Raw genomic sequence first — 57,671 nt, forward strand, 5'->3', positions numbered from 1 at the left:
GCAAGCTTAAGCCGATAGGTGTAGGCGCAGCGAAAGCGAGTCTGAATAGGGCGACTTAGTTTGAAGTATTAGACCCGAAACCCGGCGATCTATGCATGACCAGGATGAAGGTGCGGTAACACGCACTGGAGGTCCGAACCGATTAACGTTGAAAAGTTACCGGATGAGTTGTGCTTAGGGGTGAAAGGCCAATCAAGCCGGGAAATAGCTGGTTCTCCGCGAAAACTATTGAGGTAGTGCCTCGAGCGGACACCATAGGGGGTAGAGCACTGGATGGTTGCGGGGGTCGCGAGATCTACCAATACTAACCAAACTCCGAATACCTATGAGTGATACTCGGGAGACAGACGGCGGGTGCTAAGGTCCGTCGTCAAAAGGGAAACAGCCCTGACCTACAGCTAAGGTCCCCAAGTCGTGTCTAAGTGGGAAAGCATGTGGAAATCCCAAAACAACCAGGAGGTTGGCTTAGAAGCAGCCATCCTTTAAAGAAAGCGTAACAGCTCACTGGTCTAAACAAGGGTTTCTGCGGCGAAGATGTAACGGGGCTCAAGACACGCACCGAAGCTTAGGGTGTACACTTTCGTGTACGCGGTAGCGGAGCGTTCCGTAAGCCTGCGAAGCGATCTGGTAATGGGTCGTGGAGGTATCGGAAGTGCGAATGCAGACATGAGTAGCGATAAAGAGGGTGAGATGCCCTCTCGCCGAAAGACCAAGGGTTCCTGCGCAAGGCTAATCCGCGCAGGGTGAGCCGGCCCCTAAGACGAGCCCGAAGGGGGTAGTCGATGGGAACCACGTTAATATTCGTGGGCCTGGTGGTGTGTGACGGATGGTGTGTGTTGTCTGACCTTATCGGATTGGTCAGGCTTCGAAACTGTCCCGGGAAATAGCCCCACCGTATAGACCGTACCCGAAACCGACACAGGTGGTCAGGTAGAGTATACCAAGGCGCTTGAGAGAAGTGTCCTGAAGGAACTCGGCAAATTGCCTCCGTACCTTCGGAAGAAGGAGGCCCCATGTAAGCGCAAGCTCTCATGGGGGGCACAGGCCAGGGGGTAGCGACTGTTTAGCAAAAACACAGGGCTCTGCTAAGTCGGCTTCAAGACGACGTATAGGGCCTGACGCCTGCCCGGTGCCTGAAGGTTAAGTGGAGGAGTGCAAGCTCTGAAATGAAGCCCAGGTAAACGGCGGCCGTAACTATAACGGTCCTAAGGTAGCGAAATTCCTTGTCGGGTAAGTTCCGACCTGCACGAATGGCGTAACGACTTCCCCACTGTCTCCAGGACATGCTCAGCGAAATTGAATTCTCCGTGAAGATGCGGAGTACCCGCGGTTAGACGGAAAGACCCCGTGCACCTTTACTGCAGCTTCAGAGTGGCATTGGACAAGAACTGTGTAGCATAGGTGGGAGGCTTTGAAGCATTGGCGCCAGCCGATGTGGAGCCATAGGTGAAATACCACCCTGTTGTTGTTTAATGTCTAACCTCGTACCGTGAAACCGGTACAGGGACCCTCTGTGGCGGGTAGTTTGACTGGGGCGGTCGCCTCCTAAAGAGTAACGGAGGCGCGCGAAGGTTGGCTCAGGCCGGTTGGAAACCGGCTGTTAGAGTGCAATGGCATAAGCCAGCCTGACTGCGAGACTGACAAGTCGAGCAGAGACGAAAGTCGGTCATAGTGATCCGGTGGTCCCTCGTGGAAGGGCCATCGCTCAACGGATAAAAGGTACGCCGGGGATAACAGGCTGATAACCCCCAAGAGCTCATATCGACGGGGTTGTTTGGCACCTCGATGTCGGCTCATCACATCCTGGGGCTGGAGCAGGTCCCAAGGGTTTGGCTGTTCGCCAATTAAAGTGGTACGTGAGCTGGGTTCAGAACGTCGCGAGACAGTTTGGTCCCTATCTGCCGTGGGCGTCGAAATTTGAGAGGAGTTGACCCTAGTACGAGAGGACCGGGTTGAACGTACCTCTGGTGTACCTGTCGTCGTGCCAACGGCGCAGCAGGGTAGCTATGTACGGACGGGATAACCGCTGAAAGCATCTAAGCGGGAAGCCTCCCTCAAGATAAGATTTCTCAGGACGGTCGAAGACCACGACCTCGATAGATCGGATGTGGAAGTGCGGTAACGCATGGAGCTAACCGATACTAATTGTCCTATTCGCGCTTGAGAGCTCCACACCCCCACCATCAGCCCTGGGCTAGATGGCAGGGTGCGGTCATCATACAAGCCAGTGCACAGCATCGATTTTATACCCATCACCCTCGAGCCAACCCTCGAGGGTCAGTATTCGCGGACTCTATTGCCTGGTGGCCATAGCGTCGGTGTCCCACCCGATCCCATCCCGAACTCGGCCGTGAAACCCGACTGCGCCAATGGTACTACTGCTCAAGCAGTGGAAGAGTAGGGCGTCGCCAGGCATTACAGCCCGCGAATACAAAAACCCATTCACTTGTCTCACCACCTTCCACAGCGTCGCGGGGTGGAGCAGCCCGGTAGCTCGTCAGGCTCATAACCTGAAGGCCGCAGGTTCAAATCCTGCCCCCGCAACCAACACCACACACCACACGCCGCCCTCACGGGCGGCGTCGCCGTTTATGGCATACGACACCAGCGACGCCACGCTGGCTACCACCTCCGCTGCAGGACCCGCCGGTTCATCCGGATAGATCGTCACGCTCTCGATAAGCCGCGACATGATTGATGCAGCCTGCCCGCGTACCGCAGGATCTTCCAGCGTGCTGCGCAGGTCGGCGATCCGCGCCCGAAACTGGGCCTGCAGAACGGATGGCGTTGGAAGCGAGGGAGGCGAAACCACACCTCTGTCGACGATAGCGTTTCGCGAGATCAGGCTGGCCTTCTCCGTCTCCCGTTCGTCGATCATCTGACGCAGGGCAGGGGGCGCAATACCCGCCAGCAGATTTTCATATAGATTGCCGAGTTCGCGCTCCAATTGCTGCAGCCGGATCCTGGCCGTGTCAGCCTCATGGCTGTCGATCCGCGCAAGCCGCGTGGCTTCGCGCTCATATTCCGCAATGAACAGGCGGACGTGGTCTTCGGTGAGCAGACGGTGTTGGATAGCCGTCAGGCTTGCCTCTTCCAGGGGCCCCTTGCGGACCGATAGCCTGTTGTCACAGGTGCCACGTTCCTTCTGACCGGCGCAGCGATAATAGTCCTTGCCGCTGATCGTGTAGTTGGACCCGCAGCAACCGCATCGGATCAGGCCGGATAGCAGATGCTTCTTGCGATTACCCTGGGCCAGCGGCAGCGACGTGGTGGTGCGCTTGCGGGCGTTCATTTCCGCCTGCACCGCCTCGAAGTCACTGTCATCGACGATGCGGAGGTCCGGGACTGCCACCTCGATCCACTCGCTGGGGTCTCGAAGCTGATAGCGCCGTTCGCGCTTTTCCGAGTCCGGATCGCGGCGCCAGTGTCGACGTTTCCAGACAAGCCGTCCCGTGTAGAGGGGGTTGTTAAGGATGCCGACCAGCTTTTTGTGGTCGCCCCGGATGGTCGAGGCATTCCACTCCCCGCCACGAGGTGCTGGAATACCCTCAGCATTCAGGCGGGTGGCGATATCGACGGACGACAGGCCACCAGCGAACCATCGATAAATTTGGCGAACCATGTCTGCCTTTGCCTCGTCGATCGCGAGCAGCCCACGGACGAGTTCGCCTTTCTCATCGAGCTGGATGACGCGCTTGTAGCCATAAGCGCGTCCACCAGGGAAACGCCCTGCCAAGACCGCGGCCTCCATGCCGCGCAGGGTCTTGTCGACAAGGTGTTTGAGGAAGATCGCGCCCATCAGGCCCGCGACGGCGAATTTGATCTCATCGACCCGGCCTTCGCTGATCGTATGCAGCTGCACGCGGTGATAGGGCAGTTTCTTGCCCAGCCAGGCCACGTCCTCCGCGTCACGCGCCAGCCGGTCCAGTGACTCGCATACAATGAGGTCGACCTCGCCCGCCTCGACGGCTGCAAGCAACCCTCTCAGTCCGGGGCGGTCGCGCCGATAGCCTGAAATCTCTGGATCGAGCCAGGTTGCTACGACCCTGCCACCAAGGAGATTGACGAGGGGCGCACACGCCGCAACCTGATCGTCGGACGACGTGGCCGTTTGTAGGGCGGTCGAATGTCTGCCGTACAGTGCGACGCGACGTTGGCCGGAAATGTTCATGAGGATGAAGCCTTTTCTGTTGGGGGCCGTGCGGAGGACGTGGTGTGGCGGTGTTCCGCCGCCAGCTGCCGGGCGAGCAGCTGCACGAGTTCGGCCAAAGCCTTCTCGCTTTTTGCATTTTTCACCCACGAGATCCGCGCAATGGCCATGGGGCGGTGATAGGAAGACAGAATTTGGGCGTGCATCAACGATACACAATCGTTAGATCGTATTTAGATGGCCCATCGAAAGCCCGCCCGGATGCGCCTCCCGCCTGGCTATGCCAGGCTCAAGGACAACCTTGGCCAGATCATCCGGGCGCACCGGCTGGCCGGCACCGACACAGATGGGCCTCTGCCGCCCAAACTCTTCGCACACCGCGTCGGCATTAGCCGGGTAACGCTGTCGCGGATTGAGCATGACCGAGCCTGGCCACGCTCCGAGACGCTGGAGGCAATCATCGACATTTTCGGGATCGACTCGTCTGATGTTGCCGAGCCCGGTGTGACGCGCTCACCACCTCGGCGGATACCTGACACGCTGCAGGATCTGCAGCGCGACACTCTCTGTCGAGCATTGAGGGCAGGGCGCATCGCATTGGGATGGAGCCTGTCGGACCTGGCGCGCTACAGTGGCATATCCGCGTCGCAGCTATCGAGGATCGAACGCGGGCAGGGCGGTAAGTCTGCGGTCTTTGGCTGGCACCCGGATTACCTGGCGATAGAACTGCAGGACCGGTTGATCGCGTTCACTCACCCCGTCCTGGCAAATGTCGCAGGGGGCGGGGTTCGACCTATCCATCCCAGTTATCAGAAATGAACGACACATTGTCCTATAAGGCAGTTTGACCACCGACCTCATGATGTCGGTAGGAATGCTGAAAAACTGGTGGGAAGCGGGCGGGCCGCTTTAGCGCGTCGGTTTGTCAATCCTGGCCGTTCGTTCACCGGACTACCTACGGCCGCTAAGCGCCGCTTCGCCGAGTGAGGGAGCCGAAGCGCGAAGCCGCCGTCGTACGCATCCTCAGAGCGTATCCTTCGGAGCAGGTTCTAGTTAGGGAATGTCCAGCCCATGTCGTCAACTGCGATTCTACATGGTGGAGCCGTTCCACTGCCCTGCAACTCGGCAGGCTTACTCTAGGGGAAGGTGAGAAGGCCTGTGGATGACGCAAATAGATCCGATGCAACTTCGAGAGGCGGCGATTACGAAGCGACGATCGATCCATTTTTCGAATTCCTGCCGGACACCGGCTGGAACGCTTGCGTGGGCAAGCAGGGCTACGAGGAGAATTACGTAGACGGCCACATGGAGGCGGCGCAGCGATTGGTCGCGCTGGTTATGGACGAGCAGCTGGCAGGCAGCCGCGATACGCTCGTCCTGCCCATCCTCTACAATGCGCGCCACGGCATCGAACTGGCGCTCAAGTTCGTCATCAACAGGCTGCATGAGATCGGCATGGTCGCCACCCGGCATGCGGTGAACCACGACATCCGTTCGCATTGGCGGCATCTCGTGGACTCGCGGGTGGGAGACGAGGCCGTCAGGAACCTCGTATCGGAGCTTGGCTCCTACGTCGTGAGCCTCGCTGCGATCGACGACGATGGGCAGCAGCTGCGCTACGCCGAGGACCAGGAAGGCAGGAGGAGCCTGGACGATCTGGCGGTGGTCAACCTCCAGCTGATCCGCCACAGCCTGGACGCGGTTGGCTCGATACTCGCGAGCCTGTTCGTCGCTCACCGCGACATGTCTATCTTCCGCGGTCTCTCCGCAGTCATGCCCACCGGTGGCGAGATCGTGATCGGCGGTGACGAGGACGGCTCCATACCTATCCAGGAGTTCGAGCGGCTGCTCACCAAGTTTCCGACGACCACCGAGCTGAATCGCTACGCCCGAGCACGCGTTGCGGACGTGGTTGGCCAGTATGTCGACGGCATGGCTGATGCCCGGCGGCACTATGAGGAGTATATGAACCGCCACAAGGCGATTGGCGCGACCGGCTCGCTAGACACCGAGGAGCTGCTGGAGGCGGAACTCGCGAAGTATCAGCTGATCCGTGACACGCTTCGTGGCTGGCTCGCGGCCGCCGAGGTCAGGGTAGAACGCGACTGGCAGCAGCTCCTTATGAAGTTCCTGCTGCTGATCTTCCCGAAGTACGTCGCGATACTCGAGAACGTGCAGATCGCCGACGTGTACTCCACACCGGGTCGAGCGCGCAGGCGCTTCATCGACATTGCGCTGGTGGACGCCGCCGGGAACCTAGACGTCATCGAGATCAAGCGGCCTCGTGGGGGCCTGCTGGCGGGTGGCGACTACCGCGAGAACGGCTTTCCGAGCCGGGAGCTCTCCGGGACGATCATGCAGGCGGAGAAGTACTTGTTCCACCTGTCTAAGTGGGGGCTGGACGGCGAGCGTGCGCTGACGGAGCGGTACGCCGCGAAGCTGCCTCCCGGGATGTCGATACGGGTCACGAACCCGAAGGCCATCGTGATCCTCGGGCGGGATCCGACGGGTGGGGTCGGTGGCGAGCAGGCGGTGGATCTCGAGGTGGTCAGGCGGAAGTACGCGAACGTGATGGACATCATGTCCTATGACGACCTTCTGCGCCGCCTCGACAACGTCATCGCCTCGCTTCGCAGCCGGATCGACGAAGAGACTTACATCTGAGCGCGTGAAGGGTCAAAACCGAGCGGTTCTGACACCAGGAAGCCGCGCCAACGTGAGATGAGCGAACGGCGGAAACTGCGCCTGCGAAAATGGGGCTGCCAACGTCTGCACTTGGTCGCCGGGAAAGAAGGGAAGAGCGGCAGCTTCCGACCGAGGCTGTGTAAAAACGTCGGCATCTGCTATGGTTCTTTGGCGTTTCGGGAGGCTTGGGCATGGGCCGTTTCGTACACGGGGAAGACCGTCGGCAGGACTATTTGCTGCCTGCATCGCTTGATGATTACGTATCGACAGATAACCCGGTGCGGGCGGTCGAGGCGTTCATCGATGCGCTGGATCTGAAGGCGCTGGAGTTCGCGGGCATGACGCCGGCTGAGACGGGACGGCCCGCCTATCATCCGGCGACGATGCTCAAGATCTACCTCTATGGCTATCTGAACCGGATCCAGTCGAGCCGACGGCTCGAGCGTGAAGCGCAGCGCAACGTGGAATTGATGTGGCTGACGGGGCGGTTGGCACCCGACTTCAAGACGATCGCCAACTTCCGCCAGGCGAATGGCGCTGCGATCCGGGCAGTGTGCAGCCGGTTCATCACGCTGTGCCGGCAATTGGGGCTGTTCACACGCGCGGTGGTCGCCATCGACGGCAGCAAGATGAAGGCGGTCAACAACCGCGACAAGAACTACACGGCCGCAAAGGTCGCCTCGCGGATGAAGCAGGTGCAGGTCAATATCGACCGGTATCTCGACGCGCTTGATCGCGCCGACCGCGAAGAAAGTGACATTGCCGAGCCGAAGGCGAAGCGATTGACGGAGAAGATCGCCCGGTTGCGCGCGCAGTTGCGCGATCTTGCGGTACGTGAGGAGGAAGTCCGGAATGCGCCGGACCAGCAGGTGTCGCTGACCGATCCGGACGCTCGCGCCATGGCGAGTGCAGGGCGCGGCACAAGCATCGTCGGCTACAATCTCCAGGCGGCCGTCGATGCCGAGCATCACCTCATCGTCGCGCACGAGCTTTTGAACATCGGATATGACCGCGGGCAACTTGCCCCCATGGCGGCGAAAGCCAAGGACGCCATGGGGGTGGAGACTTTGGATGCCATTGCCGACAAGGGCTATTTCAAGGGCGAGGATATCCGGACCTGCGAGGGGATGGGCGTTACTGCCTTCGTGCCCAGACCGCTGACCTCAGGGGCGAAGGCGCAAGGTCGCTTTGGCAAACAGGACTTCGTCTATTTGGAGCAGGAAAACGTCTATCGTTGTCCCGCCGGCGAAGACCTGATCTATCGATACACCTCGGTCGAGGCCGGTATGACGCTCCATAGCTACTGGAGCTCGAATTGCCAGACATGCGCACTTCATGACCGATGCACGACCGGCAAGGAACGCCGGGTCAAAAGATGGGAACATGAGGCAGTCGTCGAGGCGATGGAGCGGCGCCTCGATCGTGCGCCAGACGCCATGCGGATCCGCCGGCAGACTGTCGAACATCCGTTCGGCACGCTGAAAGCATGGATGGGCTCGACGCACTTCCAAACGAAAACGCTCAAGAATGTCAGAACGGAGGCCAGCCTCCATATCCTGGCCTATAACTTCAAGCGGCTGATCGCCATCCTCGGCGTCCAGGCAATGATCGCAGCAATTCAAAGTTGAGCGTCAACGCTCAACCTTCAACGCGCCGCGCCGGAAATACCAACCAGCTGCTGTGAAGCCGTTTTTACACGGCCTGGACCAAACTTTGCCGTTGGCGTTCACTCCAGCGAACGTCTGGTCCCGACAGTAACTGCCGTTCGCCCCAATCAAGGCCAGTGATCGGAACATGCCGAAAGGTTGATCGTCTGCGCTGCCTTCAGATCTCGGGCAGCGAACCGGCACGTCGGAACTCTGGGTTATAGCGGAATGGCTGCTTATGGGCGGCGCCTGACGGTAAACGGCCGTTTGTTCAGGGGTTAGTGGTCCGAGGCTACGGTAAATGTCCACACAAGCTGGCGGGGGTTGCGCCGCGAGCGCCAAACCAAATAGCGGCGCGAGCGATGTGGATCTTGCATCGACCCCGCGGACGGCCCGTCACATCCCTACATTTTCCCTAGCGCAGCCTTGCGCTTCGCCGTTGTGGGCCATACCATCTGACACTTGTCGCGCCGTCGGCACGACTCGTGTGCGTACCGGGGCGGACGGACGTTCGGAGCGCTGCTACCCCATCCATCTCTGAAGCCTTCGGGAGGGAGTACGCGCGTGGCGCGCAGTGCTGGATCGGACATTGGCAGCCTCGTCCGCGCGGCGGAGGACGGGTTGCTTGACCCCCAAGCGTCTCCGCGAAGGTATGATCGCGGCGGCGGGACGGAAGGGCGGATTCGCCGGATGATGCAGCAGTTCGGCCGCGCATTCGAACGGCGTGGCGGCAGCGGCGAGGACGGCATTGACTCCGGGCTGGCCGTCGCGGCCGAGCTGGTTGCCGCGGCGATGGCGGAGCAGCTTGCCTCGTTCGGCAGACGTCAGAGCGTGACCGGTGCGGACCGCCGTTTCCTGGTGACCGCGGGCGGTCGCAGCTCAGCAGTCATCATCCTTGATCCGGGCATGCCGCGAGGTACGGTGAGGCAAGTGCCCTTCGAAGAGGCGGTCTCTCCCCAAATCCTGTCCCAGGCGGCGGAACGCATGTTCGCGGATGCGCGGGAGCTGAAGACCCGTTCGCCGGAAAGCCGCATCCTGTCCCAACTAGGGCCAGCCTCCGCTGATTTGGCACGGGCGGTCGCACCCGACGTGATCGTCACGAGCCGCCCCCGAATGGAGCCGCTGTGCGTGCCGAACCCGATGATGACGGTCGACCACGCGGGCGAGCTGTCGACCGCGGGCATCATGTGCCGCAACCCCGCCGGTCAGCTCGGCGTTACAGCCTGCTATCACGGCACCGGCCCCGTCGGCACCCAAGTCGTCGTCGACCTGCGCCAGACCATGGTCGCCGCCGCAGATCTGATCCAGGATATCGTCTTCCTGCCGCTCGACGAGGCGATGAACCTACCTGAATTGACTGCATGCAGCGGTATCCGCAGCGACGAGGCGCCGTCCGCGGGCATGCCCGTCCGCTTCGAGGGTGCGAAATCGGGTGCGGTCCGGACCCGAGTGTCTTCGCACGACGCAGGTCTGCTCCGCCGCCGCCCAGGCATACAACTGAAGGTCCAGACGCCTGCCGACACCAACCGCGGAGATTCCGGCTCCGCGCTGGTCGACGGCCGCGACCAGGTGGTCGGGTTCGCCTTTCATCGCAGCGCTTACGGTGAGTTTCCGGAGATTACCGACTGGATCTGGGCGAGCAATGCGCTCGCCGCGCTCGGACTGACGCCGCTGAAAGTCTGAAGGAGGATTGCGATGGGATGGCTTGGTGATTTGTGGAAGACGGTGCGCGGCGCGGAGGCCGAGGACCTGATTTTCGCGCCCAACCTGCCGATGGAAGGGCTCGATGCCTCCAAGCCGATCGTGCGCGACGGCTGCTACGTCGAGCTGGTCGTCGAGTCCCTACGGCTGGAGCGGGCACGGATGTTCGCAACGAAGTTTCACGGCATCGTCTACTCCTTCGTCAAGCTGTCGCGGCAGGGTGAGGAGAGCGCGGTCGTCGCCGCGGTGTCCAAACCGCCCAAGCTCGCCGAACTCGATCCGGATTCGATCGGCAAGGTGATCACCGTTCACAAGTCGATGATGGGCGCGGTGCCGTGGCGCGGCGGCGACCTGGGGCTGGAGCTCGGGCTGTTCTCTGTCAAAGCTGGCAATGTGTTGACCCCGGTCGTTGACTACGTCAGCCGCGTGTCGCAGATCGCAGGGATCAGCTTCGTCGGTGCAATCAAGCCGTTCGTGCCGCTGATCACCGAGGGTATGGACCTGATCGCGGGCCAGCCGAGGGACACCGCGCTGGAAGTCGGGATCGACACAACGATCAATCTCGAACGCCCCGGTGCCTTCGCGATCATCGCCGCCAAGAAGGGCAGCATCGACGTCGCGCGGCTGTCGGTCGATCCGGCGGACAACAAGCTGCTCGTCGCGGGCGAGCCGCTGAAGGCGGCGTATTGCGTGTTCTCGATCCGCGCGGTCGACCGCAAGGCCGATTACGGCGACATTCCCGAGCTGAAGGCGAGCTATGCCGCGTTCCGCGCCGCGATCTTGAAGGGGGTCGAGGCGGATGCGAAGGAGACGCTGGCGGTGTTCCGACGTACCGCGATCTTCTCCCCCGATCTGATCACCGCCGACGCGCGCCAACTTGTCGCGGCCGCAGAGGAGCTGATGCGCGATGCGTTCGGCGGCGGCGCGATCTCCGACACTGGCCAGGTTCCCGGCGTGCCCGACACGCTCGCCGGCCTGCCGCTATACCAGTAGCACCATGCCCACACGTCTCGTCCGCATCGCCTTCACCCCGAGCGGGTTCGCCGAGCGCAGCAAGGTGTGCGCCGAGCTGCCCAACCAGGGCGACAAGTTTTTCGACGAGACGCTGGAGGTGGACATCCCGCCGCTCGACTATCCCGCCAGCGCGGGCGGCGTGGGCGGAACGATGCGCGACGCGGGCGACGATGGGCCTGACTTCCCGCGGCAGGTCGGCATGCTCGCCGATGTCGAGCGGGTCGGCGATCCGCTGCCTGATCCCCGACCACCAAGTCAACGAGTTCCAGGCCGCGCGCAACGCCGCAAGCAACGAGGGCCTGCGCATCCGGTTGAACTTGTGCCGGTCCGACGACGACACTCCAGTATCGCCTGGGAGGCGGCAGGGAGCGCAGCACCGTCGGGCCGTTATGTTGGAGGTCATGCGGGTGCTCGCCGGATTCGAATCCGTAAGCCACCCCATCACAGGCCAAGCGCGAGACTCCGGCGAAATAGAAGGAGGTGGGTGAAGTGGCCTATAAATTTCTGACGCTGAAAGTGAAGAACCGAGGTACTCCACCCGATGCCTTCCTCAATGAGCTTGTCGCTTGGGGGAAGGCCGCACCTGACGCAATCTTTGCGCCCAATGCGGTGCACGACGTCTATTCCTCGGTTCGGGAAGCATTGGGGCCGTGGCTCGATCCCAAGCACCGCAGGGCCGTGATGCTGGAGGTCATGCGCGTTCTCGCCGGGTTCGAGTCTTCCTGGAAATGGAATGCTGGCGTCGATGTCACCAACCCTACCTCCACGACGCCGACTACGATCGAAGCCGGGGCTTGGCAGGTCAGCTCCAACTCGTTGAGCTTCGGACAGGACCTTAAGGATCTGGTGAACGCCAGGGTCGGCACGACAGACGGCAATGCTTTCCAGGCCGCAATGAAAAGCGACCATGCGCTCGCGATGGAATACATCGCCCGGTTGCTCCGGCATACGGTCAATCACAACGGCCCCGTGAAACGCCATGAGATCGATCCTTGGCTTAGCCGTGACGCGGTGGCTGAATTCATCAGTTTGATCTGATTTCATCTCGTAACGGGGGACATTTCGATGCCGGATTTCGTGCTGGACTATGCGCTGTTCGAAAGGGCTGCGAGGCGCAACAACTATCCTTTGGACCATGGCTCCCTCATGTTCTTCGGCGTCAGGGGAGCCTTGCCTCTCGATGTATCGGGCACGCCCTTCGGGAATGGACATCCGATGCGCGTCACCGATCCCGATCATCTGCTCATGCGCTGCACGCTTGGCCAGGTGCGATCGTCGGACCAGACGCTGGCCGTCTTCCCCGGCTCGACGGTTCCCACCCTGAAATATGTGAAGGCTGCGATCGCCAAGGGCGGCGCAGGCGTCAACACGCTGATGCTGGGAAAATATGCCTACACTCGAGGCATACACAAAAGCAGCAAGCCCACCGGCCACCGCGCGTTCCTGCAGGCCATGTTCTTCCCGGTCTGGCGAACGGCCGACGATACCGATTACGATCTCGATGACCAGATTGACAATGATGGCGGCATCGTGGCGGACAATCTCCACTGCGCCTATCACGATAACCTCGCAACGCCGGGCTACAGTAGCGCGGGATGCCAGGTGGTCGCGGGTCGGCCTTCAATGCCCGCCAACGGCAACCTTCCCGAGAGCGGGCCGTGGAAGCGCTTCATTGAAAACGCCTACGGCGCGGCGCACCCCCTCCAAAAAACCTATGCCTATTATCTTTTCAGCGGCACGGAATTGGCGATGGTCGCCCTCAAGCCGGACAGTGATCTGGTCCAGTCAGTACGATTCGGCTCGGAAGGTACTTTGGTAAAGGATGTGCAAAAGGCCCTCAAAACTAAAGGGTATCCGCTGGGCACGGTTAACGGCAAATTTGACCGCGACACGTTAGAAGCGGTCATCCGCTTTCAGATCGCCAATTTCGGCAAAGGCCAAGCAGACGGAATCGTCGGCGCGAATACTGGCGTAGCACTTGGCGTGGACATGCCGACGCTTTAAGTCATGCTTATAAGTTGCCCTAGCGGCGGTTAGATGAATGAACGATTGCTTCTTTGTGGCCATATAGATGCGGACTTACCGGATCACCCGAAATAAGGGGCAAACGAGAGAGGGGTTGCGCTGTCCAACAAATGACCGGTTTCGGTTTAGACCGACGTTCAGAACCGCGCAGCTATACGACTGGTTTGTCCCAAAATTCATCATTCCCCAGCTGCTCGTCGAAGGGTCGACCGGATATGAACGGATGTCTGATGTTGGGGAGGGTGCAAGGACGCTTAAACGTCGCATTGTGGGTCTTCTCACCGCGTCGTGCTGGCAGAATATGGTCGATCCTTGGGGTGCGTTGCCCAGGCGGTGTTCGGCGTCGTCTGCATCGTAAAACGCAACTCGCCACCAGCCACGATCTCGTCGTGCCGCAGATAGGCGCGCGTTACGGGTATCCCGTTCAGCATCACCTTCCCGACATAGGGATGCCGGTCGTCCAGTTGATCGGCGATCACGGTCAGCTGCCGCCCGTTGGGCAGGGAAAGCACGGCTCGATTCAGGAAAGGACGACCGATCACATATTCCAGGCTGCCGGGCGTCACCGGGTAAAAGCCCAGCGCAGTAAAAACGAGCCAGGCGGACATCTGCCCGAGATCGTCATTGCCGGACAGCCCGTCGGGCGTCGGGCGATACTGGCTCTCGACGATTTGCTTTAACCGCGACTGTGTCCGCCACGGTGCGCCAGCATAGCTGTAGAGATAGGCGACATGGTGGCTGGGTTCGTTGCCGTGGATATACTGACCGATCAGTCCGGCGATATCCTCGGCATGGCTATAGTCGAGTTTCGAATTGTCGAATTCGAACATCGCATCCAGCTTGGCGATGGTAGCCGCATCGCCGCCGAGCGCGCCGACGAGTGAAGCCTGATCCTGCGGCACGAACCAGCTATATTGCCAGGCATTACCCTCGGTATAATCCGATCCGTAGTTGATCGCCGTGGGATCGAACGGCGTGCGGAACGATCCGTCGCTCTTGCGCGCACGGATGAAGCCGGTCCGGGCATCAAAGCTATTCCGCCAGTTGCCTGCACGTCTTTCGAATGTCGCAGCGATATCGGTGCGGCCCATGGCGCGCGCCATCCGTGCGATCGTCCAGTCGTCATAGGCATATTCGACAGTCTTGGAGGCCGCCTCCGGCTCATGATCGATCGGCACATAACCGCGCTTCATATACTCGCCCAAGCCGCCATAGGGCGCATAGGTCGCGCTCGCGACCATGGCGGAAAGCGCCGAGTCCGCATCGAACCCTCTAATCCCCTTCAGATAGGCGTCGGCGATAACGGGTGCGGCGTGATAGCCGATCATCGTCCACGTCTCGCGCCCTTGGAACTGCCAGACGGGGAGGACGCCGTCAGGACTATCCCCGCGACTGGCCACGAGTGACTGGACGATCTCGCTAGATAGGCTTGCCGGCTGGACGAGCGTCAGCAGCGGATGCTCGGCGCGGAACGTATCCCAAAGCGAGAAGGTCGAACGGAATGTATAGCCTTCCGCACGGTGCACCTGACTGTCGGGACCGCGATAGCGGCCGTCCGCATCGCTGGCGACGGCGGGCGCCAGCAAACTATGGTACAGCGCAGTGGCCACGGACTTCGCCATTGGGGCAGGCGCGTCAATCTTCACCACGTCCAAGGCTGCGCGCCACGCCTGGGCGGTCTTTGCCCGGATGGCATCGAAATCGCCGGGTTCGCTCGCCAGGTTTGCAATCGCGCCCGCCTCATCGACCGACGAGATTGCACTGATCACTTCAAGCGGTTGGTCGAGGGGGCCGAAATCGAAGCGGGCGACCAATGCGCGTCCGGCGCGCTCCGCAACCGCGTCACTGCCGCGCCCCGGTCCCTGGAAGCCCTTATAAGGGACGTCCGTCTCGGTCGAGACAAACGCATGCCCCTTGAGCGGCACGGAAAAACGGATCGCAAAGCACAGGTTTCGGTCGGGCGCCCAGCCGCGCGTCTGTCGGCAGCCGGTCACGATGCCATCGGGACGCAGCCTGATCGAGGACCACAGGACCTTTCCAGGATAGTTGTAAAGTGAGCTGCGCAGATCGAGCACCAGATGCATGGACGGCGCGCTGGACACGGCACGATATCGGGCGACGCCGATCCGTGTCCCTGCGGTCAGCTCCGCCTGGACGCCTCGATCCTCCAGCTTGACGGCGTAATAGCCTGGCCGCGCGACCTCTGTCGCGTGATCGTAGCGCGAGCGATAACCCGACCCCGGCTTGCCTGCGTTGCCGGGCTCCAGTGGCACGCTATCCCCGCTGACCGGCATCATGAGGAAATCGCCGAGATCCGAATGCCCGGCACCGGAGAAGTGCGTCAGCGAAAAACCTTGGATCGTCGGATCTTCATAACGATAGCCCGCCGCATGGCTGTAGCATTCCCGAATGACGCAAGTCGTGTCGGTGTCTGGCGAAAATTGCACCATGCCAAAGGGCGCAACTGCCCCGGGAAAGGTGTGGCCTTCCCCACCCGTGCCGATCATCGGGTCGACCCGATCATAGGTCGACTGCGCGGACAGCGGCATCGCGGCAAGACTTGCGAGCAGGGCCAGCACGGCCCCTTGGCGGGAATGCTTCATCGCCGCATTAAAGCATTCCGGGGCCTCTGGCGAAAGTCGCTCGTCGCTGTACGTCCATCATTTCAAAGGTTTGGCTAGGCTGCCGCATGCAAGGCGGGCTGGGTGTCCGGTTGCCGGGTCCTTCATCAGACCTCTGCTGACGTTGGAAATGTCGCGGCCCTGATATGCACGGTTAAAGCGAGTTCATCGCGTGCGGTCAAAACCTTGCGACGTACATCGAGGGGAAGGGCGGGGCGCGCGTCCAGGAACCGATCGACGACATCGAGCGCCGCCGCATCGCGCTGGCCGCCGATAAAGGCGTCGATCCAGGCAGGCAGGAAGAAGATGCGCCGGTTCTGGCGAATCCATTCGAGCCGGTCGAGCGCCGGGCGCAGGAAGGGCAGAGTAAGTTCGGCCTGCTCGACCGTATTGAACGCGCCCAGGCTTTCGCTCACCCAGGCTTCGTTGAGCGCGGCATCGTCGAAATAGCGGGCAAAGTAGGCGGCCTTGACCGCGCGGTCGGGTGTCGCCGCACGGGCGACGAAGGCGTCCTTCACCGTTTCGCTCGTTTGGTCGAGCCGTTGCTCGGCCGCGTAGAGCGCGGCGGCATCGGGCGCCGCGACCGCAATCAGGCGACGGACGATCGCCCAGCGCGTCGGCTGGCGGACTGCGGCGCCGACCAACGTCGCGCGGCCCGCCAGAAGGTCGCGCAAGCGGACAAGTGCGAGCGGCGTCCGCGCGGTCGCGATCAGGCGATCGAGCGCGTCCTTGCGCAGGCCGTATCCCAGGTTCGCATTGTCGATGCGGGCGAGCAGCGCCTGTTCCCAGCGGGGCCGCAGCGGCGCGGACGCATCGTCCGGCAGGTAGACGTCGAGTGCGGCGGCGCCGCGCGACAGGATGGTGCGCGAAATCTGTTCGTCGGTTTCGCCGGGCAGGTTGTCGAGCAGCATCGTGATGTAGCGCGCCGGTGAGAAGCGGACGTCGCGGACGGTGTCCCACACCGCGCTCCACAGCATCGCGCGGAGCAGCGGGTCTTTGACCGTGCCGACATGCGTGACGATCCAGGCAATGGTGCGATCGTCGGGCAGGAACAGGCCGTATCCCTGGTCGTCGTCGTTCGGCCAGACATAGTCCGGCACCGGCAGCCCCTCCGCCCCGGCGACGATCGCGCTCGTGCCGGAGAAGGCGGCGTCGAGCACTACGTCAGTGCGGTCGCGATAGCCCAGCCGTACCCGGACCTTCATCGGCCATGCGCCGCCACGGTCGCCGGGCAGCGATCGCACCGGCCGCTGGACGAGCGTCAGCGACCCGATCCGGCCGCCCGCGATGCGGAGCTGCGTGTCGACGCGGGGGAGGCCGGCGCGTAGCATGTATTGGCGGCCGAATGCGGTCAGGTCGACGCCGGATGCCGCACCGACTGCGCGGAGCAGGTCCTGCCAGGTCGCGTTGCCATAGGCATGATCGATGAGGAAGCGGTGGAGGCCACGGCGGAACCCCGCCTCGCCGACCAGGAAGGTGAGCTGTTTGATGACCGCCGGCGCCTTGTTGTAGACGATCGGGCCGTAATTGCTCTTGGCGGCATTGAGATTGTCGAGCGGCTGCCACAGCGCCTGCGTGCCGCTGGTCGCATCGGCGCGATAGGCGGGCGTCTTGGTCGACAGGAGGAAGTTGGTCCAGGCGTTGCCGTCAGGCTGAAGCTCGGCCTGGATGCGTGCAGCCATGTAGGTCGAAAAGCCTTCCTTCAGCCACAGGTCGTCGAACCAGCGCATGGTGACGTCGTCGCCGAACCATTGATGGCTGATCTCGTGATAGATGGTGGCGTCGCGGCCGACGCGTTGCGGCAGCGTCGGCGGCTCGCGGAAGATGAAGCGGTCCTCGTTGTAGAAGACCGCGCCGACATGCTCCATGCCGCCGAAGGGAAAGGCGGGCGCAAGCACCAGGTCGAGCTTGGCGAAGGGAAAGGGGACCTCGAACCAGTCGCTGAGCCAGCGCACTGCGGCGCGGTTGGTCGCGATCTGCGCCTCGGCATCGACCTCGGCGCGGCGCGAGGCACGCGCATAGAGGCTGATCGGCCGCTCCCCCGCGGGCGCCGATGTCCAATGCGTCCAGGGTCCGGCGGCGAAGGCGGCGAGATAGGTAGAGATCGGCTCGGTTTCTGCAAAGCGCCAGCGCGTACCGCCGGTCGCCGGCTGCTGCCCATCGAGCGGCCCGTTGGCGATCACCGTCCAGCCGGCCGGCGCGGTGATCGTCCAGCGGAAGCGCGCCTTGAGGTCGGGCTGGTCGAAACAGGGGAACAGCAGATTGGCATCGGAGGGGACGAGCAACGTGTAGAGATAGGCCTGGCCATCCTTGTCGTCATGATAGCGGATGATCGCCGCCCCCGATGCCGCGATCGGTGTCGCGAACCGTGCCGAGACGATATTGGCGCCGGTCTTCAGCAACGCTGCGGGCAAGACAAGGTGTCCGTCGACCCGCCCCGCAGCCGGTAGCGGACGGCCGTTGACCGTCAGATCGGCGAGCGTGGGGCCGCGAAAGTCGAGGACTAGATCGCGGCTGTTGCCGACGCGATCGAAGCGGATGACGACCCTGCCCGCGGCGGTGTCCGTTGCGGTCAGGTCGAACGACAGGTGGTAGCGGACGCCGGAGATCTGCGCCGCGCGCGCCCTTGCGAGGTCGAGTGAAATGCCGCGCCCGACGGTACCCTCCGCCGACAGGCCGGCGGCACGCGTCTGTGCCGCGGTCCACAGGCCCATCGGTGCGAGCATCGCGGAGCGGAGCAGCGTACGGCGTGTGTCGAGGAAGTGCAGGTCGGCCCCCTGTCGTGGTCAAGCGCCGATTCTAAGACGATGGGGCGGTGCCTGTCGATCGGTTGGACCGTCCCGGCGTGCCGTTCGTTGGCTTGGCCATGGCGACGATAGCGACAGCACCGACGATAGGGAGACCGGGGGCAGGATGGCGCCCGCGTCGGTTGCTGGTGACGCGCTCGGCGCTGGGCTTCGCGCATGGCCGAGCCATCGTCGCACGTGCTGAAGTGCAGGGTATCGAGATTGTGGCGCTTCCCGGTGATCGCCTCTCACTGGGGCTACCCGACGATCCGCGGCGCGCCTACGCGGAGGCGAAATCGACGCTAGCGGTGGTGGTCGCGCCACCGTCGAAACGGCGGTTGCAGCCGATCGCGCCCAGCGCCGACTGGCGGGTCGACCTTGCCGAAGGGTGTCCTGCGCATTGCAGCTATTGCTATCTCGCCGGGTCGTTGAAGGGGCCGCCGATCACCCGTGTCTACGCCAATCTCGACGAGATACTGGACGGGCTGCCAGCGTATCTGGGACAGGGCAGCATCACCTCGCGTAGCGAGGCGCGCGCGCACGAAGGCACGACGTTCGAGGCGTCCTGCTACACCGATCCGCTGGGTCTGGAGGCGATCACCGGATCGCTGTCAGCGGTGATCGCCTGGTTCGGCCGCTGGGAGGCGGCGGCGCAGTTGCGCTTCACCACGAAGTTCGCTGACGTCGGGCCGCTGCTCGGCCTCGATCATCAGAAACGCACGCGGATGCGCGCCTCGATCAATCCGACGATGTTTGCCCGGTTCGAGGGAGGTACGGCGCCGGTCGCAGCCAGGCTCACGGCCCTGGCCGACATGGCGCGCGCGGGCTATCCGATCGGCCTGACGATCGCGCCGATCATCGCGGCCGACGGCTGGCGCGAGGCGTACGACGCTTTGCTCGCCGATGCGGCAGGGGCGCTGACAGGCATTGCCGATCTCGACCTGACGGTCGAACTCATCACGCATCGCTTTACGCCCGGATCGAAGGCGGTGCTGGAGAGCTGGTATCCCGGCTCCGCGCTCGACATGGGGGCGGACAACCGGACGACAAAGCGCACCAAGTTCGGGACTGAAAAGCAAGTCTATGATGCGCCGACGATGCGATCACTTCGCCTGTTTTTCGAGGAAAGGATCGCGTCGCTGCTACCGGCGGCGCGCATCCTCTATTGGACATGACCGTCTTCTTCACCGCCGACACGCATTTCGGCGATCACCGCACGATCAACATCCACAAGCGACCCTTCGCCAGCGTGGCCGAGATGGACGCCGAACTGATCGGCCGCTGGAACGCCGTCGTGGGCGTAGAGGATGTCGTCTGGCATCTGGGTGATGTCGCGCGGCGGCCGGCTGATGTCGCGGCGCTGCTCGCCAGGCTCAACGGAACCAAGCACCTGCTCCGCGGCAACAACGATCCCGACGCCACGGGCGCCGCACCGGGCTGGGCGAGCGTCGGCGACTATGCCGAGATCGAGGTCGAAGGCCGTGCGCTCGTCCTGGGGCACTACGCCTTTCGCAGCTGGAACCGCCAGCACAAGGGCGCGCTTAACTTGCATGGGCACAGCCACGGCCGCCTGACACCGACGCCGCGCCAGTTCGACGTCGGTGTCGACGCGCGCGATTTTCAACCGGTGACGTTGGCGCAGCTGCTTGCGAAGTGAGCCATGGGGTCGACCGGGGATATTCTTGTCATGACGCTGCGACGAGGCCGCATCGCTCGCCACTGACCTGATCCGCAACCTCAAGCTCGAGGGATTTCCGACGCCTTCGAACGAGTTTATCGACTGGCGTGCTGGGTCGGACGGCGAATGGAGGCGGCCGCTGCATGAACCCCGTCACGTTTGCGTGCGCAAAGCGGTTTTATGGTGCCCAACGCCTGTATGCGACCAAGATTAATGAGCGTCCGCTTTTGGGGACGGGGAAGGCCAGCCTGAACGTCCATAACTGGGTATGGTTCGCCAAACCGGGTCGGGAAGCACCCCACCAGCTATCTGTCAGTGGTGCTTCGCCCCTCCGCAGGCGTCGTGGCGCGGTGCCCGTAGCTGAGGACGCTGGTGATCCGCCAGGCACCATCCTGCTTCGCCCAGACCATCACGAACTTGGCGATCCCTTCGCATCGCCGGGTCGCCAGCTCACAGAAGCGGTGTTCGCCCTCCTCGATCGCGCCATAATCCTTGATTGGATAGACGCGGAACGTCGCCGGGATCAGCTCGCGCTTCACTTTCCCGCAGATGTATTTGCGCACCCCGTCCACCATCGCGTTACGCTCGAAGGTCGCACCGCCGGTGTCGTGGTAGAAGGCAACCTTCGGGTCGAAATAGCCGGAAAAGGTCGGCAGGTCGCAGCGGTTGTAGGCGGCGAACACCTTCGCATCGAGCGTGCCGATCTCGGTCGTCAACGGATCGGCCGGGGGCGGCACGGACGTCGCGAGCAAGGCTGCGGCAACGGCGATCGCGGTCATCATGGCTTTGGTCCTGTCAGTTCATCTGGCCGCGGAGGAAGGCGATCAGCTTCGGATTGCTCCCCGTGCGTTCGAGGATGGGCAGGATGACCCGCCAGCCGTTGTCGCTGTTGGTCAGGATGACGATGCCGTCGCCGCTCGCACGATCGATCGCGGCGAAGGTGAACGCCCCAGCATCCTTGCCGGTGTGAAGCATCGTCGTACCATCGGGAAAACCAAGGAGCTGCCAGCCGAGGCCAAAGCCGGTCCAGGGCGGACAGGTGGCCGCTTTCGATCCGGCACATGTTTTGGGCGTCAGGTCGGCCTGCGATATGCTGCGCTCCGCCGCGACAGATGCGGACAGGCCCCGGTCGTTGCGCGCATCGATCAGGAAGCGGGCATAATCCCGCGCCGTCGCGTGCGCCAGATCGGCAGCGTTGTATCGCGTCACACGCTCGACCGGCAACGCCTTCCCTGCGTCGTCATAGGGCACCGCGATCGGCACCGTCTCGCCTTGCGCCGACACATAACCCGAGGCGAGCATGTGGGCAGGAGCGAACAGCCAGCGGCCAGCGAGCGCCTCGAACGATTGTCCGGTGCGGTGCTCGGCATAGCGCGCCGCATATTGATACCCCTCACCCGAATAGCCGGTGGTCGTGCCGGGATCATGATCGAACGCCAGCCCCTTCGCGTCACGCCAGTTCGGCAACCCGGTGCGATGGCTCAGCGCCATGCGAACCGTCAGCTTCATCCGCCGGGGATCGCGCGACAGGTCGGGGTCGCTCCAGTAGCGATCCATCGGCTCGTCGAGCGACAGCTTGCCGGCCGACACCAGTCGCAGGATGACCTCTGCCGTGAGCGGCTTCGTCAGCGAGGCGAGATTGTAGGGCGTGGCGACGGTCGCCGCCCGGTTCGGTCCTGCCATGCCCCATGCGCCCGTCGAGACGATCTGTCCGTTGCGGATCACCGCGATCGACGCGCTTTCCACGCCCTGTTCGCGGAGGGTTGTCGTCATATCCGGCAGTGCGGTGTTCGTCTTGGCGTCCGCCATGAAGGCGCAAGCCGTCAGCGCAACCAAACCGCCGTAAACCGCCTGCTTCAGCACACTGACTGTATTAATCATATGCAACAGCTAGCGGTGTCTAAGCACGGGCGCAATTAAGATCGTGATACCCATCGAGGTGACAGACATGAGAACTGCGCAGAATTGTCGAAACGCCAAGCTCTTGGAGAAGCTCGCGGGTGATGGAGCAGGGCGAAGGCTTTGGTGTTCCGCCGCGCCCGGCATTAACGGATGGCACAAAGCGGGGGGTCAAAAAAGAGTCGCGAATGACTCGATATGGGTCATTGGCCAATCTGTTGGCCAGCTATGCTAAAGCATTGGATTGGTGATGAGACTGCTCGGTCTATGCCGCAACCTCGTAAAGGTTGCGGCACGCCTGGTCACGCTGGCTGACCGTTTCCGCCAGTCGAACCGAAAATTTGGCCGGTTGAATAGCTCAATGACGGATCGGCTGCGGCAACGTAAAGCGCTGCAATTTCTGCAGGCTGGCCCGCTCGTGCCATTGGCGAATCCCCACCGAAGCTTCGCAATTTTTCAGGCGTCGCCCCGCCGCTGACCTGTAGGGGAGTCCAGAATGGGCCAGGCGCAACTGCGTTGACGCGGATGCCGCGGTTGGCAAGCTGCTTAGCCATACTCTTGGTGAAGTTCAGCACGGCGGCGCGGGTCAGCGCATAGTCGACAATGTCGGGCGAAGGATTGCCAGCCTGTTCGGAAGATGTGTTGACGATCACCGCGCCCGCGCCCATCCGTTCGAGGGCCGCCTTCGTCAGCCAGAACGGTGCGTAGACATTGGTCTTCATCGTATCGTCAAAATCCTGGCTCGAAATATCGGCGATCCCGGGACGCGTCTGTTGACGTGCTGCGTTGTTGACGAGGATATCGAGCCCGCCCAACTGTTCGCTCGCTTGCTGGACCAGCCGGCGGCAAAAACGTTCGTCGCGCAGGTCCCCTGGAATGGCGACAGCCTTGCGACCTTCAGCACGGATCAGCGCAATGACTTCCCGAGCGTCCGGTTCTTCCGCTGGCAAATAGTTGATCGCGACATCGGCGCCTTCGCGCGCATAGGCAATCGCCGCAGCCCGGCCAATGCCGCTATCCCCACCAGTGATCAGGGCCTTCTTGCCTGCTAACTTGCCGGAGCCCTTGTAGCTTTTTTCACCGTGGTCCGGTCTCGGCGTCATCTTCGATGCCAAACCGGGCCAAGGCTGGCGCTGTACGGGATAGGGGGGCTTTGGATAAGCGGCCGCTGCCAGCGTCGTTGCTGCGCTACTGCCGCCGTCCTGTGTTGCGGCGTTTGCAGCTGTCGCCGCAATGGCACCAGCGGTGACGGCTGCACCCGTCACGAATGTCCGTCGTGTTGTATCGGTCAATGTTATGGCTCCCGGAACGATCATACCCACAAGCGCCAAACGATTGCCCATGTTCCAAATTTGGTTGTAATCTTTCCTTGCTGCTCTGGCGCCACCAGCATTTGCCAACTGGCAACACGAATGAGCATCTGCGAGCGACGTTCGTCCCTGCTAGCCTATACTTTGAAAGCCGGACGATTTGATCGAGGGTCGTCTGATGTGGGTATGCGCAGAAAGGCGGATGAGTGTTTGAGCCGGGCTGATACGAACCTTCGTATTGCCCGCTATGGCAACATCAACACCGGGTCAGGAACATTGGCCTGCCAGGCGTCACGCAAGCAGGCACGATTACCGGAAGGAGAGTGGGGAAACCACTCAGCTAGCAAGCTAGCTCATATGGTAACCTTATCAAGCCTCAACTTTACGGTGCCTATAATCGGTTATCGGAATGAAGGTACAGCCATTCTACTCGTCGACGACGTGATCCACTCGACGTGAACAGTTTTGATCCAACAGCAGTATCATTTTTTAAAATAGCCGAAGCGGAACTATATAGTTCTACCCCATGTTATAAAAGCGATTTTGGGAGATCCGATATGAATGATGTCCAGTGGAAAGCTGCCGCCATTCTAACCGGTCGCAGGGTCGCTACCAAATTTGGCAACTTGGCTACCTGTATCGCAGAGTTCGAGGCTTTGAACACTGCCCAACGCTTGTCTGCTAGGGTCATAGTGCCAGGCTGTATGGGCATCGGCAAGGGTGCTGCAGTTCGCACTCTTTCTGCCGATACAATTCGGGCGCTAGGGTCAGGACCCATTGATGTGAGCGTCGCGATCTGATTCAGGCTCCACGAGGAGACTGGTGATGAGCGACCTTTTTTGGCTGACGGACGATCAGATGGAGCGGCTGCGGCCGTTCTTCCCCAAGAGCCACGGCAAGCCTCGGGTGGATGACCGGCGGGTGCTGAGCGGCATCGTCTTCGTCAACCGCAATGGGCTGCGCTGGCGGGATGCGCCCAGCGCCTATGGTCCTCACAAGACGCTGTACAACCGGTGGAAGCGCTGGGGCGAGCGTGGCGTGTTCACGCGCATGATGGAGGGGCTGGCTGCAGGCGATGCCGAACCGAAAACCGTCATGATCGATGCGACCTACCTGAAGGCGCACCGCACGGCATCGAGCCTGCGGGTTAAAAAGGGGATCTCGGCCGCCTGATCGGACGCACCAAGGGCGGCATGAACACCAAGCTCCATGCCGTGGCCGACGCGAACGGCCGCCCATTGAGCTTCTTCATGACCGCAGGCCAAGTCAGCGACTACACCGGCGCGGCAGCCCTGCTGGACGACCTGCCAAAAGCGCAGTGGCTGCTCGGCGACCGCGGCTACGACGCCGATTGGTTCAGGGACGCTCTCCAGGCCAAGGGCATCCAGCCATGCATCCCGGGCCGACGATCGCGCAACGAGCCGGTCAGATACGACAAGCGCCGCTATCGGCGTCGCAGCCGCATCGAGATCATGTTCGGCCGCCTCAAAGACTGGCGCCGCGTTGCCACACGCTACGATCGCTGCCCCACGGCCTTCTTTTCCGCCGTTGCTCTCGCGGCCACCGTCATCTTCTGGCTGTGATCAACGAGTCCTGACCCTAGCAGCCCAGCTTCCAGCCGCAAAACGCCGTGTCCAGATTATTTAACCTAGGATACCTAGTTGCAACAAGGCCAATGCTCACCGATAGGTGAGCCGGCTTGCACGAACCATTTCTTCGATCCAGTTGGCTAGAAGGGTAGCGTATACGCGCTGATGCTTTTCTTCGCGCATGGCATGGCTCGCCCCGTGAATTATACGGTGACTTAATGAATTGGCCTGTCTGAACGAAGCTTGCATGGAAAGCATGGCTTCGCGCGGAATCTGCTCATCACGTTCTGACTCGACGATGAGTACGTCGCCCCTAAATTCGGTGCATGCAGAGAGGGCACGGTCTGATCCTGGGGAATGGGGCTTCTCGCGATAGGCGCGGACAGCCGCTTTATCGAGCTTCGCCTTAGGTGTTTCCCAATGGTCGTCGGGATAAAGGGCAGGAACGCGCATGGCGAGCCATCGAACAGGGCGATTTGCCGTCAGTAGCATTGCCAGATAGCCGCCGTAGCTGGTTCCAACGACGCCAATCGCATGGCCGTCGACCAAGGGCTGTGACGCCAGATAATCATACGCGGCAAGAACGTCGTTAAGGCTATCTTGGCGGGTGACCTGCTCCTTGTTGGCACCGCTCTCAGCATGGCCACGAAGATCGAACGTCAGGCAGATACAGCCCAAGCGCGCCAGTTCCTCGGCATGTCCAAGGTCCTCTTCCTGATCGCCTCCCCAACCGTGGATGAACAGAAAACCCGGTACAGGAATTTCCGGTCTAAGAAGCGTGCCGACGATCTTTTGATCATCAACCGCTAGCGAAACAGCGTTTTTGTCGATGTCCTTAGGATCCGTCACACATACCTCATCGCGTATTTTGTCATTGCGCCGACAACCGGGTCAACACCTTGGTAATAGACGACCGCTCCCACAGGGGGGGTGATCTGCTCATAGACCTCTACGGTGGAACAGCGTAGGTGTGACGTTCCAGGTTCAACCTGGAATGCCTCAAAAGCTGCGATCTCGGCGCCGCTGGCGCCCCCAACTCGCCATGATTGCTCCAGCACGCCAATCTGCCGATTTCCGGCAGCATCTGTCCCCTGAATAACGTCGTAGTTCCGGCGCGTGAGGATGATCCCCGGATAGGCGGCATGGGCCGCTTCATCAAATACCGCCGCGCAGTCGATGGCGCGCGCTAGATTATCAGGCAGTTCCAGTTTTCGCAGGGCGTCAAAGCCTCCGCGAACGATATGAAGATCGGACCCTCCATATACCTCTCGGCCCTTATGATCGACGGTGAGGTTCTGGCTGCCCCAGTAGCTGATGGTCTGTCCGGCAAGTTCGATTAAACCCACGCTATAGGTCACGACATCGGTCAGGTTTTCCTCGAGCACAATGCCGTGCGTCGCAAGGGTGAGGGCATCTTCTCGACCGAGCACGATATCAAGCCCCTCGACATCGTCGACGACGATCTGGCCAAGACCGGCTTTGCCGCAAACGTCTTTGATACGCACCGGCCCTTTGGCCAGCAGCAGTCGTCCCGCCTTGGCTGCATCGGCATGACTAAACGCCGTGTATCCCGGCAGGGCCGCGTCACCCATCAACCGCGCCATGTCGTTTGACCATTGTTTGGGTCGTAGGGCGTCATCGTCGACCAAGCCGTGAGTGATGGCTTTCGTGCCGACGAAGGGTGCGGGCACCACACCTCCAAGGAAATCACGGGCTTCGCTTATCCCCGCTTCGTTGGCTTTGTTAATTTCAAGCGCCTCGCTTGGCACAAGAAACGCGTCCGTCCTTACGGCTTCCCATGCGTCCATTGGAGCGAGATGTGGTTGGTCCAACAATGCAGCGATGCGTCTGAGCAGCGTTGTTCGTGACGCCTGATCGTGCGCATTGCCGAGAGCGTTCCCGCGATCGATCAAGGCTGCCACACCGCTTTTGCGCCACGGCGCGGCCACTGGGATGAGAGGTGATAACGACTTCTGACTTTGGAGTTCGGAACCGCCGTGCATGTCGCCCACCTTGGTTAAGGAACAGCCTCAACGAGCCTTACGGCAACCGGTTCACCGATCGGCTCATTATCATTTTCTGGGCTTTGGTGAGCAGCGGAGGCCCCTTTGGCACATCATACACGTATCAAACGTCATGCATGTTTGCCGACCAAGGAAAGGTTACGTGTTTATGTTTCCGGTACGGCATCTGGTAGGTCGGTTTATCATCGGTTCAATGCACAAGATGCCCGCGCCAAACACCTGGTTGCCCCGATGAAGCTATAATCGAGCAGCGTTATGCTGCACTGCATCCAAATTTGTAACTGCCCGTTAGGCCCGGACCGGACCATGGCTGACCTCATATATCGAGGGCAGGGGATTCTTTGGGAGCAGTTATGAGCGAATGCAGATCGTCCTCATCCAACACCAGCAAGCCTCGACTAGCCTTGGCGCTTCAGGGCGGCGGAGCGCACGGCGCCTATGGCTGGGGCGTGCTTGAGCGGCTGCTGGAGGAGGACATCGAGATTGTCGCCGTCAGCGGTGCAAGCGCGGGAGCTTTGAACGGTACTGCCCTGGTCGCCGGGCTCGCCGACGGCGGACGGGCCGGGGCGCTGGCGGGGCTGGAGCGGTTGTGGAAGGCGGTCGCAGACGGATCGCCGTTGCGGCCGTTCGACCATCAATGGGGCGGGCCGCTGTTCGAGCCTTGGTTCCGCCGCTCATTGGAACTGTCCAAGATGATGGGGCGCTATGTCGCCCATCTGTCGCCGCAATTGCGCGAGATGCGTGCGCTGCGCCGAGTGGTGGCGTCAAGCATCGACCTCAGTGCGCTGACGCGCGATACGGCATTGCCGCTTTATATTGCCGCGACAGCCGTGTCGAACGGCGCGGCGCGGCTGTTCGGTAACGACGAAATCACGGTCGATGCGATCATGGCCTCTGCGTGCCTACCCGATCTGTTCGCTGCGGTGACGATCGACGGCGAGGATTATTGGGATGGCGGCTTTTCCGCCAACCCCGCGCTCAAGCCCTTGATCTTCGACGGACATGGCGCGACCGACCTTCTGATCGTGCAGATCACGCCCTTTGCGGTCGAGGACGCGCCGACCTCGCTGGGCGGCATTATCGGGCGGATGAGCGACATCGGTTTCAACGCCTGCCTGCTCCGCGACCTGAAGGCGCTTACCGAGATACAGACGATCGCGCGTACGGCGCGGTCATCCGATCCGGCGATGCAGGCGCTGGCCGCGACCAACCTGCACATGATGCCCGCGCCCCCGGCCCTGGCCGAACGCGGATCGGCCAGCAAGCTCGACACCCGCTGGTCGAAGCTTCAGGAACTGCGCGCGCTGGGTCGTGCCACGGCGGATGCCTGGCTGGATGAGAATGCCGACCAGTTCCGCCGGTCCTCGACCCTGACCGACAACGACTTGCCAGAGGCCATCGCCGCCTGATCCGGTTCGCCGGTCTGGTCCTTCGATCAGACCGGCGATTGGCTGCAGACCACGCTACTCAGCATGGCGGCTTCGTCATGTAGGCCATGGCGTCGGCAGGCCTGCTCGCACTGGGCAAGGGCCTGACCCATCACGCGCGTTGGGGTATGCGACGCGGCAAGTTGAGCCGCAGTCCGCATGACGCCGGGCATGGCGCGCCGCTGAACGTCCGGCATGACGGGCAGGATAGCCGCCAGTGTATCCAGGATCAGCGCCATGGTCTGATGCTGGCGCGACTCGCTACTGGCGACCATCAGGCTCTCGATCGTATCAACGAGCTGTAGCGGCAGGCGGTCGTCATAGGTCAACCGGGCATCGCTGGATGCGCGGGGCGGATTCTGCTGCCACGCGACGGCGAGGTCGCGCAGCGCCTGGACGGCAATGGAGCCTACGGCCGGATCCGACCGCGCCGTGGAAATCGCCGTCCAGCCGATCGTATGGAGATGATGGAGGCTATAGCCCGCATCGTCCGCGATATCCCGTTTCCGGGTCAAGACCATGGCGGCGCCAACGGTCTGCACGATATCGTCGTCCGCATGAGAGAGGCTGGCCAGCGGGTGGCCGATCGTGACGAAATCGCCGATCGCCGGGTGGATCGCGATACGCAGATCGGGATGCTTGGCAAGCAAGGCCTGAAGCGCGGATATGTTGACGCGGGCGAGGTGGCCGCCGAGCGGCGCGGGAACGACGGTGCCCGTGGCTTGGCCGTTGGGAGCCTTGCTGGCGGTGAGAAGGGGAAGCTGGCATTGCCGTGCCGCGATGGCGGTGTCGACCATCGCCTCGATCAACGTCGCTGGACGCATTTGATCGATCGTGCCGTAGATCAGCAGGATCAGCGCGAATAGGGCGACCGCGCCCAATATGGTCGACATCATCACGCCGAAGATCGGCGCCCGCGTATGGGTGGTCTGAACGAGCGTAATCAGTGCGAACAAAGAGATGCCGACGAAGAAGCCGAACCAGGCCCGGTTCGACGATCGCCGCAGATAATGGTCGACGATCTGTGAGTTGAGGACGGTCGCACCCTGCTGCACCGCCAGGATCAGGATCGAGAAGGTGATCGAAGTGACGGTGAACAGGCTGCCCGCGATCGCCGTCAGGACGCCGATCGCCGACTGCGTGTCGCCGACATATTGGGCAAGCCATCGCCGCAGGGGACTCCACGAGTGCATCGGACCTGCATGATTGTCCAGCCAATCGATCGCCTCCGCCAGAATGACGAAGGCGACGACGATCAGGGCGGGGACGGCGATGAACTCGAACAGCGAGCGATGCAGGCGCTCGATGGTCGTGCGGACCGTTTGCCGGGCGGGGCCTTGCGCCATGTCAGTGCATCTTGCCGATTGAGATCATCAGGATGCCGATGATCGTCACGACCACGCCCGCCAGGCGCAATTTGGTCATTGGGGTCTTCTTCATGCCGAGCCAGCCGAAATGGTCAAGCACGACCGCCGTTATCAGGTTGGCGGTGATGAGAAGGCCATTGAACACGCCCGCGCCGACCTTGTCGATGAACAAGAGTCCGGTGAAGACCGCCAGCGCACCGACCAGCCCTGCGGTCGGCATCCACCATCTGACGGTCGCGACATCGTTGCGGGTCGGTAGCGGCATGGGGCGCAGGATGAAGATCAGCAGGAACAGTGAGGCGACGGGGATGAATGACAGATCGGCTGCCATCCAGGGATTGGTGACGGCGTGGCGGAGCTCGGCGTTCAGCGCTGCGCCGATCGCCTGCAAGCCGCCACAGACGAGGATGAAGGGGTAAAGCAGCTTGCCCGCCAGCCCCTTGTCCGCCTCATCGTCATCCTTTTTGCCATTACCCAGGGTGATCCCGATCACGCCGACGATCATGACGGCGCCACCAATCCACGGGAGCGGCTCGAAACCGCTCTTCTGCAGGCCCAGCACGCCGAAGGCATCCAGGGCTAACGATGCCAGGATGTTGCCCGTGACGGTCAGGCCGTTGAGCGGCCCCGAGCCGACTTTGTCGATGAACAGGAGGCCGGCGACGACGGCGGCCGACCCGGCGATGCCACCAAAGGCGTCATACCAGTGGATCTGAGCAAAGCTGCCTGCCTGCGGCAGCGGGAAGGGGATCGCTAAGACCACGAAGGTCAGCACGATGATGATCGGGACGAAGGTCACGAAGGCGGCCAGCCATGGATTGACCAGGCTTTTGCGCAAAAGCGCGCTAAGGGCGGCGCCCATGGCCTGGAACGCGCCGCTCAGGACGATCAGCGGATAGGTAAAAGCCAGCATGGCACGCCCCCTGTTTGGCTGTCATATGGTCTGAGTGGGGACCGCTCCCGGCGCATCCATTCGCCGGGAGCGGCAAGAGGGATCAGTCGACCAACTCGACCTTCTTCACGCCATCCTTGCGTACATGCACCTTGTGACGCTGGCCGTCCTTGGTCGCCATGACCTCGACATGCTTGGGCTTGCGGGTCCGTTCGGCATGGTCGCTATAGCCCTCGTCGTCGAGCAGCTTGGTGACATGCTCGTCGGTCAGCTCCGAATCCCTGCCATGCGCATCGCCCTTGTCATGGGGCGGCTTGGGCTGATGCTTCTCATCGGCCTTGACGGCCTGCCACTCAGCACCGGCGATACGGATTTCCTTCGCCTTTAACTCGGCCGGCTTATCCTCCCCCTTCACGCTGATCGTTTGACCAGCCGACAGGTCCAGTGCGCGTTCACCACCCGGTCCCAGATCGACCAGCTTGTTGCCCTCGTCCGTCTTCAGCGTGAAACGGTGGGCGAAAACATCTTCGACGGTACCAGTCAGCTCAACAGTATCGCTCATGTCAGCGTCCTTCAGGTTTTGCCTATAAGGCGACGCTCACAACCGATTGCATACGATATCGTTTCTAAAATCCGCTCGCCGGTGCCAATTGTATGTTAAAGCGCCGATTAAAAAATCAACATGAATCAAAATGAAACAGGTATGACAATATGGCCTCGATATCGTCATAAATGGACGATGGCCTCCGAGCAAAAACACAGCCCTTGCTCACCCATTCAGGTGATATTTCTATCTATCAATCGTTTCGGAGCCATCCTGCTGAGGTGGGTCAGCGAGCGATGACTGCAAATTCGATTTTGACTCGGAATGGAATGCATATTGGATATTGTCGGGCGGGCATGGGGATGCGAATGGCTGATGTCAGGTCTGCAGGGACGGCCTCACCGACGATCGTGCCGTGGGTACATCCATGCACAATAGCACGTGTGCATAGTTGGCCGTTTCTCAGCTTATCCGTTTGAGCCGGGGACTTCAGCAGCAGACGCAGACACCAACCGATGGGGGCACGGCTCGCGTCTTGGGCTTACCCGGCGGCCAAAGCGAATGAATGGTAGTAATTAGGAAAGTGAAAACTGGCCGTGAATGACCGGAAGTGGGTCGTCGCCGCCTCAAACTGGCGAGCAAGACCGACCCATCGTTTGCCGTTTTAGCAGATCGGCGCGGCGTCCCAGAGCCAGTCGTTCAACTTCTCGCAGCAGTCCCGTTTCTCCATCTCCGACGAGCCGTTTCGGGAAAATGTAATCGGGAACAGTTTTTGGGAAAACGGCTGGATCGAGAGGCGTCTGGAGCCTGAGGTCGCCGATGCTGTCCCTCTGAACCTTCCCAATCGGGACGCTAGACGGCGCGCTGACGGAGCGGGGCCCGCTCTGTGTACCGCCCCCCTCACGGGTGACGAAGCAGCAGACTGCAAGGCATATAACGCCCTGATCGTCCTCCCAGAACGTACGCCAGATGCCTTGCTTGCCGACAAGGGCTACGATGCTGACACAGCATCCGCGCCGACGTTGCAAGGCGGAACATTGAGCCCGTCATTCCCGGCCGCTCAAACTTCCTGGTGAAAATCGACCATGACCGAACGCTCTACGAGCAACCCAACAACATCGCGCGCATGTCCGGCCACCTCAAGATCAATCGTGCCATCACAACACGTTACGACCAGTTGGCCACCAGCTTTACCGGTAGGGTCTACCTCGCCACCGCCAAATGCTGGGCCAAATTTGTTCGCGCTGCTTAGCTCAAACTGCCGGAATTTCGGGGATCACGCCAAGTCGCCATAATGATTGGGGCCGTGCCACAACCCGCAACGATCGCTGCCATACCACCTTCTTCTCCGCTTCAACCCTCGCTGCCACCGTCATCTTCCGGCTGTGATCAATAAGTCCTGATCCTAAAACAGATGCACCGTACAATTTCCTAATGTCAACACGGGTCGGACTCGGGTCGTATTTGCTGCTCATATACGAATACGTCGGGCCCATTCGCGCAATATAATATCATAATTTGCTTTATTTTATAAATGTTGAAGGTGTCTGAATCCTGAAAACGTCATACTCTTGCACTTAATATTAATATATATACTATTCGCATTTAGGCGAGCGACGCCTAAATGGAGGATAATGATGCGATTATTATCTGATCAGGAACTATATACCGTCTCCGGTGGCCGCGCCAATAAGGAGACAAGCGAGCCATCAACTCCAGCTGCGATCTCCGATTCCAATTTCGATAATACCGACATCGATGTGATCGATAATGACGATGACGGGTCAATGTATGCGATGCAATCGTCCAACCAAGGTCAGCCACAAGTCGAAATTGGCATAAATCCCGGAAATGCAACTGCGAGCGTCCGGGTTTTCAACACCGGTGCGAGCCTAGGGTCAGGACCCATTGCTGTGAGCGTCGCGATCTGATTCAGGCTCCACGAGGAGACTGGTGATGAGCGACCTTTTTTGGCTGACGGACGATCAGATGGAGCGGCTGCGGCCGTTCTTCCCCAAGAGCCACGGCAAGCCTCGGGTGGATGACCGGCGGGTGCTGAGCGGCATCGTCTTCGTCAACCGCAATGGGCTGCGCTGGCGGGATGCGCCCAGCGCCTATGGTCCTCACAAGACGCTGTACAACCGGTGGAAGCGCTGGGGCGAGCGTGGCGTGTTCACGCGCATGATGGAGGGGCTGGCTGCAGGCGATGCCGAACCGAAAACCGTCATGATCGATGCGACCTACCTGAAGGCGCACCGCACGGCATCGAGCCTGCGGGTTAAAAAGGGGATCTCGGCCGCCTGATCGGACGCACCAAGGGCGGCATGAACACCAAGCTCCATGCCGTGGCCGACGCGAACGGCCGCCCATTGAGCTTCTTCATGACCGCAGGCCAAGTCAGCGACTACACCGGCGCGGCAGCCCTGCTGGACGACCTGCCAAAAGCGCAGTGGCTGCTCGGCGACCGCGGCTACGACGCCGATTGGTTCAGGGACGCTCTCCAGGCCAAGGGCATCCAGCCATGCATCCCGGGCCGACGATCGCGCAACGAGCCGGTCAGATACGACAAGCGCCGCTATCGGCGTCGCAGCCGCATCGAGATCATGTTCGGCCGCCTCAAAGACTGGCGCCGCGTTGCCACACGCTACGATCGCTGCCCCACGGCCTTCTTTTCCGCCGTTGCTCTCGCGGCCACCGTCATCTTCTGGCTGTGATCAACGAGTCCTGACCCTAAGCGCGAGCGCACTGTCGCCGCAGGTCAGCAAGGTTATTCGGTTAAGTCGCCTTCGGATGGCGTGGTAACAACTGTACAGGCCGTCAGTGGCCAACCGATAGATACCCAGGCAACTATGATGACAATCAGCACGGGCAGAACCCGTCTGACAGCGGAACTATTTGTTCCATCGCGTGCAGTCGGTTTTATCCAGACCGGCCAGAAGGTAAGGCTGCGGTATGACGCTTTTCCATACCAGCGCTTTGGTGTCGGAACGGGCCGCGTCACCGTGATATCTTCGACAGTACTTTTGCCAAGGCAGCTTGCCGCAACGGCTCGGTTTGATGAACCAGTGTATCGCGTAGTGGTGTCGTTAGACCGTAGCAGTGTGCGGGCATATGGTTGCCGTTGACGTGATCCCTATTTTCAGGCCGCTGATAAGTTAGCTTCGGTGTCCTCAAGCCCGTTGCGTGGGCGGTTGGTAAACTCGGCGGGTGCCATGCCGCCAAGGCTGCTGTGCGGACGCACGGTGTTGTAGTCGGTCCGCCATGCCTCAATGATCCGTCTCGCCGCAGTCAGCGAGGGGGTCAGGTGCTCGTTCAGACATTCGTCGCGCAAGCGACCATTGAACGATTCCACGAAGCCGTTCTGCTGCGGCTTGCCGGGCGCGATGTAATGCCACTCGACGCCCGTGTCCTGGGACCAGGCGAGCACGGCATGACTGGTCAGTTCGGTGCCGTTGTCGCTGACCACCATGCACGGCAGCCCGCGATGCTGGGCGATGGCGGCAAGTTCGCGGACGACACGCCGACTTGATATTGAGGTGTCGACGATGCACGCCAGGCATTCCCGGCTGTAATCGTCGATGACGTTGAGGACGCGGAACCGCCGGCCGCTGGCCAATGCATCCGACACGAAGTCGAGGCTCCAGCACTGGTTGGGTTCTTGCGGGATCGCCATCGGCGCCCGCGTGCCCAGTGCTCGTTTTCGGCCGCCGCGCTTGCGCACCGTCAGCCGCTCCTCGCGATACAGCCGGTACACCTTCTTCAGGTTCATGCCCTTGCCCTCACGCCGAAGCAGAATCGCCAGTCGGCGATAGCCGAACCGACGACGCTCGTTCGCGATCTCGCGCATCCGCTCGCGGACAGCATCGTCCTTCCCGCGAAGCGGCTCATATTGCCACGCCGACCGGTTGACCCCCACCAGCCTGCAGGCGCGACGCTCGGAGAAGCCGTGGTCGGTCATCAGCTTCTCCACTGCAGCGTAGCGATCCGAAGGCCGAGTCAGTTTTTTCCTAGTAGATCCTTCAGCGCCGATGCGTCCAGCATCGACTCCGCCAGCAGCTTCTTCAGCCGCCGGTTCTCGTCCTCCAGCGTCCGCAACCGTGCCGCTTCCGACACGGTCATCTCGTCGTATTTCGACTTCCAGTTGTAGAACGTCGCATCGCTGATGCCGTGCTTCCGGCAGAGTTCGGCGGTCTTTACGCCAGCCTCATGCTCACGCAGCACGCCTATGATCTGATCTTCGGTAAAACGACCTCGCCGCATCGCTCGTCTCCATATGACAAGCTAACTTACCAATGGCATGATTTCCGGGGAGCACGTCAACCGCTCCCCGCGCATATTGATTATGGATGAAGCAACGGCCCACCTTGACGTAGAAAATGAAAGGGCCATCGCTCAAGCCCTTAATAGTCTCACCATTACTCGCATACTTATTGCCCATGGGCCTGAAACTATAATGGCAGCGGAGATGATTATTCGGCTTGGCTAGTTAGTTGAATGTAATTGTGCGCAAACATACTCGATTTGGAATGGCAGCAGAGGCGAAATTTTTCTCGGAGACGGCATACGTGAAGTCGGACCAAAGGCTGATGGACTCCATAATCAGTTTCACGCGCATTCTAATTACGCGATCTCCATGATCCTATCCGAAGTTTGGCGAACGCCCCTGCCGAACGGGCGAAACCACGATTTCCTATCAATCACCGAAGGCGAGCAATTGATTTTCGAGAAATCGGAAGTCCAAGCGATCCACACATTCTTGTGGAAGGTTCGGCATCATGTCGACGAGACGGTGCAGAGTCATACTGCACCGCCCGATGACATTCCTGTCGTTGTGCGAGACATGTTCGGCGCAGCCGATACGCTCGTTTAGCAGTTCCAATTGCGCGGGGGCGTGGCAACCGTCGCCGGTCCCTTCGCAGCAAACTCGGGGGCCTTGGGATCGAGCGGTTCGCCGCTGCGGATCTTGCTTGCGATCGCCTTCGTGCCTCCCCCGCGCTCGCCGTCCAGCGCCTGATTCCGGCAGATACCAGGAAGCAGACGAAACAATGTCGGTGCAACGTCCGGGTATTTAACCGTGCAGAATGTCTGCAGTTCTTCCGCCAGCCGCTGCCGTTGAAGCAGAAAGCGGATCGCCGTCCCACACTGGTGGTAGGCGATTGAAGCCAGCACAAGCCGGCTTCCACGTTAGACTTTCTTCATGGCCGGTCTGGAAGCGATTGTCGATTGATGCAACCGGCCAATCGCCTTTCGGCATATCGGAAGTGATGGCGGGGTCATCGACGCGATGCGCGGTCGGGACCTTCGCTGCAGCTTGCGACCGCGACCAACAATGACGAAACTGCCCAACCGCCAAAAAGTGCCCATCTCCTCATGGTACACACGTCGTTTGTCGTTAAGCGGCCGTCAATCGGCCGCACTGATCGGGCCCCGCTTCTCGATCCCAGATGGGAAGGGGGCGTTGGCTCTCCGCCGGGATCAGGACATCATCGCTGGGTGCCACAGCACTTAAACATGACCGCGCTCCTCGTCGGCGAATATGACGTCGCACTCTCCTTCTTTGTTGGGAAACTGAGCTTTGAGGTGCGCGAGGACACTGCGCTGGGTGATGGCAAGCGATGGGTCGTGGTCGCGCCGCATGGCGCGGCAAGCGCACTGTTACTGGCGCGGGTCGTCAACGACCGGCAACGTGATGCGATCGGCGATCAGAGCGGCGGTTGCGTGTTTCTGTTTCTCGAAACGGATGACTTTGCCCGTGACCACCTCGCGTACACGCAGGGGGGTATCCGTTTCGTCGAGCCGCCTCGGACAGAACCATATGGTATTGTGGCTGTCTTCGAAGACCTTTACGGCAACCGCTGGGACTTGATCGAGCCTGCCACCGGCCAAAGGTGATTCTCGTTTCCCGATCGAAATACGAGAACAGTGATATATTCTCGTATGGCGGTTGGCGCGGTGAAACGGGAAAGTGTGCCTCGCTCAGCGCCTTATGTGGGCATCAACACCTTTGCCGTAATGGTCTGGTGGATTTCAAAGCCAAGGCTCCGGTACGAGGCAATCGCTCCTGTGTTCGTCGCGTAACAGTGCAGGAACGGTACCTCCCCACGTTCCATCATCTTCGAGGCAACCACCCGCATCAGAAACCCGGCATAGCCTTGCCCGCGGTGATCCGGATGCGTGCAGACACCACTCAGCTCGGTGAAGGGCCCTGGCTTCATCCTTTCGCCCGCCATCGCGACCAGAAGCCCATCCTTGCGTATGCCGACGAAGCGGCCCAGTTCATGTGTCCTGATCGAGAATGGCCCGGGTTGTGTCAGGGTAGCCAGAGCGAACATTTCCCCTGCATCGTCATCGCCCAGATCGCAGAAGGAGTGATCAGGTCCACCAACGGTGATCGTGCGGGCTATCATTTGAACGCATTCGGCGCTTCGGGCAAGCTTCAGACCAACGGGTGGCGCTATCTGATGTTTTTCGACCAACCAGATTTCGGCATTGCCAGCCAAGCTGGCCAGCGCGCTTATATTGCCAGTGGGATCGAGTGGGGCGGCAAAGGGGCCATATTCAGGAAAGAAGCGCAGAGCCGTTTCATTGCCTTGAGCAAGATACGCCTGCCGCCCGGTCAGTGCGTGCCATACAGGTCGATCAAGGACGCTAATCGACAGCGTAGGTGATGATGTTGTGGCAGGCACGTTCCGATCGAGCAGCAGGCGCGCCTTTGTGAGCGCCTGCACGAGTTCATTCTGTTCAGCGGCGCTCAATCGGCCGAGGTCGTGGGCAACGGCGGCACGTTGACGCTGATCGAGTTGGTGGAACGCTTCTCGCCCATCTTGGGTGAGGCTGATAGGACGGGTACGGGCATCGGCTTCAAGGCGGTGGCGCTGAACCCATCCCCGCTTTTCGAGCCGGACGATCAGTCGGCTAAGATATCCGCGATCAAGGTTCAATTCGGCCTGTAGTGCGATTGCCGAGACGGGTTCGTGCCGGGCTATCTCAAACAGCAGACGTGCTTCGGGCAGGTTCGCGTCAGTGTCGAGAAAGCGCGCATCGATAGCCCCCACATGGCGAGTGAAGAACCGGTTGAAGGTCCGAATGGCATTGATTGCATCGTCCATGCCAGACATAGGACGCAAGTTAGTTGCCGTAGTCAACTATTCAGATTTGCCTTCCCACAAACGAAGGGCGGGCGGGACGGTGGGACCGTCCCGTTTGCGATCATTTTAAAGAACCTCGGGAAGCGCCCGAAACCGGAGATTCAGGTTGATGCTGGCTGGGATCGTCGCAGAATGTCTTTCTGAGCGTACGCTAGGTGTTTGATCCCACGGTTTGATGGTGCGATCCTTTTGTTGGAATGGAAGGAGACCGTATGGGACAAGTTCGTCACGGGTGCGCCACGACCACGCACGCCGTCCGAGCAGTGACGTCCTCCCTGTTTTTTCATCCATGCTGAATGAGAGTTTTCCGGCCCTTTGAAGCTTGCGGTCAAGGAGCTGGGACATGAAGAAGTCGAGGTACACGGTAGAGCAGATCGCCTTTGCGCTGAAGCAGGCGGAGACGGGCACGCCGGTGGCGGAGGTCATCCGCCGTATGGGCGTATCGGAGCAGACCTTCTATCGCTCGAAGAAGGTGTATGGCGGGCTGGGCGTCAGCGAGCGGCGCAGTTGCCTCGCGCTCGGCGTCGACCGCTCATCGGTGCGCTACGTGTCGCACAAGCCGGACCAGGCGCCGCTGCGGCTGCGCATCCACGATCTGGCGGCAGCACGGGTGCGCTGTGGCTATTTCCGGATCTACATCCTACTACGCAGGGAGGGCTGGCTGGTGAACCACATGGCGTAATCAGGAGCGGTGCTCGTTGGGATAGCCTGTCGTCCCCTGAAGAGGAGGACGGAAGATGACCTGCTATGTTGGCCTAGATGTGTCGATGAAGGAGACCGCGATCTGCGTCGTGGACGAAACGGGCGATCGCATATGGGACGGTAAGTCGCGAACGGACCCGGACGCTATTGCGGCCGTGCTGGCGCGGAGGGCCGCAGGAGCCGTGAGGATCGGTATCGAGACGGGCCCGATGACCGTGTGGTTGTGGCACGCATTGACCGAGCGAGAGCTGCCGGTGGTGTGTCTTCATGCCAGGCATGCTGCGGCAGCGCTGAAGCTGCAGATGAACAAGACGGACCGCAACGACGCGTTTGGGTTGGCACGGCTGGTCCGCTCGGGCTGGTACCGGCCGGTCGCTGTTCGCTCGATGGATACGCACCGGTTGCGTGCGCTCCTGATCACGCGAGACCAGCTGGTCGGCATGAGCACCGCGCTCATCAACAAGATACGCGGCCTGGCGAAGACTTTCGGCATTCTGGTCGGACCCGGGAAGGGTGGCACCTTCGAACGTCAGGTCCGGGCAACGCTGCCGGACGATCCGGTGGTCGCCGCACTGTTCGAGAGCCTACTGGCGATGCTGAGCACATTGCGGGAGCAACAGCTTGCCATTGCCAAGCAGCTCGCCCGGGTTGCCCGGCAAAGCGGCGCCTGCCGCTTGATGATGACGATGCCCGGCGTCGGACCGCTGACGGCCGTCAGCTTCATGACCACCATCGAGGATCCTCACCGGTTCCGACGCTCGCAGGATGTCGGCGCCTATCTCGGTCTCACTCCGCGTCGCTACCAGTCGGGCGAGGTCGACATCAACGGCCGCATCTCCAAGTGCGGAGATCGTCTCACCCGCAAGCTGCTGTTCGAAGCGGCCAATGTCATGCTGTCGCGGACCTCGCAGGCGTCGGCGCTGAAGGACTGGGCTGCCGCCATCGGCCGGAGATCGGGCTTCTGGAAGGCGCGCGTTGCGCTGGCCCGCAAGCTGGCGGTGATCCTCCACCGGATGTGGATCGACGGGCGAGGCTTTGACCCAAAGGTGACTGCCATGGCCTGATATCTGCTTTCCGAGCTGCCGCCCCGCCAGGGTGCGGCCACGGCCATCTCGTGACCCGCTTCGTGACCATCTGGAACACGGGAACCACATCGAGAGGCCGGCGATCTGGCGCCATGCTGAGGCTGGACCCGTCCTGACCTCGAAGACGACAACGATGCGCAAAAGAAGATCGACTACGAGCACCTTGGCAAACGGCTTGACCGATTAGACGACAAGCGGGTTTACCGGCTATATCGGGAGGATGGAATAAGCCTTCGGCTCAAGCGTCCCCGTCGAGGGCGTCAGCGCGGCGAACCGCGAACGCCAGCCTGCGGCCTCGGCGCCCAACGAGATGTGGTCGATGGACCTTGTCTCGGATGCCTTGTTCGATGGCCGGCGGCTGCGGGCACTGACGGTGGTCGATGCGTTCACTTAGCGATGAGCTGGCGATCGACGTCGATCAGGGCATCAAGGGCGAGCAGGTTGTCGCGGCGGTGACGCGCATCGCGTCAGTACGTGGTGCACCGAAGACCATTCGGGTGGACAATGGCCCGGAGTTCATCTCGAAGGCGCTCGACCGATGGGCGTATGAGAACGGCGTCACGCTCCATTTCTCGCGGCCGGGCAAACCGACCGACAACGCCTTCGTCGAGAGCTTCAACGGCCGGCTTCGCGACGCGTGCCTGAACAGCCACTGGTTCCTGTCGCTGGCGGATGCTCGTGCCAAGATCGAGGCCTGGCGGCGGGACTATAACGAGAGCCGTCCTCACACGGCGCTTGGCTGGCTGACGCCAGCCGAATATGCTGCATCCGTCGGGATTAACCCCGACGGATGCAGGCCGGAAACTCGCATCATGCACGGATGAGAAACCGGGGGACCGTCAAACCGGATAGCTCTATCACCCGACTATTATGCCGTCCTCGGGGTACCCTCAATGGCAAGTCGCGACACTATCCGCTCCGGGTGGAAGGCTCTGCTTCGTCAGTATCATCCCGATGCCAATCATGGTGTGGACGTTTCTGCTCACGCGAAAGAGATCAATGAGGCGTATGCCGTTTTAGGCAAGAGGGAAGCGCGGGCGGCCTATGATCGCTTACATTTCATGCCATCCGCTCATCAAGCTAGGGCAGATAGCCCGGTTTACCCGAGAAGAAATCGTAAGGCTCCCGATGCGCCCTAAGCCGTCAATGCAACGCAGCGGTAGCTTTGCGCAGCCGATGAAGACCAACGACTGGCTGATCGGAATTTTCCTATTAATCCTCAGTGAAGCACCGTCAGGTTCCATCTTGGTTCCGTGTTACGAGGAGTCCGGTCCGGCATCTACGGTTGGACACAGCGAGGCAGTCCACCGCGTACCTTAGCCGCCCACCAGAGCCGTTCGCACCTGACCGGGTATGAAGTTTGGATTGGGACAGCATGCTTCCCAAAACGTGGCCAAAACGTGGTAATGAACAAGCGGCCCAGGTTGGAAAGAGGAAAACGGGTCGCAATTGTCTGATCCTGGCAACCCGACGACACCGGCCCCTCAAGCAGCGGCCGCTTTCAATCTGACCGTGCCTGCCGCTACGTTGAACGGCGCTTGGCTCTGCTCCGCTTCTCGGCCCGACTTGCGTAAGGGATTAAACCGATGAACTATCTTGCCAAAGCCTTTGCCCTCACCATCGCGCTGATCGCCGTGCCGGCCGCGGCGCGGCCTGCCGATCCGACGATCCGTACCGATAACGGGACCGTCAGAGGACAGGTCGCTGGGGGCGTCGAAAGCTGGAAAGGAATTCCCTTTGCCGCCCCGCCGGTTGGCCCACTGCGCTGGCGCGCACCGCAGCCAGCAGCGAAATGGACGGGGGTCCGCGACGCAACCCAATATAGCCCGGATTGCATGCAGAAGCCGTTCCCCAGCGATGCCGCTCCGCTCGGCACCACCCCGGCGGAGGATTGCCTGTACGCCAATGTCTGGCGGCCAATGGGAGCCAAGAGCAAGCTACCGGTACTGGTTTGGATCTATGGTGGCGGCTTCGTGAATGGCGGGGCCTCGCCACCGACCTATGCAGGGGCGAACATGGCCAAGAAGGGCATCGTGTTCGTCAGCTTCAACTACCGCCTCGGCCGCTTCGGCACCTTCGCCCTCCCGCAGCTGACCGCACAGAATGCCGATGGAGGACGCCTGGGCAATTACGGAATCATGGATCAGGTCGCGGCGCTGCGATGGGTCAAGCGCAACATCGCGGCATTCGGCGGCGATCCGGCCAATATAACCATTTCTGGTGAAAGCGCGGGCGGTATCTCAGTCCATGCGCTCGTGACCTCGCCCGAGGCGAAAGGGCTTTTCAACAAGGCCGTCGTGATGTCGGGCGGCGATGCGAAGGCGTTCACCGGCAATACCTTGGCGGATGTCGAGACGATCGGCGGCAACTTCGCCCGGACCAAGGGGATTGATCCCGCCGCCCCCGATGCGCTGCAACGCCTGCGCGCGCTATCGGCGGACGACGTGCTCGACGGACTCAACATGGCACAAATGACGGGACGCGCCGGCGCTCCGCCAACCAATTCGGGGCCCTTCGTCGACGGCAAGGTCGTGGTCGACGTTCGCAAGGCGTACGAACAGGATCGTTTCGCCCGGATGCCGATGATGATCGGAGCAACCAGCGCGGATATCGGCGGTAAGAGCGGCTTCATGATCGCGGGCGGGCGCGAGGCATCGGCTATGATCGCCGACAAGGGCGTGCCGGTCTGGGAGTATCGCTTCTCCTATGTCGCCGGCTCCGTTGGGAAGAGCGGCGCCCAGCACGCAACCGACATCCCCTTTTTCTTCGACAATGTTAGCGTCAAGTATGGCGCGCAGACGACAGCGAAGGATGAGGCTGTCGGAGCCGCGATGAGTACCTACCTGGCCAACTTCGTGAAGCACGGCGATCCGAACGGCGGCACGATGGCGCAATGGCCGCGCTATACCCGCGCCAACGACACGCTCGCCGACTTCGCCACCAGCGGCAAGGTCGTGGTGCAGCGTGATCCTTGGGGCTCGGAAATCGACCGCCTTTCGCAGGCCTTGGCGGCCGCGAATGCATCAGGCCGCTACACCACGCTGACTACGCCAATTGGTGAGCTGCTCGACAATCCGGCCACCCGCACAGTGCTGGCACGGCATGTCCCGGCTTTCCTCAAGAACCCCCAGCTCGACATGGCGCGCGGCACGACGCTGTACGGGTTACAGGCCTACCTGCCCGCTCAGTTCACCGACGCATTGCTGGCGGCGATCGACCGCGATCTCGCGAGCGTACCGGTCAAAAGGTAAAGCCTCAAACAGAGAGGATTGCCCGATATCGGGGTTGCCAGCCGTGGCAGCGGCAGCGGGTGTTTTTGATACCCAGCAGCATGCGCTCGACTTTGGTTCGCGGTTGATCAGTAGGTCATGGCACCGTCAAGAAATGCCAATATGGAGTCATCCTTTTGCTTGGCTGGACGACCAACGAGGAATCAAGTGAATGAGATTTATCATTACGGCCGGGTTGGTCATGATCGCGACGCCTGCACTTGGGCGCGATGCCGCGGTTGATCTGGTCGATCCGTTGGCTGGGACGCTGGCCGATTTTGGGCAGCTGACCCCCGCCGCCGTAGCACCCTTTGGTATGGTGCAACTTGGCCCCGATACCAATCCTGCTAATCATGCCGGCTATGATTTTGCGGCAGATCGGCTGAACGGCTTTTCCTTTACACGGGGCGTTGGCGTCGGTTGTGGGGGTGGGGGTGGCGACCTGCTCGTGTCGATGCGCTTCGCCGGAGCCAGCGGCCCAGCGCTTATGGACAAGCGCCGCGAGCGTTCTGCTGCAGGCTTTTACCGGATTGTATATGACGGCGCGGTGACGGCGGAGGCTACGGCGACCAGGGGAGCAGGGCTGCTACGTTTCTCGACAAAGCGGGCCGGACGGGTCGAGCTTCGGATCGATGCACGGCACAGTTATGCCAAGCGCGCCTCGGCAACGTGGCGAACCGTAAACAGCGATGACCTTCGTGCCGAAATGGTGGCCGGGACGGTGTGCGACAAAGGTCTATATCGTCTTTTTTCCTCGAGCCGTGTGACGGTGAACGACCGTCCAATTCACCGGAACATGGTCGCGAAGGATGGCGTGGCGACCCTAGACCTGGATCTTGAGCGCGGCGACGTCGTCCAGTTGGCGACCGGTTTGTCGAGCATCGACGTCGATGGCGCCGCACGCGTTCGCGAAAGGGAATTGGGGAGTCGACCTTTCAAGGCGGTCGCGGCTGCCACGCGCGCCGATTGGAACCGCGTCCTCGAACGGGTACGGCCGGAAGGGGGGAGGGCGGAGCGGGCGCTATTCTACACTTCGCTGTTCCGGGTCTTTCAAACGCCCGTCGCGATCGACGATCCGGATGGTCGCCACCGGGAGAATGACGGGTCGATCGCGCGGTCTTCCAAAGGACAGACTCGCTACGCCAGTTGGTCGCTATGGGACAATTATCGCACACAATTGCCGTTGCTGGCCCTGCTGCAACCCGAACGCAGCCAGGATATCGCCCGCTCGCTCGCCGATCTCTATATACGCGGCAAAGCCCAATGGGCGACGATGAACGAGCCATTCCTGACCGTCCGTACGGAACATGCCGGGATTGCGCTGCTCGACATGCGGCGCAAGGGAATTACCGGCTTCGACGCCCCCGGCGCGCTGAAGGCCATGGTGGCCGACAGCGCCACCTTGCAACGCGATACGCCCGACCAGCAGATCGAGGCAGCCTATGACGACTGGGCGACTGCGCAACTAGCGCGCGATCTGGGGGATGAGGCGACAGCACGCCGCTTTACGGCGCAGGCTATTGGCTATCGCCCGATGTGGCGCTCGGTCTTTGAAAAGCCGGGCGAAGATGGCGACATTGTCAAGGCGCGCGGTCTGTACCAGGGAACCCTGTGGCAATATCGCTGGGCACCGGTCTTCGACCTCGACTGGATGATGGCCACGGTCGGAAATGGTGACTGGCGGGCGCAGTTGCATCGTTTTTTCAATGATGGGCTGTTCAACATGACGAACGAGCCGGACATCCATGTTCCGTGGCTGTTTGCCGCGGCGGGAGAACCGCAGGCGACCGCCGATCTGATCCGCGAGATTCTGACGCAGCCTATGGAGCATCCCTATACCAACGAAGGCAAGCTGGCGCCGCCCTTTGTCGGGTACAGCTTCGCATTGGCGCCGCAAGGGTTCGCCGACGGGATGGACGACGATGCCGGGGCGATGACCGCCTGGTATGTCTTTGCCTCGCTCGGGCTTTATCCGCTCGTACCGGGTGAGCCCTGGTATCAAGTGACGGTCCCGGCATTTTCACGCACGACGATGGATTTGGGGCAGGGACGGCGTGTGACGGTGCGACGGGCAGGGCCGCGTGACGGCAAGATCGTTCAAGTCGACTGGAATGGTCGCGTGCTGACCGACTGGCGGGTCGGCCATGATGCGCTTGTCAAAGGGGGCGTTTTGACCGTCACCACGCAGCCGCACTGATCCAGGTTGGTGCGTAAAATATCGGATTTCACAAATCTGTCGTGAACGGGCGGCATGGGAGCCGCCAATTAATCCGAACAGGGGAAATCATGATCTTTGCCAAATCCGCGCTGCTGCGCGCGACCGCGCTGGGTGCGGCACTCGTTGCCGCCCCGCAAATGGCCGACGCACAGACGGCCAACGAGGCGGCGGGCGACGCCGTGCAGGCGGATTCGGCACCGTCGGAGGTAACCGGCGAGGATGTCATCGTTACCGGATCGGCCCGACGGCAGCGTCGTTTCGACGTGTCCTACGCGGTGAACTCGTTGGGGCAGGACGATGTGAAGCGGCTGGCGCCGCTAAATTTCGCCGATCTTCTGGGCAAACTGCCCGGCATTCAGGTCGAGGCGACCGGTGGCGAGGTGCAGAACGTCACCCGCGTGCGCGGTATCCCGACCGATGACGGCTATGCCGTGTTCCAGCAGGACGGCCTGCCGCTGTTCCACGACATCAACGGCAACTTCTTTCGCGGCGACAGCCTCAATCGCTATGACCTGATGACGGAGCGGGTCGAAGTGGTTCGCGGCGGTCCCGCGCCGATCTTCGCCAGCCAGGCTGCGGCAATCGTCAACTCGATCACAGCGACCGGCACCGCAACGACGCGCGGTAAGGTGCAGGTGACGCTGGGGACCACCGACCTTTATCGCCTGGATGCGATGCAGGCGGGGCCGCTCGGCGAGCGGACCTTTTATGCAGTCGGCGGCTATCTGCGACAGGATGGGGGGCAGCGGGACAATGGTTTCCCCAATGATCGCGGGGGTCAGATCCGCGCCAACATCAAGCGCGACCTGGACAATGGTACGCTGAAGATCAGCGTCAATTATCTGAACGATCACAACACCTTCTATCTGCCGATCCCGGTCGCCGATCCGCGCAACCCTTCGGTGTCGCTCAATCCGTATATCGACTTCTTCCACGGCACGCTAAATTCGCCTGCCTTTCGTGGGGTGACGTTGAAGTACCGTGACTCTGCCGGTGTGGTGCGCAGCGAGACCCGCGATCTGGCCGATGGGCGCCACATGGAATATGGCAATCTCGGGCTGCAATATGACGCCGAGTTCGGTGGCTGGCAGTTCTCGGCCAAGGCCGGGTACACCCAGGGCAAGCTGCGGTTCGATGCGCTGTATTCGACGTCGAACCCGGTCGACGCCAACAGCTTCGCCAATAGCTTCCGGACTGCCGCCACGGCCGCCTTCGGCGCCGTCGCCCGGCTGGGTTATACGCTGTCGGGCACCAACGGCGCGACGGCCTATGATCCCTATGCGGCATCGGGATTGGTCGTGCAGGGCCAATATCGCGGCGTCGATTCCCGATTCTATTCGGGGCAGGGCGATGTCAGCGTTACGCGCAAGTTCGAGACCGGGTTCGGCAGCCATGATCTACGTCTGGGCGGCTATGCCTCCGCCTATGGGCTGACCAACAAGGCGATCTATCAGGACTATCTGATGGAGGTCCGCGGCCAGCCCCGCACGCTCGACCTCGTCGCCTATTCGGCGACCGGGGCGGTGCTGGGCTCCGTCACGGACAAGGGCGTGCTGCGATACGGCACGACACTGAACCAGGGTGACGTCGATTCCACGGTGTACGCCGTCTATGCGAACGATACGTGGGAGGTGGCATCCGGCCTGCGGATCGACGGCGGCATTCGCCATGAGTGGTACAATATCAACGGCTATGGCCTGACATCCACCTCGGTCAACCTGGGCGATGCGACGACGCTCGCCGACAACAGCGTGCGCAGCTTCGATGGCGGCCGCCAGACCCGTAAGGACAGTCCGGTCGCGACCAACTGGACGGTCGGCGTCAACTACGACGTCAGCACCCATTTCGGCGGCTATCTCCGCGCATCGCATCTGGAGGTGCCGCCCCAGTCTTCGAGCTATTACAATATCAATCCCGTTCTGGTGAAGACTCAGGCCGATCAGTACGAAGCCGGGCTGAAGGCGTCGTTCGGCCGCAACTACTTGTACATGACCGGCTTCTATACGAAGTTCGACCCATTCAACGCGTCGTTCGTGGCATTCAATCCGACGACCGGTCGCAACGATCAGGCGGTGCCTTTCATCGGGCAGGCCGAGGTGAAGGGCGTCGAGGTCGACGGCACGCTGGCACCGGTGCCATGGTTCTTCGTATCGGGCTCGTTCACCTATCAGGAGCCGAAGTACCGGAACCTCCAGAACAGCTCGGGTGCCGATCCCTCGGCGGTCAACGGCAAGCAGATCATCCGCGAACCCAAGGTCTTCGGGAATATCCGCCCGACCTTCGCCTTCGATGCCGGTGGGGACCAGGTTGAGGTCTATGGCCGCTACGAGTTCGTCGGGCGTCGCTATGTCGACCTGTTCAACAATACCGGTCTACCCGCCTACAACACCTTCGGTCTGGGTGCGACCCTGACCCATGGTGGGTTCCAGTTCCAGGTCGTCGGCGACAACATCTTCAACAATAAAGGCCTGACCGAGGGTAATCCGCGGACCGATCAGCTTGACGGACAGACGTCGCGCGATGCGATCTATGGCCGCCCGATCTTTGGCCGCAGCGTGCGGTTCGTCGTCAGCAAGGCTTGGTAAGACCGATGCGACGGATGGCGGCGACGACGCTGGCGATCGCGATTGCCATGTGGTCGCCCGCCTATTCCCAGCCAGTCATACGCGACGGCCAACTGACCACGATGGCGCAGCGCCTGTTTCCGGCGCTGCATGGGCCGCTGGCAGGGGAGGCGCGTGACCGTCGCGTCGCGGCGTGCGCCGGGGCGTCTGCGTGCGTCGTGGAGGCGGCGATCCTGCGCGACGACGAGCGGGAGGCCTTGGCCGCCCGCTCGCCTGACGGCGGTGACGATGTGCGACGGCAGGTCGACGGGCTGAACGAGATCCTGCGGGTGTATGGGGTCGGCAAATTGCCGCGCTATCCGCTGATCGACGGGTCCGACTCGCCCTTCGGTAGCGATGCCTTTGCAGCCAAGGTTGCCGACGCGGTGGTAATGGCCATGGCGCAGCGCAGCGATCCGGCGCTAGGTGGCGATATCAGCCTGTCGCTCGCCCTCGCACTGCTCGACGTCAATGACAAGAATGCGGCGGTCGCATTCGAACCGCTCGATCAGCGATACAATGCCGCGGCGTTCAAGCGCGCGCGAACGACGAATTGGGGACGGTACCGCTATAGCGCGATCTTGGTACTGGGCGTCGGGCCGGATGATCTGGAGACGCCGCTTAGCGCCAAGGGGAAGGTCAACGTTCGTGTCGCAGCCGAGCAATTTGCTGCAGCCATCGCACCCTTCCTGATCGTCAGTGGCAGCGCGGTGCATCCGCGCGACACACCGCATGTCGAGGCATTGGAGATGCGCCGCGCTCTGATCGAGCGCTTTGGCATTCCGGCCGATGCGATCTTAGTAGAGCCCTATGCCCGGCATACGACGACGAACCTTCGCAACGCCACGCGCCGGTTGGTTGCGATGGGGGCCCCGTTTGACCGGGACATGCTCGTGGTCAGCAATGCGTCCCATATCGACGCGGTCGCCAGCCCGGCCTTTGTCGAACGCAACCGCCGCGAACTCGGCTATCAGCCCGCCATTGCTGATGGCCGGATCGCCCCCACCGCTATCGCAATGAAACCGTTGCGCGAATCGTTGCGCGTCGATCCCGCAGACCCCCTGGATCCCTGAACGGGGGGGGGGGGGGGGCGGCGCCAGCTACGGTCAAACGGATTGTGCACCTTTTGCTCATCCGCAACGTAAATTCGCGAAGAAGGCCCATCCGGTCCGGGCAAGACTTATGAACGGATGTTCGGAGTTGGGGGGGAGAAAGTGGCTCTGAATGACTGCTTGTGGGTCTTTTGTAACGTCTACCCAGCAGCGGCACCGGAGGTGAACCAGCGACAAACTCGTGTCCTGTATGACGACCTAATAGCGGTAGCGCAGCTCAGCTTGGCCGCCCGGCGGAAGCGTTGGCGACCAAGTGACGACTCCCTCAATACGGTCAACATCCTGGGCTTCCGCTTCGATCTGCTGCCCCGCGACTCCAATCGGCACGTCGAGCGTTACCGCAAACGGGTTAGCGTTATTCACCGTCAGCATCGCCTCGTGGGAACCCAGAGCGGCGCGGGTCACCCGCAACGGGTCGTGCGGAGCTACCTTCACTTGCGTCACCGTCACCTGGCTGCTCACACCGGCCGCGAGGCGGAAAATCTCACCGACGGTGCGATCCGTGATCGCCCCCAGTCCGAGCAAGAGCCGTTCGCCCCCCCGCTGAGCGTAAAGCGCGGTGCTACCAGCGGGCAGCGGCACGCCTAAGCCCTCCGTCTTTTCGTTCTTCAGCATCAGTATAATCGCGGTCGATGCGGCGTCGATCTGCTGTCCTGGATAAACCGATAGGCGATACCGCCGCTCGAAGGGCACCGATCCTTGCGCCAGCAGCGCCACCTGCTTCTGCGCGCGTGCCGCGACAGTGGTCGGCATCGGGATCCGGTAGAGCTTCAGGTCGCCAAGGTTCTCCGGCGGCGGCGGCGGCGGCGGCGGCGGCGGCGGAGGTGGTGGTGGCGGAGGCGGAGCAGGTGCCATCATGGGCACTGCCGTCACGACGATTTGATTGGCCGGCTCGATTGGCTCGGCCGGCTCGAACTTGCTCGCGCGCAAATCGGATGTGGTCGTTCCGAGCGGGTAGCAGACCAGCCGCAGTGCGCTTGCCTCCTGCGGGATCGCCGACACGGCAACCCGGTTAAGCCGACCGGCGACCGCCTGCACCTCAGCTTGGGGAAACCCCTGGTCATTGCCGTTGGCCAGCGTCATCCAGGCAAACAGGTCGAGCGCGCGGCCATTGGGGGCGAGTGTGGCCACATAGCTCGCCCGCCAGTCGAACCCGGAGGCGAGATAGGTCAGCCGAACCGTGACGGTCGCCGCTGCCGGGCTGGCGGTGGTAACGCTCAGCACCGGCTTGCTGGACAGCCCGGCCGGCACGCCGACATACCCCAGTTGCTCGGGCAGGCCCGAGCAGCGCAGCGCCTCAATGCCCGCGGCCGTCTGCACGATCACTCCAGGCCGTGGGCCGGCGACGATCGTCGCCTCCTCACTGACCGCCTGGCCGGTTGCCTTGTCGGTGCGGGTCAGCGTGATCCTTCGGCCAAGCGTGCCGTCAACTAACGACGCCGGCGAAAGCAGGCGCGCGTCACGGTTCTTCTCAATCGTGCCTCCGGGCAACCCGTCGATTATCGCGCTAACCGGCACAATTCCCTCTGCCACGCCCTCGAACCGCACTGTCACGGCCCCACGCGGCAGACGGATGCGTCGGGTCTCTGTCACAAGCGCGAACCCTTGCAGGAAGCGCAGGTTCATCGCGCCCCTGCCGTAGGGCGCACGATAGACGGTGAGCGAGACCCGGTCGGGCGTGGCGGAGGTGACTGTGACCGGCTGGGCGTGCAGCGGCGTCGCGACGACCGCCATGGCCAGTACGGCCGCCGCAAGCAGCCGACGCAGCATCAGTAGCGCGTGTCGAAGGTTGCGGTCACCACGGCACTGCCATTGGCCGGCACCGGCACTTGCCAGGCGTAGGTTCCGGCGTTGCGGCGTTCGCCCTTGGCGCTGTCCTCGACAACGCGCACGTCGCCCCAATCGAGACCGCCCTGTACCAGCTCGACCGTCGCAGGCCGCGACCGCGCGTTGGTCAGCTTGTAGCGCACCGCCGTCCGCCAACGACTGTCGCCCTGCTTCACGCGCGAGACCGTGGTCGGCTGGACCTTGACGTCGAACGCGTCGCCCGTGGGTAGCGCAATCGTCGAGCCCTGGGGCGTGTGCTCGATGCGATTCTCGCCGATGAACTGCGGCTGGCCGCGCGCATCACGGGCGTAAACCCTCACCACGCCAGCAGGCAGTGCATCGCCCATGCCCGCCGCGCCGGAGTTGCGGAAGCGCAGCACCGACTGAGCGCTGCGCGGTTCGTCCGAGCTACCGAGCCACGCGTTCTCGAACCGGTAGCCTGAGCTTGCCGCCACGCCCTTGGCGTCCAGAAAGCTGACCTGCTTGGTTTGCTTGTCGGCGATCGTGGTGCGTTCGGTCAGCGGATAGAGGTAGAAGTCGCCCAGCTGCTCGCGCGCGGCGCTCTCGGTGCCTGGCGCGATCCGCGTCACCCGCCGCTGCCGAGGCCTATAGTCGCCATTGTCGTCATCGGTGTTGCCGACCTCGCCCGCGACCAACAGCGTTTTGGCGTTCGAGAAGGTCGTGCCGCTGGTATTTTTGAGCGTCACCCAGCCCTGCATGTCCACCGTTCCATTTTTGTCGTCGAACAGCGCGACATAATCCGCGCTCCAGCCGAGTCCCCGGCTGAGGTAGGAGAGCGTCGCCGGTCGCGTGCCCACGCGGCTGCTGGCGAGCGTCACCGACAGCGTCGGGCGCGCCCTAAGCGCATTCGGTACCTTGTCGAAGACCACGCGGACAGGCAGCCCGTCATCGCGCAGCACCTCGACATGGCCGTTCACCTCGATGACCACGCCGCCGTTCACGGCCAGCACCTTGGCCCGGTCGCGGGTCTCGGCGCCTGTGGCGGGGTTGGTGCGGACCAGCGTGATCGTCTCGCCCACCGCCTTTTCCATCAAGCTCGACGGGCTGAGCAGGTCGTAGTCGAAGTTCTGCTCGACGATGGCGGCGTCGGGCACGACCAGCGACACGGTTTCCGGCCGGATCGCGGCACTGACGTCGGGGAAGTTCTGGCGCGCCTGACCTTTCCCCAGCGGCAGCTGGCGCACGTCCTGCACCAGTGCCACGTTGTTGTTGTAGATGGTCACCGACACGTCGCCTTGCGCACTGCCCGCGGTGGGTGCGTCGGCGGGCGGGGGAAGCTGCTGAGCGGCGGCCGCCTTCGATCCCAGTAGCATTGCCAGACAGCCGGCTCGCCAAAAGTGCTTACCCACATCACCCTCCTTTGATTGGCATGACAATGGCGCGGTCGGGTCGGAGAGGCAACGCGGCATTGTCAGGGCGCCTATCGGGACAGGCTCGCCTCGTCGCAGGCTGACGCTGCCCGTTTGAGGAGGGATGGAGACCGCGCGGCTTCACAACACGTCACGTAAAAAATTCTCAAGTAAACGCTGGTTTTCTCAACGAATGTAGAAGTCGCGAATAAGAAAACACGTCGCAGATGGCCGAAAGTGGGTGTGACGAAAGGGAAGGGCGGCCGCTTGAGTTCAATTTCGGCCATTCTACTTTCGCCGGAACTTGGGTGTGGTCGTGACACCATCTAGGCGATACGGCTCTAGGCTTCTGACCGATCCTTATCTGAAGATGTCTAAGCGTCGATACGTCTCGTCGCCCGCCTCGGGATCCCCCTTCGACAGCCTAGCGATCGATCTGGTTGGGCGATAGCGGGGCTGCCGGATCAGATACAGGCCGATCTGGATCTTGGTGCGGCTCATATGCGATCACCCATTGAGGGTAGCCATCCTGCGACATGGTGATGTCGGCATGCCCTACCGGGTCGTTGCCGGTCTCGATCCATCCCGCCCCGTGGCAATAATCGCAGATTGCGCGTTTGCACCGGAAGCTGACCAGATCGATCTCGGTGTTCCATTGCCCGTATCCCCGACAGATCGGGCATTTTGCATCCAGGGTCCCATTTCGCGGCTGAAGCGGGATGATGTCGAAAGCGTGGGGGCTGTTTGGTCCGTCGCAATAGACGACGTTGCTGGCATGGGCGATCGGTCTTCTCCTACACCCCGGCCGAACGAATTACTCGACTTGGGGTTGCCGCCGTCGTGACGGCGTGCATCGCGTTACGCAGTACCAGCGTCATCGTCGTCGGGCTTCACCTCACCACCGTCTTTGCGGATGAAGCTGATCTTACCCTGTGTCTCCAGGATAGCCCAGGCGACCTGATTCATGTGGGCGATGCCCGCTAGGCGCATCTCGGCTTCGACCTCTGCGCGCGTGATGCGGTCGCGGCGGAGATTCGCCTCGATCAGTTCGCCATCCCGAATGATGACCTGCGGCCGACCGTCCAGCAGCGTCTCCAGCTTAGGCGAAAGATAGGTCGCCCAGCTCATTACCAGCGCCCAGAAGGCGAACGTGGCGATCGCCAGGATCGAACCGGTAAGGCTGAAGTCGTTATGCGTAACGCCTTGCTGGACCAGGTCGCCCATCACCACGATGACCACCAATTCGAATGGCGTCAGCTGGCCGATCTCGCGTTTCCCCAGCAGCCGCAGCAACAGGTAGAGCGCCGCGAATGTGACGGAAGCCCGTAGGACGATGTCCATTATGGCAGGACCGGGATGGTGACATGGGCCCGGGTCAGGGGGGTGTCGTCATCCAGAAGCGTGACGTTTCCTGCTACGCGCCCAATTAGTGGCGGATTTGTCTGGCCGTCGATTTTGACCTCCAACGTCTCCCCCGCCTTCAAGGGGCCGTACTCAAAGCGATACTGCCCGCCCTTGAAGCTCTCGCTGGCGGGGGCTGGTACCTGGCTGTTAATAGTCAGATCGCGCCATAGGGACGCGTCCACCCCGATTACCGGCTTGGCAATGGCTTGTCGGGCGGTGACCCGGATACGGGTCTCGAAGAACAGGCCGCTGCGCAGCGGGCGGGCGATCTTCAGCTCCAATGAAGCGGCGGGAGCAGAGACAGACGTCACGGGCGCAGGTGTACCGCCGAGCAGTCCACTCGCCGCGACGGCCATAGCCGTGCCTAGCACGATGAACGCGAGCGGGCTGGCGTGCGCCCGCAGCCCTCGGACGGGTGCCACGTGGCGCTCCTCAATGCCGTCGGGCAGGTCGGTGTCACCCATCTGCGTCACCGAGCCAATTTGTTTGGTAGACGCGTAGACACGACATTATTTGGCTCGGTCCTCGGGGCCATCCCATCATGAAGCATAAGGGCCTCATGGGTGAGCCAATGCAATAAGCTCAGGTGAATAAGGTGCCGGTTGGGACGATCCCACGTCCTCGCCGTTTTGCTGGATGCGAGGCGACGACAGCGCCACTGCACGACGGATGACTGGCGTCGCATCGTCACCGCTGATGCCACGCTGCCGTTTTGCGAAGCCACGCTCGGCCCATTGAACCGCTGAATCGATCGCCGCATTGCTCACGCGTTCAGCGATCAGGCCAATGGCGATCCCAGCCAGGACATCGCCAGCATAATGCGTTCCGCGCGGCACCTGTACGATGGACACTGACAGTGCCGCACCACGGGCAACCACCGCATGGTCTAGATATGCTCGAGCGATCGCCTCGCCGACTGCGACGGCACCGGCGCTGTGCCCAGATGGGAACGAATTCTCCTCGTGGCGGTCGCTATCACCTTGACGCACCCGAGGATCGTCACCGTCTTTCGGGCGCCTGCGGTTGATCACGGCTTTGATCCTGCTCTTGCCCCAGGTGGCAAGCGTGTGTGCCGCCAGCATCTTGAAGCCGGCCCTGGCAAGGTACGCATCCCGTTGGGCGAGACCAACCGCGATCGTGGCGGCGCAAATCACCCGCATCTGTGGCTGATCACCGATCTCACTGGCGGCACCGATTAGCCGCACTGGCCAGCTATCGCGCTCATCATTCACCTGTGAGGTGATTTTATGGTCGGCCTGTTCGACAGCGGTAGGTTTGCGTTCTCCATCCATGGCCATTCAACAGATGGATCGATCCTTTGGCTCCGTCAGGTGATGTAGGAATGTACTGTTCTATTGAATGCCTTCGCCTATTCGGCCTGCTGCCCATGAACTTGTACAATATGCCTATCCCCCTGCCAATCGTCACTCCGTCTCGGCCCGGAATCCCTTATTCCATGATGGTAAGAGGTTTTCGCTCGCGAGCGTTGGGTTCTTGCTGCGGTGGACGTTCAAGTTGCATCGCCCGAGCGACGGTTTTTCCCCAGTTTTCGCCGTTCAAGCGGAGACGCGTGGCCAGCATCTACCAATGAACAAGCGTCTTAAGTTGGGGCGCTGCCAATCGTCTGCGAATGTCGGATTCTGAGTCAGTCGTGACGGAAGGGGCAGGGCGGCCGCATCCGCCCGAACCCGGACGCTCCGGCGGGCAATCTGGCTCCCGAAAGCAGCCATTCGTTCGGCGCGATCAACGGCCCGGATCGAACGGCAGAGGCCGGGGCGTGAACGCGGGCGGCGGCTTGACGAGGCTTTGCGCAACGGCAGGCCTGCTCGGCAAGGCGGCACCCGTCGCGATACCGAGGCACAGCTCCTTGCGCCGATCGAGGGTTCTCTAGGCGTCATCGGATTGCCCCGGCGCCATAAAGCGCGAGACCCGCAGCCGACGTCGCCAGCAAGGTTGTGATGACCCCCGCCCGCGTCATGAAGATCGCATAGGCGGCCCCGAGCGACAGGGCGAGAGCGGCCGGATCGATGCTGGTCAGGACCGGGGCGTCGAAGCGGAACGGCCCTGCCGCGATCATCATGGTTTCGCGAAACAGCGTGTGCAGTGCGAACCACAGCGCGAGGTTGAGGACGACGCCCACGACCGCTGCGGTGATGGCAGAGAGCGCGCCGGCGACTGCCGCGTTGCCACGAAGCCGCTCGATGAAGGGCGCGCCGAGGAAGATCCACAGGAAGCACGGCACGAACGTCACCCAGGTTGCAAGGAGGCCGCCGAGCGTACCGGCCACGAGCGGCGACAGCCCGCCTGGATCGCGATAGGCGCCGAGGAAGCCGACGAATTGCAGGACTATGATGAGCGGCCCAGGCGTCGTCTCCGCCATGCCGAGGCCGTCCAGCATCTCCTTCGGCCCAAGCCAGCCATAATTCTCGACCGCCTGCTGTGCGACATAGGCCAGGACAGCATAGGCACCCCCGAACGTCACCATCGCCATCGTCGAGAAGAAGGTCGCGATGCGACTGAAGACATCATCGGGACCGAGCGCGATCAGCAGCGCCGCGACCGGCAGCAGCCAGAGCGCCAGCCAGATTAGTGCCGTGCGCATCGTCTTTGCCCAGGTCGGCCGCGCATGGGCTGGCAGCTCCTCGCCGAGCAGCGTGTCTGCATCGGCCACGACCGCGCCATTGGACGCGCCGTGGCCTCCACCCCTGAAGGCCGTGCTACCCTGCCGGGCGGACCACCATCCGATAAGGCCCGCGCCCAGCACGATCAGCGGGAACGGCGCCCCGACGGAGAAGATCAGCACGAAAGCCGATGCGGCGAGCGCCCTTGCCGGGGTGGACTTGAGCGCGCGTCCGCCGATCCGAACCACCGCCTGAAGGACGATAGCCAGCACGGCGCACTTGAGGCCAAAAAACAGCGCGGAGACGATGCCGACACGACCATAGAGGACATAGACCCAGCTCAGCGCCATGATCGCGACCGCGCCGGGAATAACGAACAGCACGCCGGCGACGATGCCGCCCTTCGTGCGGTGCATCAGCCAGCCGATATAGGTCGCGAGCTGCTGCGCCTCTGGCCCGGGCAGCAACATGCAGTAGTTGAGGGCGTGCAGGAACCGCTGCTCACCGATCCAGCGTTTCTCGTCGACGAGGATGCGGTGCATCAGTGCGATCTGTCCGGCCGGACCGCCGAATGAGAGCATCGCGATGCGCAGCCAGACCCAGAAGGCCTGGCCGAGTGTGACCGGCTCCGGGCGTGCCGGGATTGCGGCCTCCGCCATCACCGCCGTCATGCCGGCACCTTGCCGCGCGTCGGCTGATGCGAGGACCAGTTGTGCTTCTCGCCCTGCGCGTCGCGGCACCAGCGATAGAGCGCGTCGTATACCGCCATGCCGGCTTCGAGCTGGGCGTGATCGTCACTGTAGATGCGCGACAGGCCAAGCGAGATGGCGAGCAGTCCGGCAGCCTCAGGTACTAGATCGAGCCGATCGGTATCGGCGCCCCGCACGATGGCGGCCAACCGAACCAGCGGTTTGTGCGTTTCCAGCCCGAACGCCTCGACCATCACGTCGAAGG

Annotated in this window: 45 protein-coding genes, 1 tRNA gene, 2 rRNA genes and 2 pseudogenes (2 of these 50 only partly in view); 28 read left to right on the forward strand and 22 right to left on the reverse strand. The window is 61.9% G+C overall.

Annotation, left to right across the window (positions count from 1 at the left end; translation table 11 throughout):
• The 3 genes from ACWKSV_RS03740 to ACWKSV_RS03750 all read left to right on the forward strand — a co-directional run.
• Positions 1 to 2,165, forward strand: a 23S ribosomal RNA gene (locus tag ACWKSV_RS03740); it begins 631 nt to the left of the window's first position.
• Positions 2,166 to 2,299: 134 nt separating this feature from the next.
• Positions 2,300 to 2,414: ribosomal RNA gene (gene rrf, locus ACWKSV_RS03745) — 5S ribosomal RNA — on the forward strand.
• A gap of 56 nt (positions 2,415 to 2,470) precedes the next feature.
• Positions 2,471 to 2,547 (forward strand) — tRNA-Met (locus ACWKSV_RS03750).
• On the opposite strand, the gene ACWKSV_RS03755 is transcribed toward ACWKSV_RS03750, so the two are convergent.
• Together ACWKSV_RS03755 and ACWKSV_RS03760 are read right to left on the reverse strand one after the other, a co-directional pair.
• Positions 2,504 to 4,171, reverse strand: a complete 1,668-nt coding sequence (locus ACWKSV_RS03755; protein ID WP_445265574.1) for a recombinase family protein — start codon at positions 4,169 to 4,171, stop codon at positions 2,504 to 2,506. The two genes, ACWKSV_RS03750 and ACWKSV_RS03755, sit on opposite strands and share 44 nt — an antisense overlap.
• Positions 4,168 to 4,320 (reverse strand): hypothetical protein, encoded by a 153-nt coding sequence (locus ACWKSV_RS03760; RefSeq protein ID WP_156884259.1) that lies wholly within the window; start codon positions 4,318 to 4,320, stop codon positions 4,168 to 4,170. The genes ACWKSV_RS03755 and ACWKSV_RS03760 overlap by 4 nt, the downstream gene beginning before the upstream one ends.
• 91 nt (positions 4,321 to 4,411) lie before the next feature.
• Between ACWKSV_RS03760 and ACWKSV_RS03765 the strand changes: the two genes are divergently transcribed.
• The 8 genes from ACWKSV_RS03765 to ACWKSV_RS03800 all read left to right on the forward strand — a co-directional run bounded on the left by ACWKSV_RS03765 (position 4,412) and on the right by ACWKSV_RS03800 (position 13,200).
• The gene (locus ACWKSV_RS03765; RefSeq protein WP_076715975.1) at positions 4,412 to 4,969 is read left to right on the forward strand and encodes a helix-turn-helix domain-containing protein; all 558 of its coding nucleotides are present in this window, start codon (positions 4,412 to 4,414) and stop codon (positions 4,967 to 4,969) included.
• Between the two features lie 339 nt (positions 4,970 to 5,308).
• Positions 5,309 to 6,814, forward strand: coding sequence for a Shedu immune nuclease family protein (locus ACWKSV_RS03770; RefSeq protein WP_156884260.1), 1,506 nt, complete (start codon positions 5,309 to 5,311; stop codon positions 6,812 to 6,814).
• Between the two features lie 212 nt (positions 6,815 to 7,026).
• A complete protein-coding gene (locus ACWKSV_RS03775; RefSeq protein ID WP_083706642.1) occupies positions 7,027 to 8,463 on the forward strand; it encodes an IS1182 family transposase in 1,437 nt (478 codons plus the stop codon).
• A gap of 582 nt (positions 8,464 to 9,045) precedes the next feature.
• Complete coding sequence (locus ACWKSV_RS03780) at positions 9,046 to 10,164, forward strand: S1 family serine peptidase (RefSeq protein WP_172839653.1); 1,119 nt, start codon at positions 9,046 to 9,048, stop codon at positions 10,162 to 10,164.
• 12 nt (positions 10,165 to 10,176) lie between these two features.
• Complete coding sequence (locus ACWKSV_RS03785) at positions 10,177 to 11,175, forward strand: hypothetical protein (RefSeq protein ID WP_076715984.1); 999 nt, start codon at positions 10,177 to 10,179, stop codon at positions 11,173 to 11,175.
• 4 nt (positions 11,176 to 11,179) lie between these two features.
• Positions 11,180 to 11,704, forward strand: a complete 525-nt coding sequence (locus ACWKSV_RS03790; RefSeq protein WP_156884261.1) for a hypothetical protein — start codon at positions 11,180 to 11,182, stop codon at positions 11,702 to 11,704.
• On the forward strand, positions 11,686 to 12,234 hold the full coding sequence (locus ACWKSV_RS03795; protein WP_076715988.1) for a hypothetical protein: 549 nt from the start codon (positions 11,686 to 11,688) through the stop codon (positions 12,232 to 12,234). The genes ACWKSV_RS03790 and ACWKSV_RS03795 overlap by 19 nt, the downstream gene beginning before the upstream one ends.
• Before the next feature lie 27 nt (positions 12,235 to 12,261).
• Positions 12,262 to 13,200, forward strand: coding sequence for a peptidoglycan-binding domain-containing protein (locus ACWKSV_RS03800; protein WP_076715991.1), 939 nt, complete (start codon positions 12,262 to 12,264; stop codon positions 13,198 to 13,200).
• 299 nt (positions 13,201 to 13,499) lie between these two features.
• Here the strand turns inward: ACWKSV_RS03800 and ACWKSV_RS03805 are convergent, their stop codons facing one another.
• Complete coding sequence (locus ACWKSV_RS03805) at positions 13,500 to 15,824, reverse strand: GH92 family glycosyl hydrolase (protein WP_076715993.1); 2,325 nt, start codon at positions 15,822 to 15,824, stop codon at positions 13,500 to 13,502.
• A gap of 125 nt (positions 15,825 to 15,949) precedes the next feature.
• On the reverse strand, positions 15,950 to 18,568 hold the full coding sequence (locus ACWKSV_RS03810; RefSeq protein ID WP_237243337.1) for a M1 family metallopeptidase: 2,619 nt from the start codon (positions 18,566 to 18,568) through the stop codon (positions 15,950 to 15,952).
• 140 nt (positions 18,569 to 18,708) lie between these two features.
• Between ACWKSV_RS03810 and ACWKSV_RS03815 the strand changes: the two genes are divergently transcribed.
• Positions 18,709 to 19,803 (forward strand): SPL family radical SAM protein, encoded by a 1,095-nt coding sequence (locus ACWKSV_RS03815; protein WP_076718116.1) that lies wholly within the window; start codon positions 18,709 to 18,711, stop codon positions 19,801 to 19,803.
• Entirely contained in the window at positions 19,800 to 20,285 is a 486-nt protein-coding gene (locus tag ACWKSV_RS03820; protein WP_076715995.1) for a metallophosphoesterase family protein, read from the forward strand. The genes ACWKSV_RS03815 and ACWKSV_RS03820 overlap by 4 nt, the downstream gene beginning before the upstream one ends.
• Before the next feature lie 326 nt (positions 20,286 to 20,611).
• Here the strand turns inward: ACWKSV_RS03820 and ACWKSV_RS03825 are convergent, their stop codons facing one another.
• From ACWKSV_RS03825 to ACWKSV_RS03835, 3 genes are all read right to left on the reverse strand, one after another.
• Positions 20,612 to 21,088 carry a nuclear transport factor 2 family protein gene (locus ACWKSV_RS03825; protein ID WP_076715997.1) on the reverse strand — a complete coding sequence of 159 codons (477 nt, stop codon included), beginning with the start codon at positions 21,086 to 21,088 and terminating at the stop codon, positions 20,612 to 20,614.
• Between the two features lie 13 nt (positions 21,089 to 21,101).
• Positions 21,102 to 22,187: a serine hydrolase domain-containing protein gene (locus ACWKSV_RS03830; RefSeq protein ID WP_237243338.1), complete on the reverse strand. Its 1,086-nt coding sequence runs from the start codon at positions 22,185 to 22,187 to the stop codon at positions 21,102 to 21,104.
• Between the two features lie 320 nt (positions 22,188 to 22,507).
• Complete coding sequence (locus tag ACWKSV_RS03835; protein WP_083706643.1) at positions 22,508 to 23,308, reverse strand: SDR family oxidoreductase; 801 nt, start codon at positions 23,306 to 23,308, stop codon at positions 22,508 to 22,510.
• Positions 23,309 to 24,340: 1,032 nt separating this feature from the next.
• On the opposite strand from ACWKSV_RS03835, the gene ACWKSV_RS03840 reads away from it, so the two are divergent.
• Positions 24,341 to 25,098, forward strand: a protein-coding gene (locus ACWKSV_RS03840) for an IS5 family transposase (RefSeq protein ID WP_156884132.1) whose coding sequence is annotated in 2 segments (ribosomal slippage) — positions 24,341 to 24,674 and positions 24,674 to 25,098 — 759 coding nt in all. Because the reading frame shifts where the segments join, the coding sequence is not laid out codon by codon here.
• 96 nt (positions 25,099 to 25,194) lie between these two features.
• Here ACWKSV_RS03840 and ACWKSV_RS03845 read toward each other — a convergent pair.
• Positions 25,195 to 25,953 (reverse strand): alpha/beta hydrolase family protein, encoded by a 759-nt coding sequence (locus tag ACWKSV_RS03845; protein ID WP_483666893.1) that lies wholly within the window; start codon positions 25,951 to 25,953, stop codon positions 25,195 to 25,197.
• On the reverse strand, positions 25,950 to 27,107 hold the full coding sequence (locus ACWKSV_RS03850) for a DUF3182 family protein (RefSeq protein WP_483666919.1): 1,158 nt from the start codon (positions 27,105 to 27,107) through the stop codon (positions 25,950 to 25,952). The genes ACWKSV_RS03845 and ACWKSV_RS03850 overlap by 4 nt, the downstream gene beginning before the upstream one ends.
• A gap of 425 nt (positions 27,108 to 27,532) precedes the next feature.
• Between ACWKSV_RS03850 and ACWKSV_RS03855 the strand changes: the two genes are divergently transcribed.
• Entirely contained in the window at positions 27,533 to 28,537 is a 1,005-nt protein-coding gene (locus ACWKSV_RS03855; RefSeq protein WP_483666894.1) for a patatin-like phospholipase family protein, read from the forward strand.
• A gap of 26 nt (positions 28,538 to 28,563) precedes the next feature.
• On the opposite strand, the gene ACWKSV_RS03860 is transcribed toward ACWKSV_RS03855, so the two are convergent.
• From ACWKSV_RS03860 to ACWKSV_RS03870, 3 genes are all read right to left on the reverse strand, one after another.
• Complete coding sequence (locus ACWKSV_RS03860; RefSeq protein WP_191864877.1) at positions 28,564 to 29,901, reverse strand: DUF2254 family protein; 1,338 nt, start codon at positions 29,899 to 29,901, stop codon at positions 28,564 to 28,566.
• Position 29,902: 1 nt separating this feature from the next.
• Entirely contained in the window at positions 29,903 to 30,835 is a 933-nt protein-coding gene (locus ACWKSV_RS03865; RefSeq protein WP_191864876.1) for a DMT family transporter, read from the reverse strand.
• An 82-nt stretch (positions 30,836 to 30,917) separates the two neighbouring features.
• Positions 30,918 to 31,376, reverse strand: a complete 459-nt coding sequence (locus ACWKSV_RS03870) for a hypothetical protein (protein WP_191864875.1) — start codon at positions 31,374 to 31,376, stop codon at positions 30,918 to 30,920.
• A gap of 1,054 nt (positions 31,377 to 32,430) precedes the next feature.
• Between ACWKSV_RS03870 and ACWKSV_RS03875 the strand changes: the two genes are divergently transcribed.
• The 4 genes from ACWKSV_RS03875 to ACWKSV_RS03890 all read left to right on the forward strand — a co-directional run bounded on the left by ACWKSV_RS03875 (position 32,431) and on the right by ACWKSV_RS03890 (position 34,483).
• On the forward strand, positions 32,431 to 32,610 hold the full coding sequence (locus ACWKSV_RS03875) for a hypothetical protein (protein WP_191864874.1): 180 nt from the start codon (positions 32,431 to 32,433) through the stop codon (positions 32,608 to 32,610).
• A 382-nt stretch (positions 32,611 to 32,992) separates the two neighbouring features.
• Complete coding sequence (locus ACWKSV_RS03880; RefSeq protein ID WP_191864873.1) at positions 32,993 to 33,289, forward strand: hypothetical protein; 297 nt, start codon at positions 32,993 to 32,995, stop codon at positions 33,287 to 33,289.
• Between the two features lie 25 nt (positions 33,290 to 33,314).
• Positions 33,315 to 34,072, forward strand: a protein-coding gene (locus tag ACWKSV_RS03885; protein WP_156884132.1) for an IS5 family transposase whose coding sequence is annotated in 2 segments (ribosomal slippage) — positions 33,315 to 33,648 and positions 33,648 to 34,072 — 759 coding nt in all. Because the reading frame shifts where the segments join, the coding sequence is not laid out codon by codon here.
• Positions 34,073 to 34,210: 138 nt separating this feature from the next.
• The gene (locus ACWKSV_RS03890) at positions 34,211 to 34,483 is read left to right on the forward strand and encodes a beta-barrel domain-containing protein (protein WP_483666895.1); all 273 of its coding nucleotides are present in this window, start codon (positions 34,211 to 34,213) and stop codon (positions 34,481 to 34,483) included.
• A gap of 14 nt (positions 34,484 to 34,497) precedes the next feature.
• Here the strand turns inward: ACWKSV_RS03890 and ACWKSV_RS03895 are convergent.
• Together ACWKSV_RS03895 and ACWKSV_RS03900 are read right to left on the reverse strand one after the other, a co-directional pair.
• Positions 34,498 to 35,618 (reverse strand): IS3 family transposase gene (locus ACWKSV_RS03895; RefSeq protein WP_191864950.1). Its coding sequence is split into 2 segments (ribosomal slippage): positions 34,498 to 35,363 and positions 35,363 to 35,618, totalling 1,122 coding nucleotides; the frame shifts between segments, so codons are not numbered across the junction.
• Positions 35,619 to 36,224: 606 nt separating this feature from the next.
• Positions 36,225 to 36,527, reverse strand: a complete 303-nt coding sequence (locus tag ACWKSV_RS03900; RefSeq protein WP_191864949.1) for a hypothetical protein — start codon at positions 36,525 to 36,527, stop codon at positions 36,225 to 36,227.
• 342 nt (positions 36,528 to 36,869) lie between these two features.
• Between ACWKSV_RS03900 and ACWKSV_RS03905 the strand changes: the two genes are divergently transcribed.
• Positions 36,870 to 37,250 (forward strand): VOC family protein, encoded by a 381-nt coding sequence (locus ACWKSV_RS03905; RefSeq protein WP_483666896.1) that lies wholly within the window; start codon positions 36,870 to 36,872, stop codon positions 37,248 to 37,250.
• A 92-nt stretch (positions 37,251 to 37,342) separates the two neighbouring features.
• Here ACWKSV_RS03905 and ACWKSV_RS03910 read toward each other — a convergent pair whose 3' ends face one another.
• The gene (locus ACWKSV_RS03910; RefSeq protein ID WP_483666897.1) at positions 37,343 to 38,467 is read right to left on the reverse strand and encodes a GNAT family N-acetyltransferase; all 1,125 of its coding nucleotides are present in this window, start codon (positions 38,465 to 38,467) and stop codon (positions 37,343 to 37,345) included.
• A 382-nt stretch (positions 38,468 to 38,849) separates the two neighbouring features.
• Between ACWKSV_RS03910 and ACWKSV_RS03915 the strand changes: the two are divergent.
• The 8 genes and pseudogenes from ACWKSV_RS03915 to ACWKSV_RS03950 all read left to right on the forward strand — a co-directional run.
• A pseudogene (locus ACWKSV_RS03915) lies at positions 38,850 to 39,179 on the forward strand (transposase); the annotation flags it as partial.
• Between the two features lie 64 nt (positions 39,180 to 39,243).
• Positions 39,244 to 40,272 (forward strand): IS110 family RNA-guided transposase, encoded by a 1,029-nt coding sequence (locus tag ACWKSV_RS03920; RefSeq protein ID WP_020493465.1) that lies wholly within the window; start codon positions 39,244 to 39,246, stop codon positions 40,270 to 40,272.
• Between the two features lie 201 nt (positions 40,273 to 40,473).
• Positions 40,474 to 41,117, forward strand: a pseudogene (locus ACWKSV_RS03925) (IS3 family transposase); the annotation flags it as partial.
• Between the two features lie 69 nt (positions 41,118 to 41,186).
• The gene (locus ACWKSV_RS03930) at positions 41,187 to 41,432 is read left to right on the forward strand and encodes a DnaJ domain-containing protein (RefSeq protein ID WP_076716003.1); all 246 of its coding nucleotides are present in this window, start codon (positions 41,187 to 41,189) and stop codon (positions 41,430 to 41,432) included.
• Between the two features lie 447 nt (positions 41,433 to 41,879).
• Positions 41,880 to 43,544: a carboxylesterase/lipase family protein gene (locus ACWKSV_RS03935; protein WP_191864939.1), complete on the forward strand. Its 1,665-nt coding sequence runs from the start codon at positions 41,880 to 41,882 to the stop codon at positions 43,542 to 43,544.
• 190 nt (positions 43,545 to 43,734) lie between these two features.
• Entirely contained in the window at positions 43,735 to 45,759 is a 2,025-nt protein-coding gene (locus ACWKSV_RS03940) for a glycoside hydrolase domain-containing protein (protein ID WP_483666898.1), read from the forward strand.
• An 89-nt stretch (positions 45,760 to 45,848) separates the two neighbouring features.
• Positions 45,849 to 48,365 carry a TonB-dependent receptor gene (locus tag ACWKSV_RS03945; RefSeq protein ID WP_076716011.1) on the forward strand — a complete coding sequence of 839 codons (2,517 nt, stop codon included), beginning with the start codon at positions 45,849 to 45,851 and terminating at the stop codon, positions 48,363 to 48,365.
• 14 nt (positions 48,366 to 48,379) lie between these two features.
• Positions 48,380 to 49,456: a YdcF family protein gene (locus ACWKSV_RS03950; RefSeq protein WP_216637063.1), complete on the forward strand. Its 1,077-nt coding sequence runs from the start codon at positions 48,380 to 48,382 to the stop codon at positions 49,454 to 49,456.
• A gap of 237 nt (positions 49,457 to 49,693) precedes the next feature.
• Here the strand turns inward: ACWKSV_RS03950 and ACWKSV_RS03955 are convergent, their stop codons facing one another.
• From ACWKSV_RS03955 to ACWKSV_RS03985, 7 genes are all read right to left on the reverse strand, one after another.
• Entirely contained in the window at positions 49,694 to 51,265 is a 1,572-nt protein-coding gene (locus ACWKSV_RS03955) for a DUF4139 domain-containing protein (RefSeq protein WP_483666899.1), read from the reverse strand.
• A complete protein-coding gene (locus ACWKSV_RS03960; protein ID WP_076716016.1) occupies positions 51,265 to 52,656 on the reverse strand; it encodes a DUF4139 domain-containing protein in 1,392 nt (463 codons plus the stop codon). The genes ACWKSV_RS03955 and ACWKSV_RS03960 overlap by 1 nt, the downstream gene beginning before the upstream one ends.
• A gap of 894 nt (positions 52,657 to 53,550) precedes the next feature.
• A complete protein-coding gene (locus ACWKSV_RS03965) occupies positions 53,551 to 54,033 on the reverse strand; it encodes a DUF421 domain-containing protein (RefSeq protein WP_056435158.1) in 483 nt (160 codons plus the stop codon).
• A complete protein-coding gene (locus ACWKSV_RS03970) occupies positions 54,033 to 54,560 on the reverse strand; it encodes a hypothetical protein (RefSeq protein WP_076716019.1) in 528 nt (175 codons plus the stop codon). The genes ACWKSV_RS03965 and ACWKSV_RS03970 overlap by 1 nt, the downstream gene beginning before the upstream one ends.
• Positions 54,561 to 54,653: 93 nt before the next feature.
• Entirely contained in the window at positions 54,654 to 55,394 is a 741-nt protein-coding gene (locus tag ACWKSV_RS03975; protein WP_191864872.1) for a phosphatase PAP2 family protein, read from the reverse strand.
• 596 nt (positions 55,395 to 55,990) lie between these two features.
• On the reverse strand, positions 55,991 to 57,388 hold the full coding sequence (gene chrA, locus ACWKSV_RS03980) for a chromate efflux transporter (protein WP_076716024.1): 1,398 nt from the start codon (positions 57,386 to 57,388) through the stop codon (positions 55,991 to 55,993).
• Positions 57,385 to 57,671 carry the 3' portion of a chromate resistance protein ChrB domain-containing protein gene (locus ACWKSV_RS03985; RefSeq protein ID WP_076716026.1) on the reverse strand. It continues 538 nt past the right edge of the window, so the window shows 287 of its 825 coding nt (coding positions 539-825); its start codon lies off the right edge, out of view — the gene reads right to left on this strand; it ends in the stop codon at positions 57,385 to 57,387. The genes chrA and ACWKSV_RS03985 overlap by 4 nt, the downstream gene beginning before the upstream one ends.

The organism is Sphingomonas sp. SphC10 (assembly GCF_057004845.1).

Bases quoted from the DNA above. Each gene is read 5' to 3' on its own strand.
- ACWKSV_RS03755 (WP_445265574.1), bottom strand. From the start codon at position 4,171: ATGAACATTTCCGGCCAACGTCGCGTCGCACTGTACGGCAGACATTCG.
- ACWKSV_RS03760 (WP_156884259.1), bottom strand. From the start codon at position 4,320: ATGGCCATTGCGCGGATCTCGTGGGTGAAAAATGCAAAAAGCGAGAAG.
- ACWKSV_RS03765 (WP_076715975.1), top strand. From the start codon at position 4,412: ATGCGCCTCCCGCCTGGCTATGCCAGGCTCAAGGACAACCTTGGCCAG.
- ACWKSV_RS03775 (WP_083706642.1), top strand. From the start codon at position 7,027: ATGGGCCGTTTCGTACACGGGGAAGACCGTCGGCAGGACTATTTGCTG.
- ACWKSV_RS03785 (WP_076715984.1), top strand. From the start codon at position 10,177: ATGGGATGGCTTGGTGATTTGTGGAAGACGGTGCGCGGCGCGGAGGCC.
- ACWKSV_RS03790 (WP_156884261.1), top strand. From the start codon at position 11,180: ATGCCCACACGTCTCGTCCGCATCGCCTTCACCCCGAGCGGGTTCGCC.
- ACWKSV_RS03800 (WP_076715991.1), top strand. From the start codon at position 12,262: ATGCCGGATTTCGTGCTGGACTATGCGCTGTTCGAAAGGGCTGCGAGG.
- ACWKSV_RS03805 (WP_076715993.1), bottom strand. From the start codon at position 15,824: ATGAAGCATTCCCGCCAAGGGGCCGTGCTGGCCCTGCTCGCAAGTCTT.
- ACWKSV_RS03810 (WP_237243337.1), bottom strand. From the start codon at position 18,568: ATGCTCGCACCGATGGGCCTGTGGACCGCGGCACAGACGCGTGCCGCC.
- ACWKSV_RS03815 (WP_076718116.1), top strand. From the start codon at position 18,709: ATGGCGACGATAGCGACAGCACCGACGATAGGGAGACCGGGGGCAGGA.
- ACWKSV_RS03820 (WP_076715995.1), top strand. From the start codon at position 19,800: ATGACCGTCTTCTTCACCGCCGACACGCATTTCGGCGATCACCGCACG.
- ACWKSV_RS03825 (WP_076715997.1), bottom strand. From the start codon at position 21,088: ATGATGACCGCGATCGCCGTTGCCGCAGCCTTGCTCGCGACGTCCGTG.
- ACWKSV_RS03830 (WP_237243338.1), bottom strand. From the start codon at position 22,187: ATGATTAATACAGTCAGTGTGCTGAAGCAGGCGGTTTACGGCGGTTTG.
- ACWKSV_RS03835 (WP_083706643.1), bottom strand. From the start codon at position 23,308: ATGACGCCGAGACCGGACCACGGTGAAAAAAGCTACAAGGGCTCCGGC.
- ACWKSV_RS03850 (WP_483666919.1), bottom strand. From the start codon at position 27,107: ATGCACGGCGGTTCCGAACTCCAAAGTCAGAAGTCGTTATCACCTCTC.
- ACWKSV_RS03860 (WP_191864877.1), bottom strand. From the start codon at position 29,901: ATGGCGCAAGGCCCCGCCCGGCAAACGGTCCGCACGACCATCGAGCGC.
- ACWKSV_RS03865 (WP_191864876.1), bottom strand. From the start codon at position 30,835: ATGCTGGCTTTTACCTATCCGCTGATCGTCCTGAGCGGCGCGTTCCAG.
- ACWKSV_RS03870 (WP_191864875.1), bottom strand. From the start codon at position 31,376: ATGAGCGATACTGTTGAGCTGACTGGTACCGTCGAAGATGTTTTCGCC.
- ACWKSV_RS03880 (WP_191864873.1), top strand. From the start codon at position 32,993: ATGATGCGATTATTATCTGATCAGGAACTATATACCGTCTCCGGTGGC.
- ACWKSV_RS03890 (WP_483666895.1), top strand. From the start codon at position 34,211: ATGACAATCAGCACGGGCAGAACCCGTCTGACAGCGGAACTATTTGTT.
- ACWKSV_RS03905 (WP_483666896.1), top strand. From the start codon at position 36,870: ATGACCGCGCTCCTCGTCGGCGAATATGACGTCGCACTCTCCTTCTTT.
- ACWKSV_RS03910 (WP_483666897.1), bottom strand. From the start codon at position 38,467: ATGGACGATGCAATCAATGCCATTCGGACCTTCAACCGGTTCTTCACT.
- ACWKSV_RS03920 (WP_020493465.1), top strand. From the start codon at position 39,244: ATGACCTGCTATGTTGGCCTAGATGTGTCGATGAAGGAGACCGCGATC.
- ACWKSV_RS03930 (WP_076716003.1), top strand. From the start codon at position 41,187: ATGGCAAGTCGCGACACTATCCGCTCCGGGTGGAAGGCTCTGCTTCGT.
- ACWKSV_RS03935 (WP_191864939.1), top strand. From the start codon at position 41,880: ATGAACTATCTTGCCAAAGCCTTTGCCCTCACCATCGCGCTGATCGCC.
- ACWKSV_RS03940 (WP_483666898.1), top strand. From the start codon at position 43,735: ATGAGATTTATCATTACGGCCGGGTTGGTCATGATCGCGACGCCTGCA.
- ACWKSV_RS03945 (WP_076716011.1), top strand. From the start codon at position 45,849: ATGATCTTTGCCAAATCCGCGCTGCTGCGCGCGACCGCGCTGGGTGCG.
- ACWKSV_RS03950 (WP_216637063.1), top strand. From the start codon at position 48,380: ATGGCGGCGACGACGCTGGCGATCGCGATTGCCATGTGGTCGCCCGCC.
- ACWKSV_RS03955 (WP_483666899.1), bottom strand. From the start codon at position 51,265: ATGCTGCGTCGGCTGCTTGCGGCGGCCGTACTGGCCATGGCGGTCGTC.
- ACWKSV_RS03960 (WP_076716016.1), bottom strand. From the start codon at position 52,656: ATGCTACTGGGATCGAAGGCGGCCGCCGCTCAGCAGCTTCCCCCGCCC.
- ACWKSV_RS03965 (WP_056435158.1), bottom strand. From the start codon at position 54,033: ATGGACATCGTCCTACGGGCTTCCGTCACATTCGCGGCGCTCTACCTG.
- ACWKSV_RS03970 (WP_076716019.1), bottom strand. From the start codon at position 54,560: ATGGGTGACACCGACCTGCCCGACGGCATTGAGGAGCGCCACGTGGCA.
- ACWKSV_RS03975 (WP_191864872.1), bottom strand. From the start codon at position 55,394: ATGGCCATGGATGGAGAACGCAAACCTACCGCTGTCGAACAGGCCGAC.
- chrA (WP_076716024.1), bottom strand. From the start codon at position 57,388: ATGACGGCGGTGATGGCGGAGGCCGCAATCCCGGCACGCCCGGAGCCG.